Below are 55,662 nucleotides of genomic sequence, written 5' to 3'. Positions count from 1 at the left end.
CTAGGTCGTGTCTCCTTATTGCCGAAGCCATAGGGTGATCGCGCGGAGGACGATGCCTCCTCGGTAGACGGCGGCGAGCTTGTCGTAGCGAGTGGCGATGCCGCGCCATTGCTTGTGGTCGTTGAAGGACCGTTCGATCACGTTGCGCCGCTTGTAGGTCAGGGCGTCGAACTCGGGTGGGCGGCCTCCGGCGGCGCCACGCCGTCTGCGGTGAGCAATCTGGTCTGCGGGCTGTGGGATCACGGTCTTGATGCCCCGGGCTCGCAGTCTGGCTCGAATCGCTCGGGATGAGTAGGCCTTGTCGCCGATCAAGGCCTCGGGGCGAGTGCGCGGCCGACCTGGACCGAGCCGTTTGACGGCCAGGTGGGACAGCAGCGGCGCGAGCATGGGGGAGTCACCGGCCTGGCCGGGTGTGAGTGCGATGACCAGCGGGCGGCCGCGGCCGTCGACGAGCTGGTGGATCTTGGTCGACATCCCGCCCCGCGAGCGTCCCAGCGCATGATCAAGCGGCTCGGCGCGTAGATCCTTGTAGTTCGGCTCAGCCCCCTGTGGGCCGCCGACCTGCGGGATGTTCGACCCGTCGCAGGGTGACCGCGTGCTGGTGGGCGCGGTTGATGGTGGAGTCGACCGACACCGTCCAGTCCACCCCGCCGGCGGCGTCAGCCTCAGCGACCAGCCGAGCGTGGATCTTATCCCAGGTCCCATCGGTCGAGAACCGCTTGTGCCGCTTCCACAGCGTCTGCCACGGTCCGAACGACTCAGGCAGGTCCCGCCACGCGATCCCGGTCCGGAATCGGTAGACGATCCCCTCGACCACCTGCCGGTGATCCCTAAACGGCCTGCCTCGCTGGCCATCCGAGGACGGCATCAGCGGCTCAATCCGAGCCCATTGAGCGTCAGTAAGCACCGCAAACCGTGACATGCGATCAACAATCCCAGCTCACACCGCAGATCTTTAGGAGACACGCCCTAGTTCGAGCTGGCCGCCGGGGATCGAGTACAGGTCGTTGTCGGTACGGCGGATCATCAGGATTCGGTCCTGTTCGTCCTGGATGAACGCGCTGACCGCGACGGCGATACTGTTGGCTGCGGGGGCGTTCGGGTCGTTGTAGTAGTCCCGGCGTGCCATCGTGCCTCCTAGAAGGTGGCTGGGCGAGAGAGGTTCCAGACGGCCTCGAAGCTCTCGGAGTACGTCTCGGAGAGATCCCCGGCCGAGAGTCGGCGTAGATGCAGCGACGGCGCGTGCGCGCCCTGGAAGCCACACACGTGCGTGTTGATGATCATCTCGTCGTCGAAGCGGAAGATCGAGTTGTACAGCGTAGCGTCGTGGAACCGCATGTCGACGCCCTCGACACGCTGCAACGGCCGGTAGAACGCCAGGGCGTTGCGGATACGCGCCGACAGTGTGCCCTCCCCTAGCTGCTCCTCCTCGCTGCGCAGGGCGATGGTGTCGCCGTCCGGGTCTCCGAAGAGAAGCCGGATCTTCGCCCCGGCCTCGGCCTTGATTGCCAGGTCCTTCACGAAGCGGGGGCGCTCGACCAGGAACAGCGCGGCGTGCACCAGGATCTCGACGGTCTGCTCGGCGTCGTTGATCAGCCGGTCCCACAGCTCGACCGGCAGGGCGTTGCGGTGGGGATAGACCCTCACGACCTCGGCGGTCGCCGTCTCGACCTTGCGCTCCGGCGCGACGGCCTCGGGCCAGAGGTAGCTCTCGGACTCGCGCGCCATCGCGGCCAGCTTGTGCCGGTGCTTCGGGTACGGCAGGCGACCCTTGGTGATCCAGCGCTCCACCGTCTTCGGGTCGACGTTGACGGCCTTGGCGACTTGCTCCAGCGTCAGGCCGTTCCGTAGCAGCGCGTCTCGCAGCCGCTCGTTCGGCATGTCCACTCCCCCGGCGGATCTGTAGGGACGTCTTCGGCCGTACCAAGGACGTCCCGAGATGTCCCGCCGTGTGGTGATCACGTCCTCCGATTTCGCCGACATTAGAGGTCAGGTTGCCGGGATAGGCCCGGCGGCAGGACCCTAGGAGGAATCTCTATGGCGATCCCGGGTGGATACCGGTTCGCGGTCCCCTTCGATGACATGTTCCCGGAAGGGGCCTTCGTGCTCAACGTCGAGCAGGCTTTCGAGTGGGACCGCAACGGCAACAAGACCCCGGCGAAGGACACCGTGACCGGCCAACTCGTGTGGAACGTGCAGGTCACCGATCCCTCGGCCAAGGGCAGGAACACGGGTGTCGTCGTCAAGATCGCGGCGGACGTTCAACCTGTCCCGCCGGAAGCGGTGCAGGGCTTGCCGTTCCGGCCGGTGGTGTTCGAGGGCCTGACTGCGACGGCGTACGAACAGAACGGACGCGTCCAGTTCAGCTTGCGCGCCAAGGAGATGCGGGCTCCGCGTCCGGCCGCCGGTCGAGGCAAGGCGGCACAGTCCGAGCAGGCAGCGGCGTAGGGCGTGGTGAGAGTGCGTGACCTGGTGCAGGTCCACGTGACCGCCGATCTGCCGATCAGGTCTCGTGCCCTGCCGTTCGCCAACCGCGTGGAGGTGCGGTTCGGCAAGGCGTTTCCCGTGGCTCTCCTGGTCGACGAGGAAGCGCTCGTGCGGCTCGGCGCGGCGATCGAGGCGGCGAAGGTGGAGCTGCGCGACGCGAGCGGCCAGGAATCGGCGGAGGGGTGACGTGGCTGTGACCGCGACGTGGAGCCCCGGTCGCGAGGCGAGGGCGAGCATGCAGTTCGTCGGGTTGATCCACCACCAGGCGGCCCTGGTGTTGTCCCTCGACCCCGACGTGCTCGTGCTAGTCCCGCCGCGTGACCCGTCCGACTGGCCGCGCTTCGCCCGGCTGCTGAGGGAGATCCGGGACAGCGCCGAGGAACTGCGCGCGTTCCTGGAATCCCCGGCGCACACGCAGAGGGGAGGTGAATGACATGGCTGACGACAAGGCGAAAGAGGTACGGACCCTCACGCAGGCTCACACGGTGCTGACCGCCATCCGGCCGCCGGACGATGCCTCGCCCCAGGCGTGGCGTGACTGCTACCGGCGCAGCGCGGCGACCTACGCCAGGGTGGCCGAGATCGACCGCGGTCATCACCACGAGGCCCTGTACTGGTCCGAGCGCGAGGGCCGCAAGGCCGACGAGATCACCAGGAAGCTCACCGGAAAGAAGTCGGCCTCGAACTAGGAAGTCCATACACGACAGTCGACGTGCGGCCATTGCCGTGCGGCGATGAAGCACGCCCGTAAACGGGCTACGGAAGAAGTAAAGGCGCAGAAGCGGCCCGGCTACCAACCTTTCCGCTTCTGCGCTGTCCACACCAGACGGAGTATACAGGTGACAACGCTAGACGATGAGAAGTGTCCAGCGCCAGAAGGGGTCGCCCGAACGGGCTGTGAGACCTGCGAGAAGTTCGCTCGGCTCGCGCCCGGCGACACCGAGTGCGCCGCGTGTGCGGGACGGCTGCCGCTCGACCTCGGCCGGGGTGAGGGCCGATGAACAAACGACACTCGCACTGGATCGACCCGGCCCCGCTGGAGGTCGCGCGGCCTCGCCTGCCGTGGTGGACGCTCCTGCCGGGGTGGGTGAAGCTAGTACTGTCCCCGTTCCTGCTCGTCGGCCTCGTGTGCTGGCTGGCAACCCAGATCGGGCGCATCACGTGGCGCTACCCGCTGACCATCCTCGTCACGGCCTTGGTGGGGTGGCTCGACTACCAGCTCGGTCACCTCGGGCTCGCGCTCGTCGCGGGCGGGCTCGTCCTCTCGCTGACGCTGTGGTGGTGGCTGCACCGGACGTCGTTCCGCCGCTTCTGCCTCGCGCAGGTACGAACCGAGTATCGCCGCTTCGCCGTGTACGCGTGCCAATGGCGTACGGTAATGCGGCTGGCCGACCTCGTGAAGACCAGCCGGGGCAAGGAGTACCGGCCGAAGCTCGGGCATCTGCGCTCGGAGGGCTGGCGTGACCGCGTGCGTGTCTGCATGGTCAAGGGTCAGGCACCGGAGCACTGGGAGCTGCACGCGTCCGGCCTGGCTCACGCTTTCAACGCCACGGGCTGTCGCGTGCGGGTGCGCAGGCCCGGACGGCTGGAGCTGGACCTTGTGCATCACGACCCGCTCGTGCGGACGGTCACCGCTCCAGCGCTCGCGGAGAACGCTGAGGGGGCCGACCAGCGGCGGCTGCCTGTGGGCCGCACAGAGTCCGGTAAGCCGTGGCGTGTCCGGCTGCTCGGCACGCACCTGCTCGCCGTGGGCGTGTCCGGAGCCGGTAAGGGCTCGCTGCCGTGGTCGGTCGTCTGGGCGCTCGCTCCGCTGATCGGCTCGGGTGTCGTGCGACTCGTCGGCATCGACCCGAAGGGCGGCATGGAGCTGGGGCAGGCACCTGAGGTGTTCCACCGGGTCGTGTTCGACAACGGGCCGGATGCCGTAGCGTTGCTGGAAGAGGTCGCGGAGACGGTCAAGGAGCGCGCCACCCGGTACCGGGGACGGCTGCGGTCCTGGACTCCGGCGACGGGCGACCCGTTCATCCTGCTCGTGGTCGACGAGCTGGCCGACGTCATCGCCTACCAGACCGACAAGCAGCTCCGCGAGCGCGCGAGCAGAGCCGTGCAGACCATCACCAGCCAGGGCCGGGCACCCGGCGTCTGCGTCCTCGGCCTCCTCCAGGACCCGCGCAAGGAGGTCATCTCGTTCCGTCACCTGTTCTCCACGCGGGTCGCCATGCGGCTCGACGAGAAGGCACAGGTGGACATGGTGCTCGGGGATGGCGTTCGTGAGCGTGGCGCGACGGCACACGAGATCTCCGAGCACACGCCCGGTGTCGCGTGGGTCAAGGAGGACGGCCGCCGGGAGCCGGTGCGTGCCCGCGCCTTCCACGTGACCGACGACGACCTCGGCGCGCTCGTGGAGTACATCACGGGACATCCGCCGCAGCGGGCCGACGTTGTGGAGTTCCCGCGTCGTGACGGCAGGGCTGGGGGTGCGGTCGCGTGAGCACAAACCCGACCACGCGTGCGGAGCGGATGCGGCTTCCGCTGTCCGATGACGTCGTGAAGGCGACGGCCGAGCGGTACGGCGTCTGTGTCCGGCCGTTCACGATGGAGGTGGGTGACCCGGACACGGGCGAGCTGCGGTACGTCCCTATGCCGTGCGGCTCGACCGTGGAGAGTGTGTGCGGGCCGTGCGCGAAGAAGGCGAAGGCGCTACGGCAGGCCCAATGCCGCGAGGGCTGGCATCTGACGGAGGATCCGGACTTCACCCCGGCCCCGCCGACCGAGGCCCAGACACAGCTCATCGAGTTCCGTGCGGACCTGGTGGCCGCGTACCGGAAGGCCGAAGCGGAGGGCTCCCCCACCGACGCCGAGGAGCTGCGGGAGGAGATCCGCTCCGTCGACGAGGAGCTTCGATCCTCGGGGATGCGCGGTCGGCTACCTGCGGTGGAGGTGCCGCCGGCCAAACCGAAGAAGCGGTCGACCCGGCGTCGGCAGGACACGCCCGACCTGCCTCGGCGGCACGTCGACAAGCGGACTGTCGGGCGTGAGTTCGCGGGTGGCTACCGGCCCTCCATGTTCGTGACGCTGACGCTCGACTCCTACGGCCGTGTCGGCGATGGCGTGGTGCCCGTCGACCTGGACAGCTACGACTACCGGCGGGCGGCCCGGGACGCTGTGCACTTCGCCGCACTCGTCGATCGATGGTGGCAGAACCTGCGCCGGGTGGTCGGGTTCGACGTGCAGTACTTCGCGACGGTTGAGCCGCAGAAGCGGGCGGCTCCGCACCTGCACGCGGCGCTCCGCGGTTCGATCCCGCACGCGGTGATCCGGCAGGTCACGGCGGCGACCTACCACCAGGTGTGGTGGCCGAACCACGACCGGCTCATCTACGTCGACCGGCTGCCCGTGTGGGACGGGCGCTCGCGCTCGTTCGTCGACCCGGACATCCGGGAGCCGCTGACGCCGTGGGACGAGGCGGTCGACGCGGTGGAGGAACCCGCGCACGTGGTGCGCTTCGGGCAGCAGGTGCGCTCCAAGGGCATCCTCGGCGGCTCGGAGGAGGCCGGGCGGCACATCGGCTATCTGACCAAGTACCTCACGAAGTCGACTGGTGAGGTCGTGGAGGCCACGAGCGACCGGCAGCGTGACCATCACGAGCGGCTGCACGCCGCGCTGTCCGTCACACCATGCTCGCCGACGTGCGCGGTGTGGCTGCTCTACGGCATCCAGCCGAAAGGCTGCACGTCAAAGACGACCCCGGCCGCTGCAAGGGCCGCGCTCATCGGCGGTCCACGCTCGGTCTGCTGGGCGACGGGTGCTGGTCTCCCGCAAGTGGTCCGGCAAGTCCCTGGCCGACTACAAGGCCGATCGCCGCGCCTTCGTGCGCGACATGCTCGCGAGCATCGGCATCGAGAAGCCCGAACGGCAGACCGACCGGCTCGTGTGGCGGAAGGTCGCGCCCGGCGACCGGCAGGTGCCACCCCGGTCGCACCTGCTCATGCAGGCCGTCTCCGAGCGGATCGCCTGGCGGGCCGAGTATGACCGGGCGCTCGCGGCGGCCAGCCCACCAGGTGCTCTCGAAACTTCGGCAATTCCGCAGGCGGTGTGATCAGGGGGACAGCGTGAGGGATGTCAGCAGTATCGGCCGGCTCTGGACCGTCGAGGAGGTCGCGGCCTATCTCGGCGTGCCGGTGAAGACGCTCTACCAGTGGAAATGGCGCGGCGAGGGGCCGCCCGTCCGCAAGATCGGCAGACACCTGCGCTACGTCCCCGCAGCGGTCAGGCGCTGGGCCACCGAGGCCGCGTAGTTCTTTCCGCAATCAGCAGAGGAATCCGCATGGGACACATTCAGGACCGTTGGTACCGGCCGAAACGCGACGAGCAGACAGGCAAGATGGTGCTCAACGCCAAGGGCAAGCCGGTGCTGGAGAAGACCGAGCTGTACGGCAAGGGTCTGCGCTACAAAGTGCGCTACCTCGACCCGGACGGCGAGGAACGCTCGAAGTCCTTTCCGGACAAGCAGAAGAAACGAGCTGAGGACTTCCTGATCGAGATGGAGTCCGACAAGCGCGAGGGCAAGTACGTCGACCCTCGCGCCGGTCTCGTGCCGTTCGAGAAGGTCGCGCTGAGATGGCTCGACGCGCAGACCGTCGACTACACGAGCCGGGAACGGCTGGCTACGCGGGTCAATGTGCACCTGCTTCCCCACTTCGGGAAGAAGCCGGTCGGGTCGATCAAGCCGAGTGACGTCCAGCGCTGGTTGCGTGCGATGAAGGACGGCGAGGTATCGGAGACCTCGCGGGCGCTGTACTTCGGGCATCTGGTGTCGATCTTCAACTTCGCGATCGAGGACAAGGTGATCGGCGCCAACCCGACGCTGTCTCGCAACATCGCCCGGCCCCGCATCAACCGCAGGCAGGTGGTGGTGTGGTCGCATGAACGGGTACGTGCCGTACGGGACAACATTCCGGAGCGCTTCAAACCGGGCGTGGACATTCCGCCGGTATCGGGCTGCGCAAGGGTGAGCTGTTCGGCTTCTCACTCGACGACGTCGACCGTGAGCGGGAGATCATGCGGGTCGAAAGGCGGGTCCGCATCGTCGCTGGTCAATCGGTGTTCGCACCTCCGAAGGGCGGCAAGACCCGGGAGGTGCCGATCGGCGCGGAGCTGCTCACCCGGCTGGACCGCTACGCCGAGACCTACCCGGCGACCGAGGTCACGCTGCCCTGGGTGCACCCGGACGGCAAGCCGGTGACGGTGCGCCTGCTGCTGGTCGACTCGACCGGTGAGGTGCTGACGCCGAAGTCGTTCGAGCGGGACGCGTGGCGACCGGCCCTGGCGAGGCTGGTGTGGCTCCACGTACCCGGGCGGACGGCGTGCACGCGCTACGGCACCTGTACGCATCGGTGCTGCTGGACGCGGGCGAGTCGGTCAAGGCGTTGTCGCAGTACCTCGGCCACTCGGATCCCGGCTTCACCCTGCGCGTGTACACGCACCTGCTACCGACTAGCCACGAGCGAACCAAGAAGGCGGTCGACCGTTTCTTCGGCTCGCTGGGCTCCGACGACAGCGGGAGCCAGGCGGCGTGACGGCCACCAACCGCAGGATCGGGCGGTGTGGGGGTAACGGGTTCAAGTCCCGTTACTCACCAACCCTGTTTGGGCCGGTCATAGCAACACCGTGATCGTGATGGTCGTGCATTTTGCGCCCCCAACAGGGGCAGGTGCCGCTCCATGAAAGGGGCGTGCGATTACAGGAACTCCGCACCTACGGCGCGTCATCCGCCTCACGACGACTGCGTCGTTCGACTTGCATACTGCACCAGGTTTTTAGCGACGCTTGCGCAATAATTGTTAGAATGACCGCTACCACCGGCGCCAGAAGAGGGGAGGAAGTTCCAACATGCGGTGCAATAAAGGATGTAACCATCGCCACGAAGGATGCCTGACCTGCTTTGTACTCTTGGAGAATCTTTGCCTTCTCCTCCGTATATTTGCTCGCTACGCACAGCAGGTCATGGAGCTCGTCCAACACTTTTTCGTAGAAGACCCGGGCACCCCCAAGGACACCAAATTCTGCCGTGTGCGACACCGAGCCAGCCTCCAGCCATGAGCGCGCAGCTGCCTCTAGATCTCCCGATCGCCCTAGTTCTCGAATGAGATCCCGCTGATACTTTGGCAACTCATCCAACCAGCTAGAACGACTCTCCAATATTGACGAGATGTCACTCATTCCAACATGTCCTGTATATACTCGGCAGAAACTGCATGAGTCGTTTGATGCAGCGTCATCGGGTCAACGTTTCCTATCAGAATTCCCCCGCCTCCACCCGGCGGAACGTAAGCGCCAACAAGCACAGCCACAATATTTCCAGTCTTAACGTCGAATACAGGGCCACCAGATTGGCCAGGTCGAAGCAGAGTATTGAGTACAATGTACTTGTTCTTTATCCCTTGATTCTCCATTAGGACCTTAGCGCCAACAGAAGCGGCTTGTTGCGTTAGTACGACACGGCCATCATTAGCGTGAGGGAATCCATAAGTGACCACGGACGTTCCAGTGTCGACGTGATCAGTGCCAGTCACCTTGTAAGGGACACGAGCCTCGACCTGGTCGGGGAACTCCAGTACCGCCAGATCGTGAATGGGGTCGGCGTGAACCAGTTCCAAAGGAAAAGGGAGCTTGACTAACCTATCAGTCGTATCTTGGTAGCCCGCAACTTCCGATCGTCGGAGCACTGCGTGAATGTTCCCAGCCTCCGGCCCCACGACATGCAGGGCTGTTGCTACTTGGCGCCCCCCGAGGGCGAAACCCGTACCGAGCGGCCGGAAGCCTGACGGGTCGCGTGAGGCCAAGAGAAAGCACATCATCGCTTCGTTGGTCACGCCGTTCAGCCTGGCACGAAACCTTGGAATCGCCGCGCATCTGAGATCAATTTGTGAGGTGCTCAGGATTCGGAAGACCCTAGCGACTTGACCCGCGTTGCCGTTCGTCCACCAGGTCAAGCGTCTCCGAGTGGCTACCGGCCAGCCACCAGCGGACCAAGAGGCTGTGGACCGCTTCTTCGGTTCGCTGGGGCTCGATGTGACGGCCTGATGACGGCCTGGAACCCCCTGCAACCCGGGAAACACCAGGCCACAGGGGGTACGAAACTACATGTTGATCATGTGGCCGGCCAGGCCGTGGACCGCTTCCTTCACGGCTTCGCCGAGGGTCGGGTGCGCGTGGACGTTGCGGGCCACCTCGTGCACCGTCAGGTCCCACTGCTGGGCCAGGGTCAGCTCCGGCAGGAGCTCGGTGACCTCGGGGCCGATCAGGTGGGCGCCCAGCAGCTCGCCGTACTTGCCGTCGCTGATGATCTTCGCGAAGCCCACCGTGTCGCCGAGGCCGTGGGCCTTTCCGTTGGCGCTGAAGGGGAACTTGGCCACCTGGACGTCGTGGCCCTCCGAACGCGCCTGCTCCTCCGTGAGGCCGAAGCTCGCGATCTGCGGCTGGCAGTACGTCGCCCTCGGGATCATCCGGTAGTCGAGCTCCATCGTCTCCGCGTCGGCGATGGTCTCGGCCGCCAGGATCGCCATCGACTCCGCTGCGTGCGCCAGCATGAGCTTCGCCGTCACGTCACCGATCGCGAAGATGTGCGGCACGCTCGTGCGGCACCGGCCGTCCACGTCGATCGCGCCGCGCTCGGTGAGCCGCACACCGGTGTTCTCGAGGCCGTAACCGTCCACATTGGGCTGGAAGCCCATGGCCTGCAACACCTTGCCGGCCTCGATCACCTGCTGCTCGCCGTCCTTCGACACCGTGACCCGCACGCCGTCGGAGGTCTCCTCGATGGACTCCACGCGCGTGGACGTCAGGACGTCGATGCCCAGCCTGCGGTAGCGCCGCGCCAGCTCGGCCGACACCTCCTCGTCCTCCAGCGGCACCATGCGGTCGAGGAACTCGACGATCGTGACCTTCACACCGTAGTTGTGCAGCACGTAGGCGAACTCGACGCCGATCGCGCCCGCGCCCGCGATCACGATGCTCTCCGGCAGGTCCGAGGAGAGGATCTGCTCCTCGTAGGTCACCACGCGGTCGCTGACCGACGTGCCGGGCAGCAGCTTCGGCGTGGCACCCGCCGCGATGATGCAGTGGTCGAACGTGACCGTCTCGGTCTCGCCGTCGGCGCGCCGCACCTCGATCGCCTTGTCGCTGGAGAACGTGCCACGCCCCTCGAACTGCGTGATCGCGTTCTTCTTCATCAGGTAGTGAACGCCTTTGACGCGGCCATCGGCGACCTTGCGGCTGCGCTGGTACGCGGCCTGGTAGTCGAACGACACCTCGCCGTCGACCCGAATGCCGAACGTCCGGGCCTCCGTGGTGAACAGGTGTGCCAGCTCGGCGTTGCGCAGCAACGCCTTCGACGGAATGCACCCGACGTTCAGGCACACCCCGCCCCAGTAACGCTCCTCGATGATGGCGGTGTCGTAGCCGAGCTGCGCCGCGCGGACCGCGGCGGTGTACCCGCCGGGACCCGCGCCCAGCACCACAACGTCGAAGTGTTCACTCATGGTCGCGATTATGCCTTCACGTTTCCGGGTGGCGGGCTCTCCCCGCGCACCTCTGCCAGCAACGACGTGATCGCCGTCATGATGCGTTCGGTCGCCTCCCTGAGCTGGGACGCGGTGGGCTTGTCCGACCGCAGATCCGAGAGGTCCACCGGCGGTCCGGCCAGCAGCTCTACCCTGCGCCTCGGCAGCACGCGCGGCAACCGGGCGCCCTGCGGCAGCACGTGCTGCGAGCCCCAGCACGCGAGCGGCACCACCGGCGTCCCTGTGGTGAGCGCGACCCGCGCGAGTCCCGTCTTGGCCTTCATGGGCCATTCGTCGGCGCGGTCGCTGAAGGTGCCCTCGGGGAACACCACGACACAGTCGCCCGCCAGCGCGGCGTCGACGGTGTCGCGGTAGGCCTCGAGCGCGCTCGCCTTGCCCCGGTGCACGGGGATGTGCCTGCCCGAGGTCATGACGGCGCGCACCACCGGCACCCGCCACAGCCCCGCCTTGGCGAAGAACCTCGGCACGCGACCGCCCATCAGGCACGCCACGGTGACCATGATCGGGTCGGCGTTGGACAGGTGGTTGCTCGCCACCAGCACGCCGCCCTCGCGGGGCAGGTGGTGGGCACCCGTCACCCGCAGTCGGGTGCCCATCGCCAGGAACGGTGCGATCACGTCGATCGCGAGGCTGAACCACCTGCCCCGGCCCCGACGGGGGAACCGGCGCAGCGCGGTCAGCGGTCGGAGTCGACTTCCTTCGGCCAGCCCGCGAAGTCCCGCACCAGCCGCTGGGCCCGCACCAGTCCGGGCAGCTCGGCCGGGTTCAGCTCCCCGCGCTCGGCCTGATGCTCCGCCTCCGCCAGCTTCGCCAGCAGGCCGGCCACGTCGACTGTCGACTGCTGCGCCATGTTCGTCCCCTTCGTCGAGGTTCAGGCCACACGCTCCAGGACTACGACGGGAATATCACGATCCGTCTTCTTCTGGTAGTCGTCGAAGGCGGGCCACACCGCCGCCATCTTCGGCCACAGCACGGCCTTCTCGCTCTCACTGGCCGTCCGGGCCTTGGCCGCGAACTTGTCGGCCTTCACCTGGACCGTCACCTGGGGGTCGGCCACCAGATTGTGGTACCAGCCGGGGTGCTCGTCGGCGCCACCCTTGGACGCGACGATCACGTAATCGCCCTCGTGCTCCTGGTAGATCAGGGCGAACTTGCGTTCCTTGCCGGTCTTGCGGCCCTTGGTCGTCAGGATGAGGGTCGGCGCACCGTTCTCCCAGTCGTGGCCGACCTCCCCGTCGGTCTCCTCATAACGGCGGACGTGCTCGTCTCCGAACAGCATGAGCGAAAATCCCTTCGTCGGATGACTCCCACCCTAATGCTCAGGCGCCGAGAACGTCGGAGAGCAGCGACGGGGTCACGTTGCCACCGGACACCACGATCACGGTGCGTCCACGGGGCAGGTCGCCCGCCCGGTTGAGATACGCGGCGAGGCCAACGGCACCGCTGGGCTCGGCGACGAGCCGTCCCCTGGTGGCCAGCACGCCCATCGCGCCCCGGATCTCGTCCTCGCTCACGGTGACGATGTCGTCGAGGTGCGCGCGCAGGTGGGCGAACGTCAGCTCGGACAGCTGCGAGCGCAGCCCGTCGGCGATGGTCCGCGCGCGCCGCTCGATCGGCCAGTCCACGAGCGCCCCGGCCCGCAGGCTCTCCCGCGCGTCGCCCGCGAGCTCCGGCTCCACGCCGACCACCCGCGCCTCCGGGCACAGCGCCTTGACCGCCGTCGCGATGCCCGAGGAGAGCCCGCCGCCGCTCACCGGCACCAGCACCAGCTCGACATCGGGCAGGTCCTCGGCGATCTCGAGCCCGATCGTGCCCTGACCGGCGATGATGTCCGGGTGGTCGAACGGCGGCACCAGCACCGCGCCCAGCTTCTCCACCAGCTCGAGCGCGGCGGACTCGCGCTCGCCGATGGGGACGAGCACCACCTCGGCGCCGTAACCGCGCGTGTTGTCGACCTTCACCTGCGGTGTCACGTCCGGCATGACGATGTGGGCGGGGATGCCGAACGTCCGCGCGGCGTAGGCCACGGCCTGCGCGTGGTTGCCGCTCGAGTAGGCCACCACACCCCGGTTCCGCGTGCGCTCGTCGAGCCGCGCGATCGCGTTCTGGGCTCCGCGCAGCTTGAAGGCGCCGATCGGCTGCAGGTTCTCCGGCTTCAGCCACAGGGGGCGGTCGGCGTCCGCCCACGGGCTCGGCAGCAACGGGGTGCGCACGACGGCGCCGCTGATCCGGTCGGCCGCGGCACGGATGTCGTCGATCGTCACGAGTTCCACGACCCGAGCCTATTCCGCGTACCGGTCGGTGGCCCGCAGCAGCTCCCGCAGAATGCCGGGTTCGTCGTAGGCGTGCCCGGCATCCTCCACCATGATCAGCTCGGCGGCCGGCCAGGCCCGCTTCAGGTCCCACGCGCCCACGGGCGGCGTGCAGACGTCGTGCCGGCCGTGAATGAGCACGCCCGGAATGTCCGCGAGCCTGCCCGCATCGCGGAGCAGCTGCTCGTCGGCGAGGAAGCCCTGGTGCGCGCAGTAGTGGTTCTCGATGCGCGCGAACGCCAGCGCGAATCGGGGGTCGGAGAACTGTTCGACCAGCTCGGGACGGCGGCGCAGGGTGACCGTGTCTGCCTCCCACGTGCTCCACGCGACCGCGGCAGGCCCGTGCACCGCGGGATCCGGGTCGAACAGGAGGTCGTGGTAGGCGGCGATCAGGTCGCCGTCCCTGCGTTCGGGCGGCACCGGCTCCAGGAACCGTTCCCAGCGCTCGGGGAACAGGAACCCCGCTCCCCCGCCGTAGAACCAGTCCAGCTCCTTGCGCCGCATGGTCCAGATGCCGCGCAGCACCAGCTCCGTGACGCGGCCGGGGTGCGTCTGCGCGTAGGCGAGCGCGAGGGTGCTGCCCCAGGAGCCGCCGAGGACGAGCCAGCGGTCGATGCCGAGGTGCTCACGCAGCAGCTCGAGGTCCGCGACGAGGTGCCACGTCGTGTTGGCGCTCAGGTCGGCAGCCTGCTCCGCGGAATGCGGGATGCTGCGGCCACAGCCGCGCTGGTCCAGCAGCACGATCCGGTAGCGGGCGGGGTCGAACAGCCTGCGGTGGGCGGGCGAGCTGCCGCCGCCCGGCCCACCGTGCAGGAACACCGCGGGCTTGCCGTGCGGGTTGCCGCAGACCTCCCAGTAGATCTCGTGCCCGTCGCCGACGGCGAGCAGGCCATGATCGTGGGGCTCGATCTCGGGGTACGGCTCGGGCAAAGCAGGCTCCCCTCCCAGGGCACGCGCGCCGCAGCCTAACCGACGTGCGCCGAAAGGGGGAACCGATTCGGCCCCCAAGGCCACCTTTGTTGCGTTCAACGCAGCAAAGGTGGCCTTGGGGAGCTTTACTAGAAGCGGATCGTGCGCAGGGTCCGGTAACTGCGGGCCGCGCTGGCGAGCGGGTCGGCCGGCTGGTCGTGCTCCACCACGTACTCCTGGACGCCGGAGACGTCCCGGCGCCGGAAGATGCGGCGGAAGTCGATCGTGCCGTGGCCGACATCCTCGAACGACCCGTCGGGCGCCATGTCCTTCACGTGGAACACCGGGAACCGGCCCGGGTAGCGCTCGAAGTACTCCACGGGGTCGTAGCCCGCCCTGATCGCCCAGTACAGGTCGATCTCGAAGTCCACGTACCTCGGATCGGTCTCGCTCGCCAGGATGTCGTAGAGCACTTCGCCCTCGACGGTCCGGAAGTCGAAATCGTGGTTGTGGTACAGGAACCCGAGCCCGGCGGCCCGCGCCGCCCTGCCCGCCTCGGTGAACTCGGCGGCCACCTGCCGGTAGCCCGCCGGTGTCCACAGTGAACTCGGCAGCGACGGCACCACCACGTACTTCACGCCGAGCACGTGGGCGTTCGCCAGCTCCCGCTGCCAGTCACCACGGATCGCGTCGAGCGAGAGGTGCGTGAGCACGGCCCGCAGCCCCGCCCGGTCCAGCATCGCGCGGAACTGCTGTGGCGTGTGCCCGTACAGTCCGCTCACGCCCACCGTCGAGTAACCGATCCGCCCCAGCGCGTCGAGTGTGCCCTGCGCGTCGGTGCTCATCAGCGAGCGCACCGTGTAGAGCTGGATTCCGATGTGCCCTGGCGGCACCCGGCGCGGCCCCGACGCGAGCGCAGTGCCGCCCAGCAGCCCGCTCGCCCCGGCGACCGCCACCGAACCGGCGGCCAGTCGCAGGAAATCCCGTCGCGTACTCATGAGGTCACGCCCTTTCCGTTGAACTGCAGCACGTCCAGCGAGAGCAGGTCCGCCTGGTCCGGCGTCCAGGCCGGGTTGACGAACACCAGGTAGAGCTTCACGGTTCTTCCCGGATCGGTGAGGGCCACGTCGGTGTCGACGACGTTGCCCCAGCCGCCCGTGTTGGGCACCTCCGCTGAACCGAGCAGCTCGCCGTCCGGCGCGTCGGCGCGGAACTCGATGGTGCCGCCGATGCCACCGGAGCTGGCGCTGACGGTCAGCGAGTCGATGCCCTGCAGGTGGATCGGGTCGTAGGCGACCCAGTCACCGTGCTCGATCTCGCCCAGTCGCTTGCCCGCCGACGCGTCGGCGCGGCTCAGCACCTCGATGCCGCTGTGGTCCTCGAAGTGCTCGGCCTCCTTGTGCTTCGGCTCCAGCGTCACGTGCGCCGACCCGGTGAGCGCGGGCACGCCGCCCTTGCCACCGCCGTCGGTGTACTGCGCGCTCAGCGCCGCGTACAGGTTCTGCCCAGGACCGTGGCTGTCCCCGGCGTCGGTCGCGATCTCACCCACGCAGCCCGTGACGTTGTCCATCGGATGCAGGTGGTCGTCGTGGCCGAGCTGCGACTGCACCACCACCTTCGAGCAGTCGATCGTCCGGTCCTCGCGGTCGGTGACCTCCACGCGGAAGGGGATCGTGTCGCCGAAGTCGAACATTCCGCCGTCCGGCGGCAGCACGATGCGCACCTCCGGCCTCGTGTTGCCCACCGTGATCTCGGTGACGGCCACGGCGGTGAGGTCCGGGTTCTCGGTGCTCGTCACCGTGAGCCGGGCGGTGTACTGCCCGAGCTCCTTGTACTTGTGCGTCGGGCTGGCCTCCGTCGAGTCCACCGTGCCGTCGTTGTCGAAGTCCCACGCGTAGGTCACCGGCTCGCCGTCGCCGCCCGCGGAACCCTCGCTGGAGAAGGACACTTTGAGCGGAGCCTTGCCCGAGTCGGTCGACGGCGTGATCGCCGCTGTCGGCGGGCGGCCGTCGGCGACGTAGTCGATGCGGTAGATGCCGGCGCCGTCGTTGCTGCCACCCCTTCCGGTGCCGCTGCCCTCACCGAAGTCGATCACGTAGAGCGAGCCGTCGGGGCCGAAGTGCGCGTCGAACGGCTGGATCCACTGCAGGTCGGCGAAGATCCCGTTGATCGAGAGCAGGTCGCCGGGGCGGGCGGGCGCGAAGCGGGGATCGGTGAACGTCTGCTCGTGCTGCTGCACCGACATCACCTTGAACCACCGGCGGGTCAGCTCGTAGTTGAACCACTTGCCGTCGAAGTACTCGGGGAACTTCGAGATCCTCGGGTTGTCCGGGTCGTAGTCGTAGACCGGGCCGGCCATCGGACCGCCGCCGCCCGTGCCCAGCTCGGGGAACTCCGGCGAGGCCGAGTAGGCGTACCACATCCACGCGGGCTGGGCGGGAGGCAGCTCGCGCAGGCCGGTGTTGTTCGGCGAGTCGTTGACCAGGTTGCCGCAGTCGAACGTCTCCCCGGACGTACCGGTGGCGAAGTCGTAGTCGACGAACGGCGTGTTGTTCCCGGTGCAGTACGGCCAGCCCTGGTTGCCCGCCTCGGTGATGCGCAGGAACTCGACCGTCCCTTCCGGACCGCGCTCGGGGTCGGCCTGCCGCGCGTCGGGGCCGTAGTCGCCCACCAGCAACGCGTTGGTGTGCGGGTCGACCGTGATGCGGAACGGGTTGCGCAGGCCCATCGCGTAGATCTCCGGGCGGGTCAGCTCGGTGCCCGGCGCGAACAGGTTGCCCTCCGGGATGGTGTAGGTCCCGTCCGGCTGCGGCGTGATGCGCAGGATCTTGCCGCGCAGGTCGTTGGTGTTGCCGGACGTGCCCTGGGCGTCCCAGGCCCTCCTGCCCTCGCGCTCGTCGATCGGCGAGAACCCGTCGGAGGCGAACGGGTCGGTGTTGTCGCCGGTCGCCACGTAGAGGTTGCCGTCGCCGTCGAAGGTGATCGACCCGGCCATGTGCGAGTTGGCCCTGCCCTCGCCACGGAACGTGGGGATCTCCAGCAGGCGACTCTCGGTGGCGAGGTCGATCGTGCTGTCGGCCGCGACGGTGAACCGCGAGAGGTTGAGCTTGTTCTCCTGCGGGTCGGAGTACAGCAGGTACAGCCAGTTGTTCTCGGCGAACGCCGGGTCGAGCGTGAGGCCGAGCAGACCGTCGGACTGGCTCGTCATCTCGGGCGTGTACTGGAAGTCCAGTGCCGTCGTGACGTTCAGCGTCTCCTGGTCGACGACCTTCAGCGCGCCGGTGCGCTGGATCCAGAACACGCGGCGGTCGGGGGCCACGGCCAGCTCGAACGGGTCGGCCAGGTCCGCGTCGACGAGCGGGACCCGCTGGAAGTTGCCCGTCTGGGTCGCCGAGCAGTCACCCTCGACCGCCCCGGCGGCCCACTCGATGCCACCGAGCAGGTGCGAGAGGAACAGCTCGTCGGAGAACTTCTCGGCGGCGTGGCCGCCAGCGGTGAACCAGGACCGCCCGCCGTCGTAGTTCTGGCACCACGAGTACGGGTGGTCGACTCCCTCGTCGAGCCCGGTGACGCCGTCGCGCACCTTGATCTGGGCCAGTGTGTGCACCGCACCGGTCGGGTTGACCCGCCAGTTGTACCACTCCTCCGTCTGCTCCCACAGCTCCGGAAGGTCCTGTGTGGACGGATGGACGCGGTCGAGCACCTTGACCCGGCCCACCTGGGGGGCGGGGTGGTGGTCGAAGATGGCGCCGACCAGGCCCTCGTACCACTCCCAGTCGCGCTCGCTGGCCGACGCGGCGTGCACGCCGGCCCAGCCGCCGCCCGCCTGGACGTAGCGCTGGAGCGCCTCGCGCTGCGCGGCGTCGAGCAGGTCGCCCGACTCGGGGGTGGAGTTGGTGTTGTTGAAGACGACGGCGTCGAACCGGGCGAGGTTCTCGTCGGTGAACGCCGCCGCGTCGTCGGTGGACTCGACGCTGAAGCCGTGTTCGGCGCCGAGCTGCTCGATCGCCGCGATGCCCGCGGGGATCGAGTCGTGATGGAAGTTGGTCACCTTGGAGAACACCAGCACGCTGAAGCGTGCCTGCGCCGCCGCGGGGAGCGCGGACGCCACCCCCGCGGCGAGCAGGAACGCGAGCAGCGCGGCCAGTGTCCTGGCACGTCTGCGACCGGACATGTGTACCTCTCCATTGAGTTTCAGCGTTACCGAAAGCGCTTTCACTTCGTACATGCCGGGAGATATTCAGTTGTCGTGCCGGGAAAGGTGAAACAGGGAAAAGTGGATCAGAGAGTGAGCTCGGGGATCGCGATCCTGCGACCCTCCCTTGCCGACCGCAGCCCGAGCTCGGCCAGCTGCACGCCTCGCGCGCCGGCCAGGAAGTCCCACGGGAACGGCTCGTCAGCCGCCACGTGCCGGAGGAACATCTCCCACTGTGCCTTGAACCCGTTGTCGAAGTCGGCGTTGTCCGGCACCTCCTGCCACTGCGACCGGAAGTCCTCGGTCGCGGGCAGGTCGGGGTTCCACACCGGCTTCGGGGTCGTGGAGCGGTGCTGGACGCGGCAGCGGCGCAGCCCGGCGACGGCACTGCCCTCGGTGCCGTCCACCTGGAACTCCACCAGCTCGTCGCGGAACACCCGCGTCGTCCAGGAGGAGTTGACCTGCGCGACGATGCCGCCGTCGAGCTCGAAGATGCCGTACGCGGCGTCGTCGGCCGTGCAGGTGTAGGGCTGCTCGTCCTCGCCGACCCGTTCCGGGATGTGGGTCGCCGCGAGCGCCTGCACCGAGCGGACCGGACCGAAGATCTCCTCCAGCACGTACCGCCAGTGGCAGAACATGTCGATGATGATGCCGCCGCCGTCCTCGGCGCGGTAGTTCCACGAGGGCCGCTGCGCCTCCTGCCAGTCACCCTCGAACACCCAGTAGCCGAACTCGCCGCGCACCGACAGGATCCTGCCGAAGAAGCCGCCGTCGACGAGCCGCTTGAGCTTGAGCAGGCCGGGCAGGAAGAGCTTGTCCTGCACCACGCCCGCCTTCACGCCCGCCGCGTTCACGATCCGGGCCAGCTCCAGCGCCGTCTCCGTGTCCTCCGCGGTCGGCTTCTCGGTGTACACGTGCAGTCCCGCGGCGACGGCCTTCTTCACGCCGTCGACGCGGCGGCTGGTCACCTGGGCGTCGAAGTAGATCTCGGCTCCGGGTGCCTTCAGCGCCTCGTCCAGATCGGTCGTCCACCGGTCGAGACCGTGCTCCTTCGCGATGGACGCGAGCTTGCTCTCGTTGCGGCCCACCAGAATCGGCTCAGGACGCAGCACCGTGCCGTCGGGCAGTCGCAGCCCGCCCTGCTCCCGGATCGCCAGGATCGACCGCACGAGGTGCTGCCGGTAGCCCATGCGACCGGTGACCCCGTTCATGACGATCCCGACGGACCGTTCCTCGTTCGCCGCCATGGAACACCTTTCTCACTCAGCCACCGCGGCGGCGCCGAGGTGGTCGCGGATGTGCCGGGTCGCCTTGGCGAACTCCGGCTCCGACATGGTCTTGCCGTAGTCACGGTCCACCGGCAGGTTCACCTCGATCACCCCGGCGACGGTGCCCGGCCGCGCCGTGATCATCACGACCCGGTCGGCCAGGTACACCGCCTCGGCGATCGAGTGGGTCACCAGCAGCACGGTGGTCTTGGTCTCCTGCCAGATCCGGCGCAGCTCGACGTTCATCTGCTCGCGGGTGAGCGCGTCGAGCGCGCCGAAGGGCTCGTCCATGAGCAGCACCGGCGGGCGGTGCAGCAGCGCGCGGCACAGGGCGACGCGCTGCTGCATACCCCCGGACAGCTCGTGCGGGTAGGCGTCCTCGAACCCGGTGAGCCCCGTCATCTCGATGAGCTCGTCGGCCCTCGCCTTCGCCTCCTTCGCTGGCATGCCGCGCATCTCGGCCTGCAGAAGGATGTTCTTGCGCGCCGTGCGCCATTCGAGCAGCGCCGCCTTCTGGAAGACGTACCCGACGTCCTTGCGCGGGCCGCTGACGCTCTCCCCCAGCAGCTTCACGCTGCCGGACGAGGGCGCCAGCAGGCCCGACGACAGCTTCAGCAGCGTGGACTTGCCGCAGCCGGACGGCCCCACGATCGCGACGAACTCACCGGGGTCCACCCGCATCGTCACGTCGCGCAGGGCGGTGACGTCCCGCTTCTTGGTGCGAAACCGCACCGCGACGTCCTCGATCTCGACCGCGTAGCCAGTCATCTGCCTCAACTCATTCCTTCGGTGCGAGCTCACTGACCCAGTAGGCGCTGGGCTCTTCGGCACTGGAGATCACGCCGGCGTCGGCGAAGATCTGGATGGTCTTCTTCCAGTCCTCCTCGTTGTTCACCCCGGGCGCCTGGCCCTCCGTGGCGTCGGTGTGCAGCAGCTCCAGCGTCGAGGCGAGTTGCTCGGCGAGCACCTGCTTCGACGGCAGCTGCTCCGAGGAGCCCTGCATGGCGTCGACGGCGGCCTGCTGGTCCTGCTGCACCGCGGTCCACGCCTCGCTCGTCGCGGCGACCATGCGCTGGGCGAGGTCGCCCCGGTCGTCGATGACCTCCTGCGAGGCGATGAGGCCGTTCGAGTAGAAGTTCAGCCCGTTGTCGGCGAAGCGGAGGTAGGAGACCTCCTTGCCCGCCTTCTCCTGCATCGTCGGGCCCTGGTCGGTCGCGTAGCCGAGCAGCGCGTCGGTCTGGCCCGACATGACGGCGGCCATCTTCCCGGCGGCGTCGGTGTTCTGGATCCGCACGTCGCCCTCGGCGAGCCCGTTGGCCTGGAGGAATGCCGGGAAGGTCTTGGTCAGCGCGTCACCCGCCGTGCTCGCGATGGTCTTGCCCTTGAGGTCGGCAGGCGAGGAGACGTTCTGCTCGCTGAAGAACTGCACCGACGACGGCGTTGTCTGCAGGAACACGCCGATGCTCTTGACGTCGAGGCCCTGCGAAACGCCCGCGAGCAGGGCCGGCGTGTCGGCCCAGCCGAAGTCGGTCTGCCCGGCCGCGGTGGCCTGGACGGTCTTCTGCGACCCCTGGCCCGCCCTGATCTCCAGGTCGATCCCGTGCTCCTCGTAGATTCCCTGCGCCTTGCCGTAGTAGAACGGCGCGTGCTCGCCGTAGGGGTACCAGTTGAGGGTCAGCGTGACCTTGTCGAGCGTCTCGCCCTGGGCGTTGGTGGTGGTCTCCGGCTCGGAGCCGCCGCAGCCCGCGGTGAGCAGCAGCACGGCGGCCACACTGACGGCACTCTTCACTAGTGCGGGAAGTTTCATGGTTTTCCTTTGTCTCGCAAGGGATCTCACAGCGTTGTGGTGACGCCTTCGGTGCGCCTGCTCGCGTGCCACGGGAGCACGAGGTGCTCGAGCCACTCCACGAGCACGAACAGCAGGACACCGAGCAGCGACATGATCAGCAGCCCCGCGAAGAGCACCGGGGTGTCGAGGTTTCCGTTGGCCTGCAGGATGACGAAGCCCAGCCCGGCGTCGGCGCCGACGAACTCGCCGACCACCGCGCCGGTGACGGCCATGGTCGCGGCGACCTTCAGCCCGGAGAACAGGTGCGGCAGCGACGCCGGGAACCGGATCTTCCAGAACGTCTGCCCCGGCTTGGCGCCCATCGTGGCCGAGAGCTGCAGCATCTCGGGGTCGACGGACTTGAGCCCGGTGACCATCGAGATCACCACGGGGAAGAACGCCATCAGGACGGCGACCACGATCTTGGGGCCGATCCCGAAGCCGAGCCACACCACGAACAGCGGCGCGATGGCGATCTTCGGGATGACCTGTGCGAAGAGCAGCAGCGGGTACAGCGTCTTCTCGACGGTCGCCGACTGCACCATCACCACGGCGGCGAAGACGCCGACGGCCGCGGCGATGACGAAGCCGAGCAGCGTCTCGTAGGTCGTGGCCCAGGTGTGCTCCCAGAAGTAGTCCGGGCGGCTGGCGATCGCGTCGAACGTGTCGCCGGGCGAGGGCACCAGGTAGGGCTCGATCAGCTCCGCCGCCGTCACCGCCCACCACGCGAAGAACAGCACCACGAGCAGGGCGATGGGCCGCCAGGCGCGCTCGGTGAAGCCGAGGATACGCTGCGCGATCCCTGGCCGCGCCCGCTCGGATACTCCTGCCGAGGATGTCGGACCTGGTGGCCCTGCGGGCTCGGTGCGTGCCGACTGACTGTGCGTGACCATGACCCTCCGTTCGCCTGCGAACGTGTCGGAAAGCACCTGATCGAGACCGGGACCCGGATCTCTGAATGCGCTTTCTGAATGCGCTTTCAGGTAGAGTATGCAGACCGGGAAACTCGGTCAAGCTTTCTTTAACCGGGAGTTGCGCATGGACGCTCACCCACACGTCACGCTCGAGGACGTCGCCCGCGCCGCGGAGGTGTCGCTGGCCACCGCGTCCAGAGCGCTGAACGGCACCACCAAGGTCCGCACGGACCTGCGCGAGCGGGTGCTCGCGGCGGCCGAGAAGCTCGCGTACACGCCCAACGCGCACGCGCAGGCGCTGGCCGGGGCATCCCACCGCACAGTCGGCGTCATCTGCCACGACGTCAGCGACCCGTACTTCGCGGCAATCGCCCGCGGGGTCATGCGGGTGGCGGGCGACAACGGGCTGCTCGTGATGCTCGCCAGCACCTTCCGCGACCCGCAGAAGGAGATCGCCTACATCTCGATGCTGCGGGCCCAGCGCGCGTCGGCCATCCTGCTGGTCGGCTCCGGCTTCGAGGACAAGGCGTGGGAACGCGCGCTCGCCGCCGAGATCGACCCCTACCGCAGGGGCGGCGGCCAGGTCGCCGTGGTGAGCCGCCACCGCAGCCTGCGCGTCGACAGCGTGCAGCCGGAGAACAAGGAGGGCGCCGCGGCGCTCGCCAAGGCGCTGCTCGAGCTGGGCCACCGCCGGTTCGCGGTGCTCACCGGCCCGCGCGCCCTCACCACCGTGGTCGACCGGCTCGCCGGGTTCCGCGAGACTCTCGCCGAGGCCGGCGTTGAGCTGCCCGAATCGGCCGTGGTGGAGGGAGCCTTCACCCGCGACGGCGGCCACGCCGCGATGTCGGAGCTGCTCGCCAGGGGGCTCGACGCGACGTGCGTGTTCGCCGTCACCGACGTGATGGCGATCGGCGCGCTCACGGCACTGCGCGAGTCCGGCCGTTCCGTGCCCGACGACGTGTCGCTCGCCGGGTTCGACGACATTCCCGTCGTGCGCGACCTGTCCCCGCCGCTCACCACTGTCAAGCTCCCGCTGGAGGAGCTCGGCGAGCGGGCCATGGAGCTGGCGTTCCGGGGCAACCGCGGCACTCGCAGCCGCGTGCTGCGCCTGCCCGGCGAGGTCGTGGTCAGAGCCAGTACGAGAGAGGTGTAGCAACGATGCGAGACCTGACGATCGACAAGATCGAGACGTTCGCGGTGGCCCTGCCGACGCTCCGGTCCTTCGGCGTCTCCGGCGGCTCCGTCGCCGTCGCGGGCTCCCCGAGCATCCGCGTGCTGGTGAAGGTGAGCGCCGACGGCGTGCACGGCTGGGGCGAGGCCACGCCGATTCCCGCGTGGACGTACGAGACGACGGAGTCGATCGTCACCACGATCGACCGCTACCTCGCACCCGCCGTGCTGGGCAGGCCCTGCTGGGACCTCGACGGGCTGACCACCGCGTTCGATCGCGCGATCAACCGCGGCTTCACGATCGGCTCGCCGCTGGCGAAGGCCGCCGTCGACATGGCGCTGCACGACCTGCTCGGCCGCGCGCTCGGCGTGCCGGTGAGCACCCTGTGGGGCAGGCGGCGGCGCGACCGCATCACGCTGGGCTGGATGGTGTCGGGGCAGACGGCGAACGAGGTCGCCGACTGTGTCGCCGAGGGCAGGGAGCTCGGCTACGACGCGTTCAAGGTCAAGATCGGGCTGCACGGCGAACGCGAGGACCTCGCCGTGGTGCGGGCCGTCCGCGAGGCCGCGCCGAAGGCCCCACTGTGGGTCGACGCCAACCAGGGCTTCACGGTCGACGCGGCACTGCGGCTCTCGCGCGAGCTGGACGCGCTCGGCGTCACCGCGTTCGAACAACCGTTGCCCGCCAACGACATCGCGGGTCTGCGCAGGCTGCGCGCGGACTCCCCCGTTCCCGTCGCGCTCGACGAGAGTCTGCGGCACCCGACGGACCTCGCGACGTTCGTGAAGCTCGACGCCGTGGACGTCGCGATCGCCAAGGTGCAGCGCAGCGGCGGCCTCACGCTGTCGCTGCGACTGTGCCAGCTCGCCGAGGACTGCGGCGTGCGGCTGATGGGCTCCGGGCTCACCGATTCCGACCTCGGGCTCGCGGCTTCGCTGCACCTGTTCGCCGCGTTCGGCATCGACACACCCGTCGACCTCAACGGCAGGCAGTTCGTCGATTCCGTGTACGCCTCCGGCGTCGAGGTCAAGGGCGGCGTGGCCGACGTGCCCACGGGCCCAGGGCTCGGCGTCGAGGTGGACGAGGCCGTGGTGCGCGAGCTGGCCGTCGATCCACCGGCGTAGTCCTTGTCCTTGTCCCGGCTCGGGGCGGTGTCCTATGGTGTCTGAAAACGCTTTCTTGCAAGCGCTTTCAGCAGAGACGGAGTTGTCATGACTGGGTTGCTGCTACCCACAAGGGACGGCACGCTCGAAAACTGGTCGCCGTCCGGCCGCACGGTTCCGGAGGCTCCCGCCGAACCGCCACGCTCGCGCGTCGCCTACGCCGCCGCCCACGTCGTGGCCGACCCGCTCTCCCCCGGCGATCCCGCGCACGCGGTGGTGCTCGACTGGGACAGCACGCTCGCGTTCCGCCACCACCTGTGGTCGTGCGGGCTCGGGGTCGCCGAGGCGATGGACACCGCGCAGCGCGGCATGGGCCTCGACTGGGCCGCCACCCAGGAGCTGATCCGGCGCACCGGAGCGGCGGCCCGCGAGTCGAATGGCCGCTGGTGCGCCGGAGTCGGCACCGACCAGCTCCCGCCAGGGCCATCCACTGTGGACAAGATCGTGGCCGCGTGGCGCGAGCAGCTCGAACTCGTGAGCGGTGAGGGCGCGACCCCGGTGATCATGGCCAGCCGCGCGCTCGCCGCCGTCGCGTCCGGGCCCGCCGACTACCGCTCGGCGTACGGCAAACTGCTGTCCGGAGCCGAGGGCAAGGTCTTGCTGCACTGGCTCGGTGAAATGTTCGACCCCGCGCTGGCAGGCTACTGGGGTCACTCCGACGTCCGCGCCGCGGCGGCGGAGCTGGCCTCGCTGTGCGCGGAGCACGCCGACGTGATCGCGGGCGTGAAGGTCTCCGTGCTCGACGCCGACGTGGAGACCGAATTCCGCCGCGCGCTGCCCGGGGGAGTCGCCTGCTACACCGGCGACGACTTCAACTACCCCGACCTCATCGCGGGCGACGAGCAGGGGCACAGCGAGGCGCTGCTCGGCATCTTCGACCCGATCGCCCCGGTCGCGGGCGCGGCGCTCGCCCGGCTCGACGCCGGCGACCCGGCGGGTTTTCACGAGCTGTTCGGCCCGACCGTGGCACTCTCGCGCGAGATCTTCCGCGCGCCGACCCAGCACTACAAGGTCGGCGTGGTGTTCCTGGCCTGGCTGAACGGTCACCAGTCCCACTTCCGCATGGTCGGCGGCCTCGAGTCGGCGCGCTCGATCGTGCACCTGGCCGACGTGCTGCGGCTGGCCGACGAGGCCGGGGTACTGACGGATCCGGAACTGGCGGTCGCGCGGATGCGCCCGCTGCTGAGCGTGGCGGGGGTGGCGTGATGGAGCGGCTGAGCCTGAACCAGATCACGACGAAGCGGTGGTCGCTGCCCGAGGCCATCGCGGGCTGCGCCGAGAACGGCGTCGGCTGGATCGCCCCGTGGCGCGACAAGGTCGCCGAGATCGGCGTCGACGAGGCGGCGAAGCTGCTCAAGAAGCACGGGGTGCGCGTTTCCTCCCTGTGCCGCGGCGGGTTTCTGACCGGCATCACGCCGGAAGGGTCCCCTGTGGACGGCGTCGCAGACACCCGTGAGGCGATCGACGAGGCGGCGGCGCTGGGCACCGACGTGCTCGTGCTCGTGGTCGGCGGCATCGCGGACAACGACCTGGCCGGCTCCCGGCAGCGGGTGGCCGACGGGCTGGGCGAGCTGGCGCCGTACGCGCTCGAGCGCGGTGTGCGGCTCGGCCTGGAGCCTTTGCACCCGATGCAGTGCGCCGAACGGTCGGTGCTCTCAACCCTGGACCAGGCGCTGGCGCTCGCCGAGGAGCACCCCGCCGAGGCAGTGGGCGTGGTCGTGGACGAGTTCCACGTCTGGTGGGACCCCCGCGTCGAGGAATCCATCGCGAAGGCGACCGGCCGGATCCTCGGCTTCCACGTGTGCGACCAGCTGGTGCCCCTCACCGACACGTTCCTCGGCCGGGCGCTCCCTGGCGACGGCCCGATCGACCATCGCCGGCTCCGCTCGTGCGTGGAGGCGGCGGGCTACCTCGGGCCGATCGAGGTCGAGGTGTTCAACGCGCAGCTGTGGCAGCAGCCCGGTGACCAGGTGATTCGCCAGATGATCACCTCCTACGCCGAACACGTGGCGTGAAGTTGGAACGGCGAGGGAAGATTTCCTGAACTCGAGGTTTAGGGCCTCACCCTTCTGGGTATTAGAATGAACACGTTCTGCCTCAGGAGGCCACGATGGCCCAGGAAGACACACTCGACCGCCTGCTGCGGGCTTGGCGCGAGGACATCGACAGCGAGCCCTTCCCGGTGATCAGTGATGTCGTGCTGCCCCGGCAGATACGTCGCAGGCTGCGGGATGACACCGATCACACTTCGCGCCCGCCCGACCGGCACAAGCCCGGCTGGACCTCGACAAGCTCCTGACCTGCACCGCAAGGCAACCTCGACCTAGGTATAACTCGGGGTACTGTGGCGGCTGTGACGACGAAGCTTGCCGACCACCTCAGCATCGGACAGGTCTCGGAGCGCAGCGGTGTACCCCACACGGCGCTGCGCTTCTACGAGGACCGGGGGCTGATCTTCTCGGAGCGCTCCGCCGGTAACCAGCGCCGGTACCCGCGCGCCGTGCTGCGTCGCATCGCGTTCATCCGCGCGGCGCAGCGGGTGGGCCTGAGCCTCGAGGAGATCGGCCAGGCGCTCGCCTCGCTGCCGAAGGACCACGCGCCGACCAAGGCCGACTGGGCGCGGCTGTCCCGCAACTGGAAGGACGAGCTCGACGCGCGCATCGACGCCCTGCAGCGCCTGCGCGACCAGCTCACCGGCTGCGTCGGCTGCGGCTGCCTCTCGCTGCGCACGTGCGGTCTGCACAACGTCGACGACCGGCTCGCCCGGTTCGGCCCCGGCGCTCCCCTGCTCAAGCCCGCCGCGGAAGGCGGTATTTGAGTTGCGGACGCGCTGACCGGCGTGGGCCAATGGTGCCCGAGATGAAGAACAGTGATCTTGTGCGCGTGTCCAAGCGACTCGCACTGCATCTGCGCCATGCGCCCGAACGCATCGGCATCGAACTGGAGGAAGGCGGCTGGGTCGCCGTCGACGCGCTGCTCGCCGCCCTCGGCAGGCACGGGCTTCCGCTCACCCGCGCCGAGCTGGCCGAGGTGGTGGAACGCAACGACAAGCAGCGGTTCACCTTCGACGACTCCGGCACGCGTATCCGCGCCAGCCAGGGACACAGCGTCGCCGTCGCGCTCGACCTGCCCGTTTCCGCCCCTCCGGCGACGCTGTTCCACGGCACGGTCGCCCGGTTCCTGCCTATGATCCTGCGGGACGGGCTACGGCCGATGCGCCGTCACGACGTACACCTGTCGGCGACCCGTTCCACCGCGATGACGGTCGGCGCCCGCCGCGGCGAGCCGGTGCTCCTGCTGGTCAACGCGGCAGCAATGGTGACGGCAGGCCACGAGTTCCGGGTGAGCGCCAACGGCGTGTGGCTCACCCGCCACGTCCCACCCGGCTATCTCACCCAGCTGCAGTGAAGGCCACCTTCACTGCGTTGAACGCAGGCATGGTGGCCTTCACTGCGGTCGGGCCGTCCTAGGCCAGCCAGGCCACGGCGCCGCCGATCGCCAGCAGCGCGGCGGCGCCGAGCGCTGCCGCGAGGCCGCGGGAGCCGTTCTTCCACGCGCTCCAGACGCCGCCCGCCAGGAAACCGGCGACGGCGAGCAACAGCAGAGCCACCCACTGACCCGACATCTAGAGCACACCCTTCGTGGAGGGGATCCCGCCCGCCCTCGGGTCGGGTTCCGTCGCCGCCCGCAGCGCCCGCGCCACGGCCTTGTACTGCGCCTCGGCGATGTGGTGCGGGTCGCGACCGTACTCGACCCGCACGTGCAGCGCGATCTGCGCGTGGAACGACAGCGAGTCGAACACGTGCCGCGTGAGCACGAACGGGTAGTTGCCGCCGATCGTGAAGGTGTTGAACTGCTCCGGCTCGCCGACGTGCACGCAGTACGGGCGGCCGGAGACGTCGATCGCGGCGTGCGCGAGCGTCTCGTCCATCGGGATCCAGCAGTCGCCGAAGCGCCGGATGCCCTTCTTGTCGCCCAGTGCCTCGCGCAGCGCCTGCCCGAGCACGATCGCCGTGTCCTCCACGGTGTGGTGGGCGTCGATGTGCACGTCGCCCTCGGCCTCCACCCGCAGGTCCAGCGAGCCGTGCACGCCGAACGAGTGCAACATGTGGTCGTAGAAGGGGACCCCGGTCGCCACCTCGACCTGACCGGTGCCGTCGAGGTCGAGCTCGACGCGGATCGAGGACTCCTTCGTGGTGCGCTCGATCTTGCCTACCCGGCTCACCTCGGAACCTCCTTGCTCGCCCGCAGAAAGGCGTCGTTCTCCTCAGGGGTGCCGATGGTGACCCGCAGGTGGCCCTCGATGCCCACGTCGCGGATCAGCACTCCGTTGTCTACATAGGACTTCCAGCTCGCCGGCGCGTCGGCGAAGCGGCCGAAGAGGACGAAGTTCGCGTCACTCGGGACCGGCGCGAAACCCTGTCCTCGCAAGGCTTCCGCGACCCGATCACGCTCGGCGGCGAGCTTGGCCACCGACGCGAGCGTCTGGTCGGCGTGGGCCAGCGCGGCTCGCGCGGCGGCCTGCGTGAGCACCGACAGGTGGTAGGGCAGGCGCACGAGCTGCAGCGCGTCCACCACGGCGGGCGCGGCGGCGAGGTAGCCGAGGCGGCCACCGGCGAAGGCGAACGCCTTGCTCATCGTGCGCGAGACGATGAGCTTCGCGGGGTAGGCGTCGAGCAGGTTCACCGCGCTCGGCTGCGAGGAGAACTCGGCGTACGCCTCGTCCACCACCACGATCCCCGGCGCGGCCCGCAGCACCGCCTCCAGGTCCTCGATCGGGATCGAGCCGCCGGTCGGGTTGTTGGGACTCGTCACGAACACCACGTCGGGCGCGCGCTCGGCCACGATCTCCGCGGCCCGCGCCGTGTCGAGGGTGAAGTCCGGCCTGCGCGGCGCGGGCACCCAGTCGGTGCGCGTGCCCGCGGCGATGATCGGGTGCATCGAGTACGACGGCTCGAAGCCCAGCGCGCTGCGGCCCGGCCCGCCGAAGGCCTGCAGGATCTGCTGGAGGATCTCGTTGGACCCGTTGGCGGCCCACAGGTTCCGTTCCGTCAGCGGCACGCGCGTGGACACCGACAGGTACGCCGAGAGCTCCTCCCGCAGGCGCACCGCGTCGCGGTCGGGATAGCGGTGCAGCTCCGCCGCGACCGCCCGGACCGCCTCGGTCACGTCGGCCACCAGCTCGGGCGGCGGCGGGTACGGGTTCTCGTTGGTGTTGAGCCGCACCGGGACGTCCAGCTGCGGCGCGCCGTACGGACTGCGGCCGCGCAGGTCCTCGCGCAGGGGCAACTGCTCCAGGGTCACCTCCTCGGCGCCCGATGCCGCCTCAGCGGGAAAACGTGCTTCGGCGGGGCTCACGCGGCACCCTCCGGGAACCGCGCCGTCACGGCCTCGCCGTGTGCGGGCAGGTCCTCGGCGTTGGCGAGCGCCACGACCTTGCCCGCCACCTCGCGCAGCGCGTCGGCGCTGTAGTCGATCACGTGGATGCCCTTCAGGAAGCTCTGCACCGACAGGCCCGAGGAGTGGCGCGCGAAGCCGCCGGTCGGCAGCACGTGGTTGGAGCCCGCGCAGTAGTCGCCGAGCGACACCGGCGCATACGGGCCGACGAAGATCGCGCCCGCGTTGCGCACCCGTGCGGCGACGCCCGCGGCGTCGGCGGTCTGGATCTCGAGGTGCTCGGCGGCGTAGGCGTCCACCACGGCGAGGCCGTCGTCCACAGTGGATACAAGCACGGTGCCGGACTGCTTGCCGCGCAACGCCTCCCCCACCCGTTCGCTGTGCTTGGTCGCCGCGACGCGCCTGGCCAGCTCGGCGTCGACGGCGTCGGCCAGCGCTGGCGAGGTGGTGACGAGCACGCTCGCCGCGAGGGTGTCGTGCTCGGCCTGGCTGATGAGGTCGGCGGCCACGTGCACCGGGTCGGCGGTCTCGTCGGCGAGGATCGCGATCTCGGTGGGACCGGCCTCGGAGTCGATGCCGATGATGCCGCGCAGCATGCGCTTGGCGGCGGTGAGGTAGATGTTGCCGGGCCCGGTGACCATGTCCACCGGGTCGAGCACGGCGCCGTCGGTGTCGGTGCCGCCGTAGGCCAGCAGCGCGACGGCCTGCGCGCCGCCGACCGCCCACACCTCGTCGACGCCCAGCAGCGCGGCCGCGGCGAGGATGGTCGGGTGCGGCAGCCCGCGGAACTCCGCCTGCGGCGGCGAGCACAACACGAGCGAGCCGACGCCGGCCGCCTGCGCGGGCACCACGTTCATCACGACGCTCGACGGGTACACCGCGAGCCCGCCGGGCGCGTACAGCCCGACGCGGCCGACCGGCACCCAGCGCTCGGTGACCGTGCCGCCCTCGGCGACCCGCGTGGTGACGTCCTCCCGGCGCTGGTCCGCGTGCACGACGCGGGCCCTGGCGATGGACTCCTCCACGGCCTCGCGCACGGCCGGGTCCAGCTCCGCGAGCGCGCGCTTCAGCTCGGCCGCGGGGACCCGGACCGACGTGGGCCGGATCTTGTCGAACCGTTCGGTGTACTCCAGCGCGGCCTCTACACCGCGATCGCGGACCGCCTCGACCACCGGACGCACCTGATGCACCGCCGCGTCCACGTCCACCTCGGCGCGCGGGAGCACCGCGCGCAGTTGTCCGGGTGCGGGGACGCGACCTCGCAGGTCGGTGCGGTTCAACATGCCCTCAAGGGTACGAGGTGAGTGTGACCACCCAGCTCACGGCCCTGATGGCTGGCATACTGCCGACACGACGACACGTGCGAGGAGGTTGCCGTGCTCCGGATCGCCCTGTGCCAGCTCACGTCGAGCGCCGACCCCGCGGAGAACCTGACGCTCATCCGCGACTGGACGGCCAAGGCAGCGGGCGAGGGCGCCCGCGTGGTGGTGTTCCCCGAGGCGGCGATGGCACGGTTCGGGGTCAGGCTCGCCCCGCTGGCCGAGCCGGTCGACGGGCCGTGGGCGAGCGCGGTCGGCGAGATCGCGCGCGAGCACGACGTGCTGGTGGTCGCGGGGATGTTCACCCCGGACGGCGAGCGGGTGCGCAACACGCTGCTCATCACCGGGCTCGGCGAGCACCGCGGCTACGACAAGATCCACCTCTACGACGCGTTCGGCTTCCGCGAGTCCGACACGGTCGCGGGCGGCTCCGAGGTCGTCACGGTGGACGTCGACGGTGTCACGCTGGGTGTCGCGACGTGCTACGACGTGCGGTTCCCCGAGCTGTTCCAGGCGCTCGCGAAGGCCGGGTCGAGCGCGGTGCTGCTGCCGACGTCGTGGGGCGCGGGCGAGGGCAAGCGCGACCAGTGGGAGGTCCTTGTCAGGGCGCGTGCGCTCGACTCGGGCAACTGGGTGCTGGGCTGCGGGCAGGCCGACCCGAAGGCAGCGGGCGTGGAGGTGAACCCGAAGGCGCCCACCGGCATCGGCTTCTCGACGGTCGCCGATCCGTTCGGCCGGGTACACGCCCAGCTGGGCGCCGCGCCCGAGCTGCTCGTCACCGACATCGACCCCTCCGTAGCCGAGAAATCGCGCACGGCGACCGGCGTGCTGGCGAACCGCCGTCTCGGCTAGCCCTTCCTCAGCGAGCCCCTTCCGCGGTGAGGGCCACCTTCACTGCGGAAGGGGCTGCTCGCTTGCGATCCGCTCGGCTGTCCTCAGTAGCTCCGCACGCTCGCGCGGTCCGACGTGCCGGCCGTCGACGACGACGGAGTGGATCCGTTGGGTGTTCCGAATGTCGACAAGTGGATCGTCGTCCAGGATCACGAGGTCGGCCACGCGACCCACCTCGACAGTGCCGGCCCAGTGCTCGCGGCCCAGGAACCTGGCCGGCTCCAGCGTGGCGCACTGCAGAGCACGCATCGGGGTGAGGCCGGCGGCGACGAGCTGTTCCAGCTCGACATGCAGGCTGAATCCAGGGAACAGGCCGGGGCCGACCGAGTCGGTACCGGCGAGCAACCGCACCCCCGCCTCGTTCATGGCGCCCACGGTCGCGCGTCGCCAGTCGAGCAGCTCACGATGTCGCGCGGCTTCCTCAGCCGACCGGCCGCCGCCACAGTAGATCCGCTCTCGCAGGAAGTCCCACGACTCCGGCGTGCCGGGGACCAGGTAGTCCATGCGGCTGTCGTCGAGCCGGATCGACTCAGGCTGGTCGATGACCGCGTGCACCGCGAGGGTCGGCGTGTAGGCGACATCGGCGGCGACGAGCCGTTCGAACACCGAGTTCGCCGTGGCACGGTCGTACGACGCGATCGCGTCCCACTCGACCTGGGTGACCTGCTTCAGCCAACTGCCGAGGTGGAACTCCGGGGACGTCTGGATCCGGGCCATCGCGGCTTCGAGCCGGTCCACGTCCGGTGACGCGGCAGGCCAGATCCCACCGAACAGATGCTCGAACGACCGCTGGCCCGACTCGATCTGCTCCAGGAACGGCACGTTGTCGGATCGATGGCCGGCGACGGTGATGTCACGCCGGTGTGCCTCGGCGATAACAGCGCGGTAGGCCTCCGGGGAAAGCCGGGAGTACACCTTGATGAAATCGGCGCCCGTGTCGATCGCCTCGGCCACGGCGCGCCGTGCCTGGCCGGATGAGCCGATGGGCACGACCGGGGCATCGGGGACGTCGGACCACAGGGCGGGCTCCCCGTCGAGGAGCGGGCTGGCGATGGTCATCCGTGGCCCGAGGAGTTCACCGGACCGCACCTGCCTGCGGACGTCGTGCAGCACGGGCCTGCCCCACATCTCGCGGATCGCCGTCACGCCGTTGGCGATGTACAGCGCGGCGAAATGCCTGGGGTCGCCGGTCTCCGGCTCACTGTGCACGTGCATGTCGGTGAGACCGGGGATGAGGTACTTGCCTGCGACGTCGTGCACCAGAGCTCCGGCCGGGATCGGAACCTGCGCCGCGGGCCCCACGATCGTGATCGTGCGGTCGACGACGACCACGGACTGGTCCGGTCGAGGCGGGGCGCCGGTCGCGTCGATCACGGTCGCGCCGACGTAGGCGTGGATCTCGGGTCGGGTCATGTGTACAGCGTATTAACGCACTCACAACGCGGTAGCTCGGACAGTGCACTTCCTGTCCTTGCTGCACTCACGCCTCTTCACGACTTGGCCGAAGCCCGATACGGGCGGCCAAGTGCTCTAGTACGATCGTGCTGTGCCCGAACCGACCGACCTGCCGTCGCGGCGAATCGCGGCCGCACTGCGCAAGCAGATCGCGAACGGAGAGCTGAAACCCGGCGATCGAGTCCCGTCCACGCGACAGCTCGTCCGCGACTGGGGTGTCGCGATGGCAACGGCGAGCCGTGCACTGGCGATGCTCCGGGACGAGGGCGTGGTGATCACGCGGACGGGCTCGGGCACGGTGGTGCGCGGTGGGCGCCGGCCCGAACCCGTTCCGCTGACCCGGAGCCGCATCCTCGCGGCCGCTCTGCGGATCGCCGACCACGAGGGGCTGGAGGCGATCTCGATGCGCCGGCTGGCCGGTGTGCTGAAAGTGGCTCCCATGGCGCTGTACCGGCACATCGCGGGGCGTGAGGAGCTGGAGATCCTGATGGTGCGCGCGGTCTTCAGGTCCAGCCCGCTCCCGCGCCCGATGCCGGCGGGGTGGCGGCAGCGGCTCGAAGCGGTGTACCGATTGCAGTGGCGGCTCTACCGGTCTCATCCCTGGCTGGCGGAGCTGACCCTGGTGACCCGGCCACCGCTCGCGCCGGAGGCGATGCTGCACAGCGAGTGGACCTTCGCAGCGCTGGCCGACCTCGACCTCGACCCGCGGACCCGGATGCGTGCCGCCCTGGCCCTTCCGGCACTGGTCCACGGCCTCGCGCTCGGAGCGCTGCGGGAGCTCCACGCCGAGAAGGAGACGCGCCTGCGCAATGAGCAGTGGTGGGCGACGATCGAGGCCGAAGCAGCGGAGTTGCTCCGTAGCGGCGACTTTCCCCGCCTTGCCGAACTCGGCGACCCCGAGCCCGGCACGTTCGGCCTCAGCGGGCTGGACGAGGCGTTCGAGCTGGCCCTCGGTCACTACCTCGACGGGCTCGCCGTCACGGCCGGCCGCCTGCAGTGAAGGCCACCTTGCCTGCGTTGAACGCAGGCAAGGTGGCCTTCACTGCGGCCGGGTCTAGTGCCGGGGCTCGCCCGACGCGGTGATGCCTTCCTCGATCGCCAGCCGGGTGAGCTCGGGCCTGCGCCGCCGGCCGGTCTTGTCGCGGATCCGGTCGAGGTAGGACCGCACGGTGCGCACGCTGATCTCCATCGCGTCGGCGATGTCCTGGTCGCGCTCGCCCGCGGCGACGAGCGCGAGGACCTGCCGTTCCCGCTCCGACAGTTCCGAGCGGGCCCCGACCTGGCGCTGGGCGTCGAGCACGAACGAGGCGAGGACGGGCGAGACGTAGGAGCCGCCCGCACCGATCTGGCGCACGGCGTCGAGGATCTCCTCGCCTTCCGCCTCCTTGGTGAGGTAGCCGCGCGCACCGGCCGAGATGGCGCCGAGCACCTCGGTCTGGCCGGCGTGGGCCGAGATCACGAGCACGTGGTAGCCCATGGCCACCACCTGCCGCACCGCCGCCGCGTCGGCGAGACCGCGCAGCTTGAGGTCCAGCACCACCACGGTGCCAGGAGCCTGCTCGTGCGCCGCGAAATGCCCGACCGACTCGGCCACGGCCCCCAGCTCCACGCCGTCGGCCTCGTACAGCACCCGCGCCAGCGCCTCCCGGTACAGCGGGTGATCCTCGATCACGCCGACCACGACGGGTTCCGCCATGTGCATCACCCCCACCCTCGCGCGCCCGAGCAGGGTATCGGACCCCGTGCGCTGCCAACAGGAAATCGCGCGCGCCGCCGCATCCGTGACGGCGGCCCGCGCTCTACTTCAGGTCCATACCGAGGTCGAGCGCCTGCGCCGAATGGGTGAGGGCGCCGACAGCGAGGTAGTCCACACCGGACTCGGCATAGGCGCGCGCGTTCTCCAGCCGCAGCCCGCCGGAGGACTCGAGCCGCGTCTTCGGCGACGTCTCGTCGCGCAGGCGAACCGCCCTCGCGCAGTCCTCGGGCGTGAAGTTGTCGAGCAACACCTCGTCGGCGCCCGCGTCGAGCGCCTCGGCGAGCTGGGCGAGGTCGTCCACCTCCACCTCGCACGCCAGCCCAGCCGCGTGCTCACGGGCCAGCCGCAGCGCCTCGGCGACGGAGCCCGCCGCCACCACGTGGTTGTCCTTGATCAGCACGGCGTCGCCGAGGCCCAGCCGGTGGTTCACGCCGCCGCCGCAGCGCACGGCGTACTTCTCCAGCAACCGCAGGCCCGGCAACGTCTTGCGCGAGTCGCGGATCGCGCAGCCGGTGCCCTCCACCGCCGACACCCACGCCGCCGTCGCGGTCGCGATGCCCGAGAGATGGCACAGCAGGTTGAGCGCCGTGCGCTCGGCGGTAAGCAGGCCGCGCACGGGCCCCCGCACCACGAGCGCGGGCTCCCCCGCGACGAGGCGACCGCCGTCCTCACGCTTGGCGAGCACCTCGTAGCCGTCGCCGAGCACGGCGTCGAACACCGCGAGCGCGGCGGGCACCCCCGAAAGCACACCGGGCACGCGCGGGGTCAGCTCCGCGGTGGCCACGGCCGTCTCGGGCACGGTCGCGGCCGTGGTGGCGTCGGGGCCGTAGCGCAGGTCCTCCTCCAGCGCGGTGGCGACCACGCGCCGCAGGTCGTCGAGGTCGGGTGGCCTCACGCCGCTCCCTCCAGTACCGGGTCCGCCAGCACGGGCTGGCCGGACGGGCTGAGCCTGATCAGCTGGCTGCGCCGCCACGTCGCGTCGTCTCGCTCCGGGGCGTCCGTGCGCACGTGGCAGCCGCGCGACTCGGTGCGCCGCGCCGCGGCCGCCAGCAACGCCTGCGCCAGCATCGTGAGCGCCGCGTCCTCCACTGCCTCGTGTGTCCACAGCGGACAGTCCACGGCCGACAGGTCGAGCACCGAGCCCGCGGCGGCGAGACCGTCGGCGTCGCGCCCGATCGCCGCGTAGCGGCTCATCACGCGCTGCACCGCGTCGCGGTCGGCCACCGGCACGCACGCGGCCCCGGGAGTCAGCCCGTGCCGCGGCTTGGCCAGCACGCCCGCCGCCAGGTCGGCGGCCACGGCCTCGGCCGCCCGCTCCCCCACGACGAGCCCTTCGAGCAGGCTGTTGGAGGCGAGCCGGTTGGCGCCGTGCAGCCCGGTGCGGGCCACCTCGCCCGCCGCGTACAGCCCGGTCACGCCCGTGCGGCCATCGGTTCCGGTCACCACGCCGCCGCACGCGAAGTGCGCGGCCGGCGTCACCGGGATCGGCTCACGCAGCGGGTCGGTGCCCGCGGCGAGGCACGCCGCGTGGACGGTCGGGAACCGCCGCGCGAAGCCGGAGATGCCCGTGGCGTCGAGAAAGACGTGGTCGTCGACCCCGCCGGGGGCCTGCGCCATCCGGCGCGTGATCGCCGCCGAGACGACGTCGCGCGGTGCGAGGTCGGCCAGCGGGTGCACGCCGGTCATCACGCGCTCGCCCGCTCCGTCGAGCAGCACCGCGCCTTCGCCGCGCACCGCCTCGGTGACGAGCGGGCAGCGGCCCCGCGCGCCCGGCGTGTAGAGCACGGTCGGGTGGAACTGCACGAACTCGATGTCGGCGATGAGCGCACCGGCCCGCAGCGCGAGCGCGAGGCCGTCGCCGGTCGCGATCTCCGGGTTGGACGTGGCCTGGTAGAGCTGGCCGAAGCCGCCCGTGGCCAGCAGCACCGCGGGCGCGCGCAGCACGCCGGGCACGCCTGCCGGGTCGAGCACCGTCACCCCCGCCACCGCGCCCGCCGCCGTGCGCAGCGCGTCGACCGCGAGGTGCCGCTCCAGCACGGGGATCCCGTGCTCGCCCGCCGCGGCGACGAGCGCGCGCTCCACCTCGGCGCCGGTCGCGTCGCCCCCGGCGTGGATCACGCGGAACGCGCTGTGGCCGCCCTCCCTGGTCCTAGCGAGGCCGGAGGAACCGGCGTCGAACTCGGCGCCCCTACCCCGCAGTCGCGCGACCGCGGCGGGGCCCGCGCCGATGATCGTGCCGACGGCGTCGTCGTCGCACAGCCCCGCGCCCGCGGTGACGGTGTCGGCCGCGTGCGCGGCCACCGTGTCGCCCTGGTCGGGTTCACCGTGCTCGCCGTCGAGGACCACGGCCACGCCGCCCTGCGCCCAGCGGGTGTTGCCGTCGGCGACGGCCGCCTTGGTGACCACCAGCACCCGCAGGCCGAGCTCCCTGGCCCGCAGCGCGGCGGTCAGGCCGGCCACACCGCTGCCGAGCACCACCAGATCGGCGGCCGCCTCCCACTGGGGGTTCTGTCCGGTTTTCGCTTCCGCGTCGATAACCGGGTCGCTCATTCCCCGCCGCCAGGCTTGCCGATCTCGATCATCCGCTGGACCGAGGCGCTGGCCCTCGCGGCCGTCTCCGGGTCGACGTGCACCTCGTCGGCGCCCTCGCGCAGCGAACGCAGCAGCGCGGCCGGGGTGATCATCTTCATGTAGCGGCACGACGCGCGGTCGTTCACCGCGCGGAAGTCGATCTCGGGCGCGGCCTTGCGCAGCTGGTGCAGCATGCCGACCTCGGTGGCGACGAGCACCGACGACGCGTTCGTCTCGCGCGCGGCGTGCAGCATGTCGCCGGTGGAGAGGATCTTGACGCGGTCGGGCGCCACGGCGCCCTCACCCGCGAGATAGAGCGCCGAGGTGGCGCACCCGCACTCGGGGTGGATGAACAGATCGGCCTCCGGCGACGCCGCGGCACGCTCGGCCAGCTCGGGGCCGTTGATGCCCGCGTGCACGTGGCATTCGCCCGCCCAGATGTGCAGGTTCTCCCGCCCCGTCACGCGCTTGACGTGCGCGCCCAGGAACTGGTCGGGGCAGAACAGCACCTCGCGGTCCTCGGGAATCGAGGCGACGACGTCGACGGCGTTGGACGACGTGCAGCAGATGTCGGTCTCGGCCTTGACCTCGGCGGTGGTGTTCACGTACGAGACCACGACGGCGCCGGGGTGCTCCGCCTTCCAGGCGCGCAGCTGCTCCCCGGTGATCGAGTCGGCGAGCGAGCAGCCCGCCCGCGCGTCCGGGATCAGCACCGTCTTCTCCGGGGCCAGGATCTTCGCGGTCTCCGCCATGAAGTGCACGCCGCAGAAAACGATGGTCGAGGCGTCGCTGGCCGCCGCGATCCTGCTCAGCGCGAGGGAGTCCCCCGTGTGATCGGCGATCTCCTGGATCTCGGGAAGCTGGTAGTTGTGCGCGAGCAGCACCGCGTCGCGCTCTTTCGCGAGCCTGCGCACCTCGTCGACCCAGGCCGCATCGGCCTCCACACCCCCGTAGGGAACGAACGCCTCCGCCTGAACCGTCATGTCGATCCTCCGGTTGCCTGCCGTAGTTTTCGCCTTATAATCGAAAACTGTGCGGTCTCATATTAACAGCAACAACCCCCTGGCACACGAGGTTCTTGCGGCGGTATTGCAAGTGCGTTACGACACACTGCGGGTGCTGCTGTGGCGGCGCGCGCTCGATCCGCACGTCGGGCGCTGGTCGCTGCCGGGCGGCAGGCTCCGGCCGGACGAGGACGTGGAGGCCTCGATCCGCCGCCAGCTCGCGGAGAAGGTCGACATCCAACAGCTGACGCACGTCGAGCAGCTGGCGGTGTTCAGCGACCCGTACCGCGTTCCGGGACCGCGCGTGGTCGCGACGGCGTTCCTCGGACTCGTGCCGTGGGGCGTAGACCCCGAGGTGCCCGAGGACACCGCGTGGCACCCCGTGGACTCGCTGCCCCGCACCGCCTTCGACCACCAGGCGATCGTGCTGCGGGCCCGCGACCGGCTGCGCGCGAAGCTGAGCTACACCAACCTCGGGTTCGCGCTGGCGCCCAAGGAGTTCACGATCTCCGCGCTCAGCGGGTTGTACTCGGCCGCGCTCGGCTACCGGGTGTCGGCGACCAACCTCCAGCGCGTGCTGTCGCGACGCGGGCTGCTCGTCCCGACCGGTTGCACCGCCCCGTCCGGAAAGGCCGGTGGCAGGCCCGCGGCGCTGTACTCGTTCGCGCACGACGACATGCAGGTCACCGACCCGTTCGCGGTCTTCAAACCGCCATCTCCCAAGCCGGACAAGCGTTCTCGAACGCGCGCGGCCCGCTCCGACGCCGTAACGTGAACGCGTGGCCGACTCGAGACCGGAAGGCAGACCGACGACGACTACGACGCTGCCCCTGTTCCCGTTGCAGACCGTGTTGCTCCCGGGGGCGCATCTGCCGTTGCACATCTTCGAGCCGCGCTACCGTCAGCTGACCATCGACCTCGTCACCGAGACCGTTCCCGACCGCCTCTTCGGCATCGTCGCGATCAAGACCGCGCTGGTGAGGGAGGTCGAGGAGCTCGAGCACGTGCACGTGGTCGGCTGCGCGGCCCGGCTGCGGCAGGCCAAGCGCCTGCCCGACGGACGGTTCGACATCGTCACCACCGGCGCGCGACGGTTCCGGCTGGTGGACATGGACGCGCGCTCCGCGCCCTACCTCGTCGGCACCGTCGAATGGGTCGACGACCACCCGCTGCCCTCCGGCAGTGAGGAGGTGGCCGCGCGGCTCGGCGACCTGGCCAGGGCGGCCCACCACCGCTACTGCGCGTCGGCCTGGGAGCGTGACGGCTGGGATGCTCCCCCGCCGGAAACGAGCCCGGAGGAGCTGGCCTACCTGCTCGCGTCCGACTGCCTGCTGCCGCTGGCCGACCGGCAGGCACTGCTGGAGGAGCGCAACCCGCTGCGCAGGCTGCGCACGGTGTGCAAGCTGCTCACCAGGGAGGCCGGGTTCCTGTCGGAGCTGCGCGCGGTGCCCGCCCCGTTCACGGAAGTCGACAACGCCTCGAAACCAAGCCTGAACTAGCCCGCACCCGTCCCTACGCCAGGCGACGGCCGAGGTCGTCCCGGCTGTTCCACGTCGCGAGCAGGCCGTAGGCCAAGGCCGTGGTCAACGGCTGCGCGAGCAGCGTCCAGCCGCTCTCGAGCACGGGCGCCTTCTCGATGATGTCGCCGACCGCGGGCGGGTTCGGCAGCGCGTAGCGGCCCTCGGCGAAGGCGACGCCCATGCGCGCGCCAAGCCACGCGGCGAGCAACGACCCCGCCACCGCGGCGAAGAGCACCACCGGCCCCCTGCGCTCCCGCAGGAACCACACCGCCACGCCCACGATCAGCCCGGTGACCAGGCCCATCAGCACGAAGATCGCCAGGTCGTCGAACCGGTGCCAGCTCTCCAGCTGCAGGGGCACCGGATCGGCGTCGGCGCTCAGCACCCGCATGCGCAGCGGCGGCGCCAGCAGTGACCAGATCCAGCCGAGCGGGATGCCCAGCAGGCCCACCATCGACAGCACGCTGACGGCAGGCAGCAGGTCCGCCTTGACGATCACCTTCGGCGGCTCCTGCCGCACCCCGGCGAACGCTTGCGCGAACCAGGTGGCCTGGGCCTGCTGCTCGGGCACTCGCGGCCTCCTTCGCGCGCCACGACGGATCCTTACTCGGGGTGACTCACCCTAACCGGTCGCCGTCGCCGACGTGGTGTCGCCGTGCCTGCTGCACCGCGCCGACCAACCCGACGGCGTCACCTGCACGATCATCCTTCGAGCACACCGCCCGCAGTAGCGCGGCGGTTCGAGCGAGGCGCGGGGTGTGCGGCAGGCCGTGTGGTCCCTGCTCTCGGGTTGCCCGCAGTGCACGCAGAACTCGTTCACAGGGTCTCGCTGAGCGCCTTGATCGGCATTCTCAGCTCGCTCAGCATGTCGAGGTCCTGCTGCGCGGGCCTGCCGAGGTTGGTCAGGTAGTTGCCGACGATGATCGCGTTGATGCCGCCGAGCATGCCCCGCTCGGCGCCGAGGTCGCCCAGCGTGAGCTCCCGTCCGCCCGCGAAGCGCAGCATCGTGCGCGGCATCGCGAGCCGGAACGCCGCGACGACGCGCAGCGCGTCCCTGCCCTCGACCACCGGGTAGGCCTCGTACGGCGTGCCGGGCTGCGGGATGAGGAAGTTCATCGGCACCTCGTCGGGTTCGAGCTCGGCGAGCTGCGCCGCGAACTCAGCACGCTGCTCGTCGCTCTCCCCCATGCCGATGATGCCGCCGCTGCACACCTCCATGCCCGCGTCGCGGACCATCCGCAGGGTCTCCCAGCGCTCCTCCCACGTGTGCGTGGTGACCACCTCGGGGAAATGCGAGCGCGCGGTCTCGAGGTTGTGGTTGTACCGGTGCACGCCCATGGCGACGAGCTCGTCCACCTGCTCCTGCGTCAGCATTCCCAGCGAACACGCGATCTGGATGTCGTTGCCGGACTCCCGGATCGCCCGGATCCCGTCGCGCACCTGGGCGAGCAGCCGCGCGTCCGGGCCGCGGACGGCGGCGACGATGCAGAACTCGGTGGCCCCGGTGGCCGCCGTCTCCTCCGCCGCCTTGACGAGGCCGGGGATGTCGAGCCACGCCGAGCGCACCGGCGTCGGGAAGCGGCCCGACTGCGAGCAGAAGTGGCAGTCCTCGGGACAGCCCCCGGTCTTGAGGCTGACGATTCCCTCGACCTCCACCTCGGGACCACACCACCGCATCCGCACCTCGTGCGCGAGCGCGAGCAGACCGGACAGATGCTCGTCGGGCAGGCGCAGCACCTCGAGCAGCTGCGGCTGGGAGAGTCCCCTGCCTCCTTCGAGCACCTGCTCACGGGCGATCGAGAGGATGCGCGGCGTGGTTGTCGCGGCCGTCACGGCAGCTCCTTCGCGGGCGAGGTCACGTGCGAGCAGAGTGTCCCGCAGCCCGGCCCCGCCGGCGGAGCGACCTGCGTCACGTCTGGGCGGAGACGCTTCCGGCGAAGCAGTCAGGGTCGAACTCGCCGCCGAACCACGGCGACAGCCCGCGGCGCGCCTCCTCGAGAAACTCCTCCCTGGTGGCGGAGCCGAGCCCCTCGGGGAGGACGCCGAGCAGTGGCGCACCGGCCGCGACGGGCAGGTCGGCGACGTTGCTGCGCGCCGCCAGATCCGGAACCGAGGGCCAGGAACCGATGATCACGCCGGCCACGTCGAGCCCCCTTCGCGTGGCGACCTCGGCCGTGAGCGCGGTGGCGTTGAGCGTGCCGAGCCCGGCCTCGGCCACGATCAGCACGGCGGCGCCCACCGACCACGCGACGTCGGCGAGCGTCCCGCCGACCGGGTCGAACCGCACGAGCAGCCCGCCCGCACCCTCCACGAGGACCAGGTCGTGCCGCTCGTGCAGCTCACCCGCGGCACGAGCGGCCTGCGCCGGGGTGACCGGCTGCAGGCCGCTACGCCTCGCCGCGGCTTCCGGGGACAGCGCGTCCGGATAACGGCGCAGTTCCCGGGTCTCGACGTCGCCGGCCAGACGCCGCACATCGGCGAGGTCACCCGGTTGGTCCGGGGCCACGCCGGTCTGCGCGGGCTTGAGCACGGCCACGCCGTCGCCGCGGTCCCTGGCGAGCGCGGCGATCGCCGCGGTCACCACGGTCTTGCCGACGCCGGTCCCCGTTCCAGAGATCACCAGCACGGTCACGGCTCACGACACTAATACCGAGTGGTACGGACTCGATCACCGGTCCGTACCGGGCGCTCCGTCCCGGCGGGCTCGAACCCCGACGAGTCGGCGTCGAGCAGGTGGACCTGCGCGTTTCCGACGTCGAAGTACATGCCGGTGAGCCGCAGCTCGCCCCTGCTCTCGGCCTCGGCGATGATCGGGTACCGGCGCAGGTGGTCGAGCTGCTGGAGCACGTTGTGCAGCGCGAGCCGGTCGCCGGGGAGGTCCGGCACCTGCCCGTCGAGTGTCACCGTGCCGGCCGTGGCGTACCGCCGTCTGCTCGGCTCGCCGTGCCGGAGCCAGCGCTCCAGTGACGGCATGCCGTCGGGAACATCCCCGACGAGCGCCTTCATGGCGCCGCACGAGGAGTGCCCGCACACCACGATCTCGCGGACCCTCAGCACGCTCACGGCGTACTCGATGGAGGCGCCCACCGACGCGTCGTCGGCCGCGGTCTCGTCGCCGGGCTCCGGCACGAAGTTGCCCACGTTGCGCACGGTGAACAGGTCACCGGGGCCGCTCGTGGTGATCACGTTCGGCACGATCCGGGCGTCGGCACACGTGATGAACAGCGTGTGCGGCTGCTGTCCGCTCGCCAGCCTGCTCAGCGTCTCCTGCACGAGCGGCGCTGTGCGGGCCTGGAACTCCGACGTGCCCCTGCGCAACGGCTCGGTGCGCTGGTCGGGGATCTCCACGTCGGCGTCCTTGGCCATCCACTCCGACCACGGGGCCAGCCAGCGCGGTGCCGACGGCTCGACGGCGTCCCTGCGCACGGTGGGGGAGTCGGACTTGCCGTTGGCGAACCACGGGTGCCCGATCTCGTCGACCACCACGGTGCCGCCGCCGCGCTCGTGGGCGTCCAGCCAGTTGGAAAGGCACTCGAACGACGCGTGATCGAGGTAGTCGACCACGAGCTCCAGCGTGACGTGGCTGCCCTCGGGGATCGAGTTGAGCACAGTGGACAGCCGGGGCACGGAGAGGAAGGTGAGCACGCCCTCGACGACGATCCGCCGGTGGTTGCCCTTGCCTTCGGCGTGGATGCCCGACCACATCGTGCGGCGCAGCATCAGCAGCAGCGAGAACGCAATTCCGATGAGAACACCGGTGAGCAGGTCGATCACCACGACGCCGAGCAGCGTCACGAGGTACAGGGGCAGGTCGCCGTGCTTGAGCACCTGCCGGATGTGAGCCATGTTCACGAGCTTCGCCCCGACGTGCACCAGCAGTCCGGCGAGCGCGGCCAGCGGGATGCTCTCGACCACCCCGGCGAGCGCGACGACGAACAGCACGATCCACAGCCCGTGCAGGATGGTCGAGAGCCGCGTGCGCGCGCCCGCGGCGACGTTGGTGGAGCTGCGCACGATGACGCCGGTGATCGGCAGGCCGCCGAGCGAACCGGAGGCCATGTTGCCGAAGCCCTGACCCACGAGCTCCCGGTTCAGGTTCGCCCTCGGCCCCGTGTGCATCTTGTCCACGGCCACGGCGGAGAGCAGCGTCTCCACGCTCGCGATGAGCGCGATCGTCAGCACCGCGACACCGAAGTCGAACCAGCCGCCGTCCGGGAAGATCGGCACGAAGCTGAGCTCCATCACCTCGCTGGGCAGGTCGACGCGCTCGGCCGACGCGCCCGTGACCATCGCGAGGACGGTGACCAGCGTGATGGCGGCCAGCGGCGCGGGCACCTTCCGCACGACCGCGGGCAGCCTGCTCCACAACAGCAGCAGGGCGATGGTCAGCAGGCCCAGCAGCGCGGCCGTGTCGTGGAGGTCGATGATCTGGCCCGGCAGCTCGAGCACGTTGTCGATGGCGGAGCTCTGCGCCTCGCCGCCGAGCACGATGTGCAGCTGCCCCAGCACGATCGTCACGCCGATGCCGGCGAGCATGCCGTGCACGATGGCAGGGGAGATGGCGAGCGCCGCACGCGCGACGCGACTCAGTCCGAAAAGGACCTGGAGAGCACCGGCGGCGACGGTGATGGCGCACGTGACGACCCAGCCGAACTGGTTGATCGTCTCGGCCATGACCACCGTCAGCCCCGCGGCGGGCCCGCTCACCTGCAGTGGCGCGCCGCCGAGCGCGCCCGCGACGACACCGCCGACGATGGCGGCGATCAGTCCGGCCACGATCGGCGCTCCGGAGGCGAGCGCGATGCCCAGTGACAGCGGCACCGCCACCAGGAAGACGACGAGGGAAGCCGGGACGTCGTGGCGCAGGACGGTGCTCAGCGGCAGCCGGGGGCGGGCGCGTTCGGCCTCACTCCCCTTGTTGTCGTGATCAACGTTCCGCGTCATGCATCACTCTCCTAGGTAGCGTTGCGAAGGCGATTCGCATTCGGTGAAAGTCGTCCGCGGTCCCCGGCGACCGCGAAGCGCGGTGCGCGCTCGATGGACTCACCACTAGATAACCGAAGAGTGTGCGATTTGTCCGCTATCGAAAGACCCTCTCATGTTCTCCTCACCAGTGCGTCACTACAAAGAGGACACCTGCCTGTGAACAACACCCACGAGAAGTGGTCTAGATCTCACTCGATCCATTGACAGCACACGGAAATCAGGCAGCAGGAAGTGATCGACGATCAGGCCTTCCGCGCGGCTCGACCCGAAGAGGTGATCTTGAAGCGATCACACCGCTCGCGCGGTCTGGACCATGGCGTCAGCAACCCGCGCAACGTCGTCGTCAGCTGCGACGTACGGCGGCATGGTGTAGAGGAGATCGCGGAACGGGCGCAGCCAGACGCCCCGCTCGACGAGGGCCGCCGTCGCCCTCGCCAGATCCACCTGGCGGTCGAGCTGCACCACGCCGATCGCTCCGAGCACGCGGACGTCCACCACCCCGGGCACGTCGGCCGCCGGGGCCAGTCCGGCACGCAGCAGGCTTTCGATGCGGCGAACGTCGTCGCGCCACGTGCCCTTGGCGAGCAGGCCGAGAGACGCGTTCGCGACGGCGCAGGACAGCGGATTCCCCATGAACGTCGGGCCGTGCGCGAGCACGGGCAGCTCGCCACGCGAGATCCCGGCGGCCAGCTCCGGCGTGCACAGCGCGGCGGCCATGGTGAGGTAGCCGCCGGTCAGCGCCTTGCCGACACACAGCACGTCCGGCGTCACGCCGGCGTGCTCGGCGGCGAACATCCGGCCGGTGCGCCCGAAGCCCGTGGCGATCTCGTCGAACACCAGCAGCACGTCGTTCGCCTCGGTGACCTCGCGCAGCACGCGCAGGTACTCCGGGCTGTGGAACCGCATCCCGCCCGCGCCCTGGACGACCGGTTCGACGATCACGGCGGCCAGCTCGTCCGCGTTCCGCTCTACCGCACGGACCAGGTCGTCCACATAGGACTGATCGAGGCCGGCCGCGAAGCCAGGGGGCGGCGCGGGCACGAACACCTGCTCCGGCAGCACCCCACGCCACAGCGCGTGCATGCCGCCCTCGGGGTCGCACACGCTCATCGGGTGGAACGTGTCCCCGTGGTAGCCGCCGCGCCAGGTCAGCAGCCTGCGCTTGCCCGGCCTGCCCAGGGAGCGCTGGTACTGCAGGCACATCTTGACGGCGACCTCCACCGAGACCGATCCCGAGTCGCACAGGAAGACGTGCCGCAGGCCGTCGGGCGCGAGGTCGACGAGCGTGGTGGCGAGCCGGATCGCGGGCTCGTGGGTCAGCCCGCCGAACATCACGTGGCTCATGCGCCCCGCCTGTTCGGTGAGTGCCGCGTCGAGGACCGGGTGCCGGTAGCCGTGGATCGCGGCCCACCACGACGACATGCCGTCGATCAGCTCGCGCCCGTCGGCGAGGCGGATCCGAACGCCCTCGGCCTCGCTGACCAGCAGCGGAGGCACCGTCGCCGGCATCGGGCCGTACGGGTGCCACACGTGCTCGGCATCGAGTGCGAGCAGCTCGTCCTGACGCATGGCAGCACTGTAGGCGCGGCCGCCGGTGCGAGGACGTGATGTGCGCCGCCCCGCCTCAGCTCAGCCGCACGCGAAGCGACTCCAGCGCGTGCACGAGCGTGCTGTCGCGCCAGCGCAGGCCGTCCTCGGCCCCGGCGAGCCGTAGGTCACCGAACCGGTGGAGCAGCCTGCCGATCGCGATCTCGCCTTCCAGCCGCGCCAGCGGCGCGCCGACGCAGTAGTGGATACCGTGACCGAACGCGAGATGCCCGTTCGCGGACCGCGTGATGTCGAGCCGGTCCGGATCGGGAAACCGCGCCTCGTCGCGGTTGGCGGCCAGCAGCGAGACCAACACGAACGCGTTCTCGGGTAGCTCCACGTCACCGACGCGCACCGGCTCGGTGGTGTAGCGCAGCGTCGCGAGATTGATGGGCCCGTCGAAGCGGAGGAACTCCTCGACGGCGCCGGGCAACAGCGACGGATCGGCCCGCAGGGCCGCGAGCTGATCCGGCTCGCGCAGCAGCGCGAGCACCCCGTTCGCGATCAGGCTCACGGTCGTCTCGTGGCCGGCCACCAGCAACAGGAAGGCCATGGACACCAGCTCGGCCTGCGACAGCTGGTCGCCCTCGTCGGAGGTGTGCACGAGGTCCGACAGCAGGTCGTCCGCCGGTGCCTCGCGTTTGCGGTCAAGCAACGTGATCAGGTAGGCGGCCAGCTCGTGGGAGGCGCGGCCGAGCTCGTCCGCGTCGGCAGGCGAGATCAGCGTCGCCGACCACGCGCGGAAGCGATCCCGGTCCTCGCTCGGCACGCCGAGCAGCTCGCAGATCACCGTGATGGGCAAGGGAAACGCATAGGACTCCACCAGGTCCACCTCTGCCGAGCCGGCGAGGTCGTCGAGCAGCTCGTCGGCGATCTGCTCGATGCGCGGGCGCAGGCGCGCGACGGTCCTGCCGGTGAACGCCTTGGCGACGAGCCTGCGCAGGCGAGTGTGGTCGGGCGGGTCGCTGTTGAGCAGGTGCGCCGCGATCATGCGGGAGAACGGCGAGGGCTCATCCCCGGTCGCCGCGCGCGGGAACAGCTGCGGGCGTTTGCTCGCGTCCTTCGCGAGCCTCGGGTCCGCGAGCAGCGACCTGGCCTCGGCGTAGGAGGTGACGAGCCACGCGGGCAGGCCGCGGCGCAGAGTCACCTGGCGCACCGGCCCCTCCTCCCGCAGCAGCCGCCCGATCCGGTGCGGGTCCTGCACGAAGTCGTCACCGAGCCTGGTCCCGAAGTCCACGCCTGCCTCCCCGCTTCGGTTCGTCCGCACCCGTTCAACGGTTCAGCCCGCGCGCGAGTGCCCCTCTATCCGGCTCGCGGCGCCGTGCACGGCGGCGAGCACCACGGGCAGCAGGACGAGCGACCACGCGCCGCCGTCGCGGTCGATCCCGGCCGCACGCAGCTTTCGCCGGGCCCACAACGAAAAGGGCGCCACCACCGTCGGCGCGGTCACCACGCCCGGCGCATACCCACCGGTGGCGACGGCCTGCGCGACGTGGGTCAGCGAGTGCCAGCCGAAGCCGGTCAGCACCGCCTGGTAGAGACCGCTGCGGCCGCCCGTGCGGGCCCCGGCGAACGACGCGGCGGCCAGCACCCCGCCCATGAGCCCGATCGCGACCGTGGCGTGCGTTCGCGACACGTCGAGCCGGTCCCACACCCGTGCGGGCACCCACGGCAGCCGTGTGGTCAGTCGCTGCCGGGACCGGCCCACCCAGCCTGGCATCGTCACCAGCTCCTCGGCGTCGTGCACCGCCCAGGCGACGAACAGCCCCCACGTGACCGACTTCGGCACCACGTCTTTTCCTGCCATCGCACGACTCCTCACAACGCAACGCACCGTTGCGTTGTAGTATAGGCCGATGCCGGCCAGCGGACCGCGCCGAGCGGAGGACGTGTACGCCGCCACGCTCGCGCTCCTCACCGAACGCGGCTACGACGGCCTCACCATCGAGGGCGTCGCGGCCCGTTCGGGCGTGAACAAGACGACGATCTACCGCTGGTGGCCGTCGAAGGACGCACTGCTGGGCGCGGCGCTCACCGACGCGAATCTGCTCGAGCTGAACGTGCCCGACACCGGGACCCTCCGCGAGGACCTGTGCGCGCTGGTCGAGCAGATCCTGCGGCTGCTCACGGGCAGGGCGACGGGGGCCGTGGTCACCGCGGTGCTGGGCGCCGCGACCCACCGGCCCGAGCTCGCCGCGTTCGCCCGCGCATTCTTCGCCGACCGGCTGCGCAGGGAGCGGGTGGTGTTCGAGCGCGCCGTCGAACGCGGCGAGCTGCGCGCCGACGCCGACCCGAAGCTGATCATGGATCTGCTCGCCGGGGCGCTCTGGCTGCGCGTGCTGGGCCGGGGCGAGAGCCCGCGCAAGGCGGCCGTGCGCGAGCTGGTCGACACGGTGCTCACGGGGGTGACACCGTGAGCTACCGGCCCATCTCGCCGGAACGGCTCGTCGACGAGCTCACCGACCGCATCGCGGACCTGCCCGCGCGTCCGTGGACCAGGGTCGTCGTCGACGGAGCGGGCCCGGAACCGGCTCGGCTGGCCGACGCACTCGTCGACCCGCTGCGCGTGCTCGGCCGCGAGGTGCTGCGTGTGTCGGCGTGGGACTTCCTGCGCCCGGCGTCACTGCGGCTCGAACGGGGCCGTCACGACCCGGACGTCCGCTACGAGGACTGGCTCGACGTCTCCGCGCTGCGGCGCGAGGTGCTCGACCCGCTCGCGCCGGACGGCAGCGGCGAGGTGCTGCCCGCGCTGTGGGACCGCGACCGCGACCGCGCCCACCGCCTGCGCCGCACGCGGCTGCCGAACGGGGCCGTGCTGCTGCTCGACGGCGAGCTGCTGCTGGGCCGGGGCCTCGCGGTCGAACTCGCCGTCCACCTGTGGCTCTCCCCCGCCGCACGCGAGCGGACGCTGCCCCGCGACGAGGCATGGGCACTGCCCGCGTACACGCGCTACGACCGGGAGGTGCGGCCCGACGAGACGGCGGACGTCGTGGTGCGGATGGACCATCCGCGCAACCCGGCGATGCGGATCAGCCCGCCTGCGTGACCGGGGTTCCGTCGAGCATCGCCGCGAGCCGGCTCGCCAGGATGTCCCACCGCCAGTGCTCGCTGACCCAAGCGCGGCCTGCCTCGCCCATGCGCCGCGCGCGCACCGGATCCGCGAGCAGCGGGGCGACGGTGTCCACGAGCTGATCAAGCCTGCGCCCGTCAACGACGTGCCCGGTCACCTCGTCGAGCACGGTCTCCGGCGCACCGCCCGAGTTGCCCGCCACCACGGGCAGCCCCGTCGCCGACGCCTCCAGGTAGACGATGCCGAGGCCCTCCACGTCGAGCCCCTTGCCCCGCGTCCTCGCCGGCATCGCGAAGACGTCACCCGCCGCGTAGTGCGCGGGCAGCTCCTCCCACGGCACCGAGCCCGTGAGCACCACGTGCTGCTCGACGCCGTTCTCGCGGGCCAGCTCGGTGAGCCGCTTGCGGTAGGGGCCCCCGCCGACGAGCAGCAGCGCCGCGTCCGGAACCCGCCTGCGCAGCTCGGGCAGTGCGCGCACGAGCATGTCCTGCCCCTTGCGGGGCACGAGCCGGGACACGCACACCATGACGGGCCGGTCGCCGAGGTCGTGACGTTTGCGAATCTCCTCGCGCGCCGCGTCGTCGGGCCGGAACCGGTCGGGGTCGACGCCGGAGGGCAGGTGCTCGAGGCCGGCGAGCGGGCCGAAGGCCGCAGCGAACCGGCGGCGCGTGTAGTCGCTGACGTAGGTCACCACGTCGGCGGTGTCGCCGATGCGCCGCAACGCCTGGCGTGCGGCCGGAAGCATTGACCAGCCGACCTCGTGGCCGTGAGTGCAGGCCACCACGCGCTGCGCTCCGGCTGTCCTCAGTGGACTACCGAGTAGCGCGAGCGGGGCCGCCGCACCGAACCACACGGCCTCACAGCCTCGGACGCGGAGGGTTTTCCTGGCTCGCCGCAACACATCCGGCGTAGGCAGCATGAGAGAGGTGGGATGCCGGACGACTTCGAACGGAGCCTCGGCGTCGAACGCCCGGTGCGAGCCGGAACCGCGCTCCCACGACGGCGCGTAGACCACCAGGTCGTCGGCGGGCAGCCGGGTGGCCAGTGCGTGCAGATAGGACTGGATTCCACCCGGCCGGGGCGGGAAGTCGTTCGTCACCAAGAGCGTGCGGCGCATGGCTGGAGACTATCCCGCCCCGGCGGTGGAAGCCGTCACGCGACCCTGCGCGCTCCGCTGTACTCGTCCTGCAGCGGCGAGACCTTGACGACGTCGCCCTCGGTGGGCGCGTGCACCATCATGCCGTTGCCGATGTACATCCCGACGTGCGAGACGGGCGAGTAGAAGAACACCAGGTCGCCCGGCTGCAGCTGGTCACGCGACACGGCCTGGCCGTACGTCGACTGCGAGCTGCTCGTGCGCGGGATGCTGATGCCCGCCTGCGAGTAGGCCCACTGCGTGAGGCCCGAGCAGTCGAACGAGTTCGGACCGGTGTCGCCCCAGCCGTACGGGCTGCCCCGCACGCTCATCGCGGCGTCGACCGCGGCCTGGGCGGCCGCGCCGGGCGCGGAGATCGGGCCGACGTCGGGGCCGGTGTCCTGTTGCGCGGCCACGTCCGAGTCGCTGAGCAGGCCCGCCTGCTCGGCGAGGTCCTCGACCTGCTGGTCGAGACGCTCCTTGCGGGACTCCAGGTCCGCGGTGAGGCGGGCGGCGGCGTCCTTGGCCTGCTGCGCCCGGCGCTGCGCGTCCGCGGCCTGCTTCTCGGCCGAGCTCGCCGCGTCGACGGCACCCTGCAGCTTGCTGAGCGCCTTGTTCTTGTCGGTGGCGAGGATGTCGAGCGCCGAGGAGCGGTCGAGGAAGTCCTGCGCGGAGTCACCGGTCAGCAGCGCGGACAGCTTGTTCAGCTGGGCACCACTGGTGAAGGACACACCGGCGAACTTGTCGACGTCGACCCGGTAGCGGTCGATGTCCGCCATGGCCTGACGCTGAGCCTGCCTGGCGTTCTCCAGCTCCTTGTTGGCCTGGTGGAGCTCGCCTTCCTTGGCCTTGAGGTCCTCCTCGGCCGACAGGTACTCCTCGTTGAGCTTCTCGGCCTGTGCGGCCAGCTCACGGTACTTGTCGAGCGCGTCGGAGCCCGAAGGCTGCTGCAGGACGGGGGGATTCTGGGGGGCGGGGGTTGGGGCTGCGGTGGCCGGGGACTGGGTGAAGGTGACGACCGCGATCACGGCGGAGGCCGCCAGCGCGCCCGAGACCACGCGCTTCACGGGATGCGACTGCACGTCGCGTGTGTCTCCTTTGCTCTCGGCCGCCTGCCGGGCGCACTGGACCGCGTGAGGTCGGGGGCCCTCGTCACGCTCCAGCGTTCTCCGGCGCATCGGGCACAGCGGTACCCGCGGGTACCGCCATTCACCTGATGTCGCGCAGTGGTCCGGCACAGCTTCCCCGACTGCAAGCTGCTTCGGCGGCGACCTCGCGTCGCCGACCCTGGTGGAACGGCTGCCTGGCGCGAGATCTCGGCTAGGTTACGAAAGGTCGGTGCTCGCGTCCACCGGCGAGGTACCGAAAATCGCCAACCGGAGGCCCAGCCCCCATCGGACCAGCGCTTAGTCGCTCGGTGTGACAGATGCAACAAACGCGCCGCTGTATTCGCCTCGACCGTTCACCTGATCGGATGGACCGCTCAGCGCATCGGGTTTGCGCCAGTAATCAGCCCGCCCGGCGGTGTCGCTTGTGACCCCTCGGTCCCTCGGGCACGAGCCGCAGGCGGGGCACCATCCCGGCCTCCGCGAGCGCGTCCACCGCGCGCTGTTCCTCGGTGTCCCACTCGACCGACGGCGGCGCGCCCAGCAGCACGCTCACCACGCAGTCGGAGCAGGCGTCCCCACGGACCTGGCAACGGTCACAGTCGATGACCAGCGTGTTCTCGTCGAAGTAGTCCATGCCGCTGAAGGTAGGGACCACCACCGACAATTTCCGGACCGCACGCTACGGCGTGCCGACGAACTCCCAGTGCCACGGCTCCTCCCGGCCGCCGCCCTGCCGCGCCCAGCCCGGGTTGACCCAGCCGAACGCGCGGGCGTTCACCGCGAGCCAGCCGTACTGCGGCGTGCCGAACGACTCGGCGCCGCCACACAGGTCGACAGCGAGGCCCCAGCCGTGGTTGCTCGTCCCGGGAACGGCCGCGAGCGACGGTTTGCGGCGGTACAGATCCACCTGCGCGGAGAACGTCCGGTAGGAGTCGGTGAGGCACAGTGTCTCGCCGAACGTGGCCGCGTACGCCCGCGACATCGCCTGGAACGACTGCGCGGCGTCGCAGCGCAGCACGTGCGAGCCCACGCCGATGGGACACATCGCCGCACCGGGGATGAGCCCGTTGGGGTAGCCGCCCCACGCGCCCGCGGCCTCGTCGGCTCCGGCGGCGCCGGTCCGCCTCGGCGGCAGCTCCACGCCACCGCAGCGCCAGGTCAGCTCACCGTCCGCGCGTTGGGGGACGGCCCCGGCCGAGCGCTGCCCGAGCGCGGGCCGCACCACGCCCAGCAGGCTTTCTCCGGCCGGCCGGTCGGCCACGACGACACCGGCGAGGCGCGCGTCGGCGACGAGCATGGTCCGCTCGTCGAGCACGATGCCCACCGACTGCACGCCGTAGCGCGCGGGACCGACGAAGACGAGGTCGCCGGGCTGCGCGTCGGCGGCGGGCACCGGCCGTCCCCTGGCGAACTGCTCGGCGGCCGCGGGCGGAAGCGCGAGGCCCGCCTTCGTGAAGACGGAGCGCACCAGCCCGTCGCACGAGTAGGCCACCGGACCCTCGCCGCCCTCCCTCGGCACGTACGGCCTGCCCAGTGCCTCCACGGCGGCCGAAACGGCGTTGATCGTCTCCCGGGGCAGGACGAGCAGCCGCTGGCCGTTCACGCCGATCTGAGCGACCCCGGCCTGCGGCTTGCCGTCCTTGCCCGGCAACGCCCGCAGCCCGGCCGGCAGCAGCGCCGGGTCACGCAGCGTCGCGGCGGGTGGCGGCTCGATGCCCGCGGCGTCGAGCCTGCCGAGGTAGGCGCGCCAGCTCGCCGCGGTCTCGCTGTTGCGCTGCTGCTGCGCCCGCTGCTGCGCGACGACGGCCGCGTTCGCCGCGTCGATCGGGTCACGCAGCTCGGCCGAGACGGCGTCGGCACGGTTGGTCGCGTCGCCGCTGCGGCGCTCCAGCTCCGCCACGCTCTCGGCGGCGGCCCGTTCGTCGGCCTCGGCGGCCCGCTCGGCGGCGACGGCCTCACGCTGCCGCGTGAGCGCGCCGACCAGCCGCTGATCCTGCTCGACCCTCAGCCGGTTCAGCAGTGACGTGCCGCCGAGCAGCTCCTCGGGGCTGGCCGCGGTCACGAGCAGCCGGAACTCGTCGGCCCTGCCCATCGCCGTGAACACCGAGCGCGAGAACTGGTCGATCTCCTGCTGCTGCGCGGCCAGCGCCGCCTCGGCCCGCTCGCGTTGCGCCCTGGCCGTCGCGAGCCTCGAGGCCGCCTGGTCGACCTTCTGCTGTGCACCCTGGATCTGGCCGGAGAGCTGCCCGAGCTCGCGCTGCACCTGGCTCGCGGCACGCTGCAGGTCGGCCACCACCGGATCGGCGAAGGCCTCCCCCGGCCTCGGGTCGGGCACCGGGGAGCCCGGCGCGATCCCGGCCTCGACCCGCAGGTCACCGGGATCGGTCGGCGGGTGTGGCGGTTCCTGCGCCGCCGCCGGTACCGGGAGCAGCATCGACCCGGCCAGCACCATCGTGACCAGCAGCCCACCCACCCGCATTTCCGCGACCTCCGCACGCACCGACTCAGCAGTGACAACGATCCGTGCACAAGATCGTCACGCGCCCGTGCGCGAGGCTGAGCTAGACGCGGCCGAGCCGGGTGAGGAAGACCGCAGAGGGGACGGCGTGGGCGCCGTCCCCGCGCACCGACGTGACGACGGCCTGGTCGGACGTCACGACAATCATCGGCCTGCCACTCGGCTCGGTGGAGACGAGCGAGCGGATCACGTCGTCGGCGAGCACGCCGGGATCGGAGAACAACACCCGCACGCCACGCGGTGTGGTGGCGGGGATCGAGGTCACCCCGGCGCCGTCGAACACCACCGTCAGCTCGGCGCCGGTGCGGGCCGCCAGCGCGGAGAGCTGGCCGATCAGGCGGTTGCGCTGCTCGGCCAGTGTCAGATCGGGGTAGCCGGTCTTGGTGACGTTGTAGCCGTCCACGATCACGTGGACCTTGGGCAGGCTCAGCAGGCGGTCGAGGATCACGGGGTCGTGCACGCGGTCGCCGTCGCGCCGCCCGCTGCCGGCTCCGCGCACGGTGTCGGCCGGC

Annotated in this window: 59 protein-coding genes and 2 pseudogenes (1 of these 61 running past the window's edge); 22 read left to right on the top strand and 39 right to left on the bottom strand. The window is 70.4% G+C overall.

Going from position 1 to position 55,662, the window contains the following annotated elements; translation table 11 throughout:
- Positions 1 to 15: 15 nt before the first annotated feature.
- From DI005_RS14955 to DI005_RS14945, 3 genes and pseudogenes are all read right to left on the bottom strand, one after another.
- Positions 16 to 922 (bottom strand): IS5 family transposase gene (locus DI005_RS14955; protein ID WP_369973583.1). Its coding sequence is split into 2 segments (ribosomal slippage): positions 16 to 553 and positions 552 to 922, totalling 909 coding nucleotides; the frame shifts between segments, so codons are not numbered across the junction.
- 45 nt (positions 923 to 967) lie between these two features.
- Positions 968 to 1,129, bottom strand: a pseudogene (locus tag DI005_RS14950) (NUDIX hydrolase); the annotation flags it as partial.
- 8 nt (positions 1,130 to 1,137) lie between these two features.
- Positions 1,138 to 1,881 carry a DUF5919 domain-containing protein gene (locus DI005_RS14945; protein WP_113642497.1) on the bottom strand — a complete coding sequence of 248 codons (744 nt, stop codon included), beginning with the start codon at positions 1,879 to 1,881 and terminating at the stop codon, positions 1,138 to 1,140.
- Between the two features lie 222 nt (positions 1,882 to 2,103).
- Between DI005_RS14945 and DI005_RS14940 the strand changes: the two genes are divergently transcribed.
- The 9 genes and pseudogenes from DI005_RS14940 to DI005_RS38965 all read left to right on the top strand — a co-directional run bounded on the left by DI005_RS14940 (position 2,104) and on the right by DI005_RS38965 (position 8,066).
- Complete coding sequence (locus DI005_RS14940) at positions 2,104 to 2,448, top strand: hypothetical protein (protein WP_233520144.1); 345 nt, start codon at positions 2,104 to 2,106, stop codon at positions 2,446 to 2,448.
- 3 nt (positions 2,449 to 2,451) lie between these two features.
- Complete coding sequence (locus DI005_RS14935) at positions 2,452 to 2,673, top strand: hypothetical protein (protein WP_233520143.1); 222 nt, start codon at positions 2,452 to 2,454, stop codon at positions 2,671 to 2,673.
- Between the two features lies 1 nt (position 2,674).
- Positions 2,675 to 2,920, top strand: a complete 246-nt coding sequence (locus tag DI005_RS14930; protein ID WP_113642493.1) for a hypothetical protein — start codon at positions 2,675 to 2,677, stop codon at positions 2,918 to 2,920.
- Position 2,921: 1 nt separating this feature from the next.
- Positions 2,922 to 3,176, top strand: a complete 255-nt coding sequence (locus tag DI005_RS14925; protein ID WP_113642492.1) for an AMED_5909 family protein — start codon at positions 2,922 to 2,924, stop codon at positions 3,174 to 3,176.
- A 308-nt stretch (positions 3,177 to 3,484) separates the two neighbouring features.
- Complete coding sequence (locus tag DI005_RS14920) at positions 3,485 to 4,978, top strand: FtsK/SpoIIIE domain-containing protein (protein WP_233520142.1); 1,494 nt, start codon at positions 3,485 to 3,487, stop codon at positions 4,976 to 4,978.
- A gap of 29 nt (positions 4,979 to 5,007) precedes the next feature.
- Positions 5,008 to 6,586, top strand: a pseudogene (locus DI005_RS14915) (replication initiator).
- A gap of 13 nt (positions 6,587 to 6,599) precedes the next feature.
- Positions 6,600 to 6,785, top strand: a complete 186-nt coding sequence (locus DI005_RS14910) for a helix-turn-helix domain-containing protein (protein ID WP_113642490.1) — start codon at positions 6,600 to 6,602, stop codon at positions 6,783 to 6,785.
- A 29-nt stretch (positions 6,786 to 6,814) separates the two neighbouring features.
- On the top strand, positions 6,815 to 7,732 hold the full coding sequence (locus DI005_RS14905) for a hypothetical protein (RefSeq protein WP_233520141.1): 918 nt from the start codon (positions 6,815 to 6,817) through the stop codon (positions 7,730 to 7,732).
- A gap of 94 nt (positions 7,733 to 7,826) precedes the next feature.
- Positions 7,827 to 8,066: a tyrosine-type recombinase/integrase gene (locus tag DI005_RS38965; protein ID WP_233520140.1), complete on the top strand. Its 240-nt coding sequence runs from the start codon at positions 7,827 to 7,829 to the stop codon at positions 8,064 to 8,066.
- A 178-nt stretch (positions 8,067 to 8,244) separates the two neighbouring features.
- Here the strand turns inward: DI005_RS38965 and DI005_RS37950 are convergent, their stop codons facing one another.
- The 14 genes from DI005_RS37950 to DI005_RS14845 all read right to left on the bottom strand — a co-directional run bounded on the left by DI005_RS37950 (position 8,245) and on the right by DI005_RS14845 (position 22,477).
- Entirely contained in the window at positions 8,245 to 8,709 is a 465-nt protein-coding gene (locus DI005_RS37950) for a hypothetical protein (RefSeq protein WP_147263848.1), read from the bottom strand.
- Positions 8,706 to 9,362, bottom strand: a complete 657-nt coding sequence (locus tag DI005_RS14900; protein WP_147263847.1) for a serine protease — start codon at positions 9,360 to 9,362, stop codon at positions 8,706 to 8,708. Before DI005_RS14900 ends, DI005_RS37950 begins: the two co-directional genes overlap by 4 nt.
- 267 nt (positions 9,363 to 9,629) lie before the next feature.
- Positions 9,630 to 11,030, bottom strand: a complete 1,401-nt coding sequence (gene lpdA / locus DI005_RS14895) for a dihydrolipoyl dehydrogenase (protein WP_112275124.1) — start codon at positions 11,028 to 11,030, stop codon at positions 9,630 to 9,632.
- Positions 11,031 to 11,038: 8 nt separating this feature from the next.
- Positions 11,039 to 11,689 carry a 1-acyl-sn-glycerol-3-phosphate acyltransferase gene (locus DI005_RS14890; protein ID WP_233520139.1) on the bottom strand — a complete coding sequence of 217 codons (651 nt, stop codon included), beginning with the start codon at positions 11,687 to 11,689 and terminating at the stop codon, positions 11,039 to 11,041.
- A gap of 59 nt (positions 11,690 to 11,748) precedes the next feature.
- Positions 11,749 to 11,922 (bottom strand): hypothetical protein, encoded by a 174-nt coding sequence (locus DI005_RS38190; protein WP_158303091.1) that lies wholly within the window; start codon positions 11,920 to 11,922, stop codon positions 11,749 to 11,751.
- 21 nt (positions 11,923 to 11,943) lie between these two features.
- Positions 11,944 to 12,351: a nitroreductase family deazaflavin-dependent oxidoreductase gene (locus DI005_RS14885; protein WP_112275122.1), complete on the bottom strand. Its 408-nt coding sequence runs from the start codon at positions 12,349 to 12,351 to the stop codon at positions 11,944 to 11,946.
- A 40-nt stretch (positions 12,352 to 12,391) separates the two neighbouring features.
- Positions 12,392 to 13,345 carry a threonine/serine dehydratase gene (locus DI005_RS14880; RefSeq protein WP_112275120.1) on the bottom strand — a complete coding sequence of 318 codons (954 nt, stop codon included), beginning with the start codon at positions 13,343 to 13,345 and terminating at the stop codon, positions 12,392 to 12,394.
- Between the two features lie 9 nt (positions 13,346 to 13,354).
- Positions 13,355 to 14,314 carry a prolyl aminopeptidase gene (gene pip, locus DI005_RS14875; RefSeq protein WP_112275118.1) on the bottom strand — a complete coding sequence of 320 codons (960 nt, stop codon included), beginning with the start codon at positions 14,312 to 14,314 and terminating at the stop codon, positions 13,355 to 13,357.
- Positions 14,315 to 14,442: 128 nt separating this feature from the next.
- On the bottom strand, positions 14,443 to 15,291 hold the full coding sequence (locus tag DI005_RS14870) for a sugar phosphate isomerase/epimerase (protein ID WP_113642486.1): 849 nt from the start codon (positions 15,289 to 15,291) through the stop codon (positions 14,443 to 14,445).
- Positions 15,288 to 18,467 carry a ThuA domain-containing protein gene (locus tag DI005_RS14865; RefSeq protein ID WP_113642484.1) on the bottom strand — a complete coding sequence of 1,060 codons (3,180 nt, stop codon included), beginning with the start codon at positions 18,465 to 18,467 and terminating at the stop codon, positions 15,288 to 15,290. The genes DI005_RS14870 and DI005_RS14865 overlap by 4 nt, the downstream gene beginning before the upstream one ends.
- Positions 18,468 to 18,574: 107 nt before the next feature.
- On the bottom strand, positions 18,575 to 19,735 hold the full coding sequence (locus tag DI005_RS14860) for a Gfo/Idh/MocA family protein (protein ID WP_112275112.1): 1,161 nt from the start codon (positions 19,733 to 19,735) through the stop codon (positions 18,575 to 18,577).
- A 12-nt stretch (positions 19,736 to 19,747) separates the two neighbouring features.
- Positions 19,748 to 20,524 carry an ABC transporter ATP-binding protein gene (locus DI005_RS14855; protein ID WP_112275110.1) on the bottom strand — a complete coding sequence of 259 codons (777 nt, stop codon included), beginning with the start codon at positions 20,522 to 20,524 and terminating at the stop codon, positions 19,748 to 19,750.
- A 10-nt stretch (positions 20,525 to 20,534) separates the two neighbouring features.
- Positions 20,535 to 21,563, bottom strand: a complete 1,029-nt coding sequence (locus tag DI005_RS14850) for an ABC transporter substrate-binding protein (protein ID WP_113642483.1) — start codon at positions 21,561 to 21,563, stop codon at positions 20,535 to 20,537.
- A gap of 26 nt (positions 21,564 to 21,589) precedes the next feature.
- On the bottom strand, positions 21,590 to 22,477 hold the full coding sequence (locus DI005_RS14845; protein ID WP_112275106.1) for an ABC transporter permease: 888 nt from the start codon (positions 22,475 to 22,477) through the stop codon (positions 21,590 to 21,592).
- Positions 22,478 to 22,622: 145 nt separating this feature from the next.
- Between DI005_RS14845 and DI005_RS14840 the strand changes: the two genes are divergently transcribed.
- The 7 genes from DI005_RS14840 (at position 22,623) to DI005_RS14810 (ending at position 28,240) form a co-directional block, all read left to right on the top strand.
- The gene (locus tag DI005_RS14840) at positions 22,623 to 23,651 is read left to right on the top strand and encodes a LacI family DNA-binding transcriptional regulator (protein WP_112275105.1); all 1,029 of its coding nucleotides are present in this window, start codon (positions 22,623 to 22,625) and stop codon (positions 23,649 to 23,651) included.
- Positions 23,652 to 23,656: 5 nt separating this feature from the next.
- On the top strand, positions 23,657 to 24,793 hold the full coding sequence (locus tag DI005_RS14835; protein WP_113642482.1) for a mandelate racemase/muconate lactonizing enzyme family protein: 1,137 nt from the start codon (positions 23,657 to 23,659) through the stop codon (positions 24,791 to 24,793).
- A gap of 87 nt (positions 24,794 to 24,880) precedes the next feature.
- Entirely contained in the window at positions 24,881 to 26,038 is a 1,158-nt protein-coding gene (locus tag DI005_RS14830; protein WP_113642480.1) for a dihydrodipicolinate synthase family protein, read from the top strand.
- A complete protein-coding gene (locus DI005_RS14825; protein ID WP_199542805.1) occupies positions 26,038 to 26,847 on the top strand; it encodes a sugar phosphate isomerase/epimerase in 810 nt (269 codons plus the stop codon). Before DI005_RS14830 ends, DI005_RS14825 begins: the two co-directional genes overlap by 1 nt.
- A gap of 95 nt (positions 26,848 to 26,942) precedes the next feature.
- Complete coding sequence (locus tag DI005_RS14820; RefSeq protein ID WP_112275101.1) at positions 26,943 to 27,131, top strand: hypothetical protein; 189 nt, start codon at positions 26,943 to 26,945, stop codon at positions 27,129 to 27,131.
- Positions 27,132 to 27,185: 54 nt separating this feature from the next.
- On the top strand, positions 27,186 to 27,650 hold the full coding sequence (gene soxR, locus DI005_RS14815) for a redox-sensitive transcriptional activator SoxR (RefSeq protein ID WP_110342489.1): 465 nt from the start codon (positions 27,186 to 27,188) through the stop codon (positions 27,648 to 27,650).
- Positions 27,651 to 27,691: 41 nt separating this feature from the next.
- Positions 27,692 to 28,240: an RNA 2'-phosphotransferase gene (locus DI005_RS14810; RefSeq protein WP_113642519.1), complete on the top strand. Its 549-nt coding sequence runs from the start codon at positions 27,692 to 27,694 to the stop codon at positions 28,238 to 28,240.
- A gap of 58 nt (positions 28,241 to 28,298) precedes the next feature.
- On the opposite strand, the gene DI005_RS38570 is transcribed toward DI005_RS14810, so the two are convergent.
- The 4 genes from DI005_RS38570 to hisD are packed head-to-tail and all read right to left on the bottom strand — an operon-like array spanning position 28,299 to position 31,512.
- A complete protein-coding gene (locus tag DI005_RS38570) occupies positions 28,299 to 28,457 on the bottom strand; it encodes a hypothetical protein (RefSeq protein ID WP_170200543.1) in 159 nt (52 codons plus the stop codon).
- A complete protein-coding gene (gene hisB / locus DI005_RS14805) occupies positions 28,458 to 29,057 on the bottom strand; it encodes an imidazoleglycerol-phosphate dehydratase HisB (protein ID WP_112275099.1) in 600 nt (199 codons plus the stop codon).
- Positions 29,054 to 30,190, bottom strand: coding sequence for a histidinol-phosphate transaminase (locus DI005_RS14800; protein ID WP_112275098.1), 1,137 nt, complete (start codon positions 30,188 to 30,190; stop codon positions 29,054 to 29,056). Before DI005_RS14800 ends, hisB begins: the two co-directional genes overlap by 4 nt.
- Positions 30,187 to 31,512, bottom strand: a complete 1,326-nt coding sequence (gene hisD, locus DI005_RS14795) for a histidinol dehydrogenase (RefSeq protein ID WP_113642478.1) — start codon at positions 31,510 to 31,512, stop codon at positions 30,187 to 30,189. The genes DI005_RS14800 and hisD overlap by 4 nt, the downstream gene beginning before the upstream one ends.
- A gap of 93 nt (positions 31,513 to 31,605) precedes the next feature.
- Between hisD and DI005_RS14790 the strand changes: the two genes are divergently transcribed.
- The gene (locus DI005_RS14790) at positions 31,606 to 32,400 is read left to right on the top strand and encodes a carbon-nitrogen hydrolase family protein (protein ID WP_112275096.1); all 795 of its coding nucleotides are present in this window, start codon (positions 31,606 to 31,608) and stop codon (positions 32,398 to 32,400) included.
- Between the two features lie 39 nt (positions 32,401 to 32,439).
- Here the strand turns inward: DI005_RS14790 and DI005_RS14785 are convergent, their stop codons facing one another.
- Positions 32,440 to 33,852 (bottom strand): amidohydrolase family protein, encoded by a 1,413-nt coding sequence (locus DI005_RS14785; protein WP_199542803.1) that lies wholly within the window; start codon positions 33,850 to 33,852, stop codon positions 32,440 to 32,442.
- 133 nt (positions 33,853 to 33,985) lie between these two features.
- On the opposite strand from DI005_RS14785, the gene DI005_RS14780 reads away from it, so the two are divergent.
- Positions 33,986 to 34,894: a GntR family transcriptional regulator gene (locus DI005_RS14780; RefSeq protein ID WP_113642476.1), complete on the top strand. Its 909-nt coding sequence runs from the start codon at positions 33,986 to 33,988 to the stop codon at positions 34,892 to 34,894.
- Between the two features lie 54 nt (positions 34,895 to 34,948).
- On the opposite strand, the gene DI005_RS14775 is transcribed toward DI005_RS14780, so the two are convergent.
- The 4 genes from DI005_RS14775 to nadA form a co-directional block, all read right to left on the bottom strand.
- Positions 34,949 to 35,590 carry a LuxR C-terminal-related transcriptional regulator gene (locus DI005_RS14775; RefSeq protein ID WP_369973582.1) on the bottom strand — a complete coding sequence of 214 codons (642 nt, stop codon included), beginning with the start codon at positions 35,588 to 35,590 and terminating at the stop codon, positions 34,949 to 34,951.
- A gap of 103 nt (positions 35,591 to 35,693) precedes the next feature.
- On the bottom strand, positions 35,694 to 36,545 hold the full coding sequence (gene nadC, locus DI005_RS14770; RefSeq protein WP_112275090.1) for a carboxylating nicotinate-nucleotide diphosphorylase: 852 nt from the start codon (positions 36,543 to 36,545) through the stop codon (positions 35,694 to 35,696).
- Positions 36,542 to 38,200 carry an L-aspartate oxidase gene (locus DI005_RS14765; RefSeq protein WP_112275089.1) on the bottom strand — a complete coding sequence of 553 codons (1,659 nt, stop codon included), beginning with the start codon at positions 38,198 to 38,200 and terminating at the stop codon, positions 36,542 to 36,544. The genes nadC and DI005_RS14765 overlap by 4 nt, the downstream gene beginning before the upstream one ends.
- Positions 38,197 to 39,204 carry a quinolinate synthase NadA gene (gene nadA / locus DI005_RS14760; protein WP_112275087.1) on the bottom strand — a complete coding sequence of 336 codons (1,008 nt, stop codon included), beginning with the start codon at positions 39,202 to 39,204 and terminating at the stop codon, positions 38,197 to 38,199. The genes DI005_RS14765 and nadA overlap by 4 nt, the downstream gene beginning before the upstream one ends.
- A 112-nt stretch (positions 39,205 to 39,316) precedes the next feature.
- Here nadA and DI005_RS14755 point away from each other — a divergent pair, with 112 nt between their 5' ends.
- Entirely contained in the window at positions 39,317 to 40,000 is a 684-nt protein-coding gene (locus tag DI005_RS14755) for an NUDIX domain-containing protein (RefSeq protein WP_112275085.1), read from the top strand.
- A 4-nt stretch (positions 40,001 to 40,004) separates the two neighbouring features.
- Entirely contained in the window at positions 40,005 to 40,724 is a 720-nt protein-coding gene (locus DI005_RS14750; RefSeq protein WP_112275083.1) for an LON peptidase substrate-binding domain-containing protein, read from the top strand.
- Positions 40,725 to 40,737: 13 nt separating this feature from the next.
- On the opposite strand, the gene DI005_RS14745 is transcribed toward DI005_RS14750, so the two are convergent.
- From DI005_RS14745 to DI005_RS14710, 8 genes are all read right to left on the bottom strand, one after another.
- The gene (locus DI005_RS14745) at positions 40,738 to 41,316 is read right to left on the bottom strand and encodes a DUF2567 domain-containing protein (protein WP_369973581.1); all 579 of its coding nucleotides are present in this window, start codon (positions 41,314 to 41,316) and stop codon (positions 40,738 to 40,740) included.
- Positions 41,317 to 41,367: 51 nt separating this feature from the next.
- Entirely contained in the window at positions 41,368 to 41,565 is a 198-nt protein-coding gene (locus DI005_RS38960) for a hypothetical protein (RefSeq protein ID WP_112275081.1), read from the bottom strand.
- Entirely contained in the window at positions 41,562 to 42,578 is a 1,017-nt protein-coding gene (bioB, locus tag DI005_RS14735; protein ID WP_112275079.1) for a biotin synthase BioB, read from the bottom strand. Before bioB ends, DI005_RS38960 begins: the two co-directional genes overlap by 4 nt.
- 76 nt (positions 42,579 to 42,654) lie before the next feature.
- The gene (gene bioD / locus DI005_RS14730; RefSeq protein WP_112275077.1) at positions 42,655 to 43,377 is read right to left on the bottom strand and encodes a dethiobiotin synthase; all 723 of its coding nucleotides are present in this window, start codon (positions 43,375 to 43,377) and stop codon (positions 42,655 to 42,657) included.
- Positions 43,378 to 43,388: 11 nt separating this feature from the next.
- Complete coding sequence (locus tag DI005_RS14725; protein ID WP_113642474.1) at positions 43,389 to 45,689, bottom strand: bifunctional SulP family inorganic anion transporter/carbonic anhydrase; 2,301 nt, start codon at positions 45,687 to 45,689, stop codon at positions 43,389 to 43,391.
- Between the two features lie 330 nt (positions 45,690 to 46,019).
- A complete protein-coding gene (locus DI005_RS14720) occupies positions 46,020 to 47,300 on the bottom strand; it encodes an adenosylmethionine--8-amino-7-oxononanoate transaminase (RefSeq protein ID WP_112275073.1) in 1,281 nt (426 codons plus the stop codon).
- Positions 47,301 to 47,355: 55 nt separating this feature from the next.
- Positions 47,356 to 48,555: a cytochrome P450 gene (locus DI005_RS14715; RefSeq protein ID WP_113642473.1), complete on the bottom strand. Its 1,200-nt coding sequence runs from the start codon at positions 48,553 to 48,555 to the stop codon at positions 47,356 to 47,358.
- Between the two features lie 42 nt (positions 48,556 to 48,597).
- Positions 48,598 to 49,125, bottom strand: coding sequence for an HXXEE domain-containing protein (locus DI005_RS14710; RefSeq protein ID WP_112275069.1), 528 nt, complete (start codon positions 49,123 to 49,125; stop codon positions 48,598 to 48,600).
- Between the two features lie 49 nt (positions 49,126 to 49,174).
- Here DI005_RS14710 and DI005_RS14705 point away from each other — a divergent pair, with 49 nt between their 5' ends.
- The gene (locus DI005_RS14705; RefSeq protein ID WP_113642471.1) at positions 49,175 to 49,735 is read left to right on the top strand and encodes a TetR/AcrR family transcriptional regulator; all 561 of its coding nucleotides are present in this window, start codon (positions 49,175 to 49,177) and stop codon (positions 49,733 to 49,735) included.
- The gene (locus DI005_RS14700; protein WP_112275065.1) at positions 49,732 to 50,364 is read left to right on the top strand and encodes a uridine kinase; all 633 of its coding nucleotides are present in this window, start codon (positions 49,732 to 49,734) and stop codon (positions 50,362 to 50,364) included. The genes DI005_RS14705 and DI005_RS14700 overlap by 4 nt, the downstream gene beginning before the upstream one ends.
- On the opposite strand, the gene DI005_RS14695 is transcribed toward DI005_RS14700, so the two are convergent.
- The 5 genes from DI005_RS14695 to DI005_RS14675 form a co-directional block, all read right to left on the bottom strand.
- Positions 50,348 to 51,505 (bottom strand): glycosyltransferase family 4 protein, encoded by a 1,158-nt coding sequence (locus DI005_RS14695; protein WP_113642469.1) that lies wholly within the window; start codon positions 51,503 to 51,505, stop codon positions 50,348 to 50,350. The genes DI005_RS14700 and DI005_RS14695 overlap by 17 nt on opposite strands.
- Positions 51,506 to 51,540: 35 nt before the next feature.
- Positions 51,541 to 52,605: a C40 family peptidase gene (locus DI005_RS14690; RefSeq protein ID WP_199542801.1), complete on the bottom strand. Its 1,065-nt coding sequence runs from the start codon at positions 52,603 to 52,605 to the stop codon at positions 51,541 to 51,543.
- Between the two features lie 427 nt (positions 52,606 to 53,032).
- Positions 53,033 to 53,266, bottom strand: a complete 234-nt coding sequence (locus tag DI005_RS14685; RefSeq protein ID WP_112275059.1) for a hypothetical protein — start codon at positions 53,264 to 53,266, stop codon at positions 53,033 to 53,035.
- 45 nt (positions 53,267 to 53,311) lie between these two features.
- A complete protein-coding gene (locus tag DI005_RS14680; protein ID WP_113642468.1) occupies positions 53,312 to 55,111 on the bottom strand; it encodes a D-alanyl-D-alanine carboxypeptidase family protein in 1,800 nt (599 codons plus the stop codon).
- Positions 55,112 to 55,193: 82 nt separating this feature from the next.
- On the bottom strand, positions 55,194 to 55,662 hold the end of the coding sequence (locus DI005_RS14675) for an NYN domain-containing protein (protein ID WP_112275056.1). It continues 920 nt past the right edge of the window; the window shows 469 of its 1,389 coding nt (coding positions 921-1,389); the start codon falls outside the window, past its right edge — the gene reads right to left on this strand; it ends in the stop codon at positions 55,194 to 55,196.

Origin of the sequence: Prauserella sp. PE36 (assembly GCF_003311655.1) — a bacterium.
Classification (GTDB): Bacteria; Actinomycetota; Actinomycetes; order Mycobacteriales; family Pseudonocardiaceae; genus Prauserella_A; species Prauserella_A endophytica.
Note: the sequence above shows the minus strand (reverse complement) of the source record. Positions and strands in the feature narration are given on the sequence as shown.

Bases quoted from the DNA above. Each gene is read 5' to 3' on its own strand.
- DI005_RS14865 (WP_113642484.1), bottom strand. From the start codon at position 18,467: ATGTCCGGTCGCAGACGTGCCAGGACACTGGCCGCGCTGCTCGCGTTC.
- DI005_RS14885 (WP_112275122.1), bottom strand. From the start codon at position 12,351: ATGCTGTTCGGAGACGAGCACGTCCGCCGTTATGAGGAGACCGACGGG.
- DI005_RS14860 (WP_112275112.1), bottom strand. From the start codon at position 19,735: ATGGCGGCGAACGAGGAACGGTCCGTCGGGATCGTCATGAACGGGGTC.
- DI005_RS14695 (WP_113642469.1), bottom strand. From the start codon at position 51,505: ATGCGCCGCACGCTCTTGGTGACGAACGACTTCCCGCCCCGGCCGGGT.
- lpdA (WP_112275124.1), bottom strand. From the start codon at position 11,030: ATGAGTGAACACTTCGACGTTGTGGTGCTGGGCGCGGGTCCCGGCGGG.
- DI005_RS14685 (WP_112275059.1), bottom strand. From the start codon at position 53,266: ATGGACTACTTCGACGAGAACACGCTGGTCATCGACTGTGACCGTTGC.
- DI005_RS14725 (WP_113642474.1), bottom strand. From the start codon at position 45,689: ATGACGCGGAACGTTGATCACGACAACAAGGGGAGTGAGGCCGAACGC.
- DI005_RS14720 (WP_112275073.1), bottom strand. From the start codon at position 47,300: ATGCGTCAGGACGAGCTGCTCGCACTCGATGCCGAGCACGTGTGGCAC.
- DI005_RS14835 (WP_113642482.1), top strand. From the start codon at position 23,657: ATGCGAGACCTGACGATCGACAAGATCGAGACGTTCGCGGTGGCCCTG.
- DI005_RS14765 (WP_112275089.1), bottom strand. From the start codon at position 38,200: ATGAGCGACCCGGTTATCGACGCGGAAGCGAAAACCGGACAGAACCCC.
- DI005_RS14705 (WP_113642471.1), top strand. From the start codon at position 49,175: ATGCCGGCCAGCGGACCGCGCCGAGCGGAGGACGTGTACGCCGCCACG.
- DI005_RS14850 (WP_113642483.1), bottom strand. From the start codon at position 21,563: ATGAAACTTCCCGCACTAGTGAAGAGTGCCGTCAGTGTGGCCGCCGTG.
- DI005_RS14870 (WP_113642486.1), bottom strand. From the start codon at position 15,291: ATGAGTACGCGACGGGATTTCCTGCGACTGGCCGCCGGTTCGGTGGCG.
- DI005_RS14785 (WP_199542803.1), bottom strand. From the start codon at position 33,852: ATGACCCGACCCGAGATCCACGCCTACGTCGGCGCGACCGTGATCGAC.
- DI005_RS14925 (WP_113642492.1), top strand. From the start codon at position 2,922: ATGGCTGACGACAAGGCGAAAGAGGTACGGACCCTCACGCAGGCTCAC.
- DI005_RS14830 (WP_113642480.1), top strand. From the start codon at position 24,881: ATGACTGGGTTGCTGCTACCCACAAGGGACGGCACGCTCGAAAACTGG.
- DI005_RS14825 (WP_199542805.1), top strand. From the start codon at position 26,038: ATGGAGCGGCTGAGCCTGAACCAGATCACGACGAAGCGGTGGTCGCTG.
- DI005_RS14810 (WP_113642519.1), top strand. From the start codon at position 27,692: ATGAAGAACAGTGATCTTGTGCGCGTGTCCAAGCGACTCGCACTGCAT.
- nadA (WP_112275087.1), bottom strand. From the start codon at position 39,204: ATGACGGTTCAGGCGGAGGCGTTCGTTCCCTACGGGGGTGTGGAGGCC.
- DI005_RS14945 (WP_113642497.1), bottom strand. From the start codon at position 1,881: ATGCCGAACGAGCGGCTGCGAGACGCGCTGCTACGGAACGGCCTGACG.
- DI005_RS38570 (WP_170200543.1), bottom strand. From the start codon at position 28,457: ATGTCGGGTCAGTGGGTGGCTCTGCTGTTGCTCGCCGTCGCCGGTTTC.
- DI005_RS14845 (WP_112275106.1), bottom strand. From the start codon at position 22,477: ATGGTCACGCACAGTCAGTCGGCACGCACCGAGCCCGCAGGGCCACCA.
- DI005_RS14840 (WP_112275105.1), top strand. From the start codon at position 22,623: ATGGACGCTCACCCACACGTCACGCTCGAGGACGTCGCCCGCGCCGCG.
- DI005_RS37950 (WP_147263848.1), bottom strand. From the start codon at position 8,709: ATGAGTGACATCTCGTCAATATTGGAGAGTCGTTCTAGCTGGTTGGAT.
- DI005_RS14775 (WP_369973582.1), bottom strand. From the start codon at position 35,590: ATGGCGGAACCCGTCGTGGTCGGCGTGATCGAGGATCACCCGCTGTAC.
- DI005_RS14905 (WP_233520141.1), top strand. From the start codon at position 6,815: ATGGGACACATTCAGGACCGTTGGTACCGGCCGAAACGCGACGAGCAG.
- DI005_RS14820 (WP_112275101.1), top strand. From the start codon at position 26,943: ATGGCCCAGGAAGACACACTCGACCGCCTGCTGCGGGCTTGGCGCGAG.
- hisD (WP_113642478.1), bottom strand. From the start codon at position 31,512: ATGTTGAACCGCACCGACCTGCGAGGTCGCGTCCCCGCACCCGGACAA.
- DI005_RS14680 (WP_113642468.1), bottom strand. From the start codon at position 55,111: ATGCGGGTGGGTGGGCTGCTGGTCACGATGGTGCTGGCCGGGTCGATG.
- DI005_RS38190 (WP_158303091.1), bottom strand. From the start codon at position 11,922: ATGGCGCAGCAGTCGACAGTCGACGTGGCCGGCCTGCTGGCGAAGCTG.
- DI005_RS14920 (WP_233520142.1), top strand. From the start codon at position 3,485: ATGAACAAACGACACTCGCACTGGATCGACCCGGCCCCGCTGGAGGTC.
- DI005_RS14710 (WP_112275069.1), bottom strand. From the start codon at position 49,125: ATGGCAGGAAAAGACGTGGTGCCGAAGTCGGTCACGTGGGGGCTGTTC.
- DI005_RS14855 (WP_112275110.1), bottom strand. From the start codon at position 20,524: ATGACTGGCTACGCGGTCGAGATCGAGGACGTCGCGGTGCGGTTTCGC.